This window comes from Methylobacterium sp. WL116 (assembly GCF_008039455.1).
Taxonomy (GTDB): Bacteria; Pseudomonadota; Alphaproteobacteria; order Rhizobiales; family Beijerinckiaceae; genus Methylobacterium.
The window spans coordinates 1-40,740 of record NZ_VRUV01000005.1; the positions used below are offsets into that span (position 1 = coordinate 1).

The 40,740-nt window shown below is 70.5% G+C and carries 33 protein-coding genes; 26 read left to right on the forward strand and 7 right to left on the reverse strand.

The annotated features are described in order from the left end of the window. The 8 genes from FV223_RS01350 to FV223_RS01385 all read left to right on the forward strand — a co-directional run. Positions 1–1,285, forward strand: a 1,285-nt coding sequence (locus tag FV223_RS01350; protein ID WP_281407431.1) for a polysaccharide deacetylase family protein, incomplete at its 5' end; no start/stop codon positions are given. Next, complete coding sequence (locus tag FV223_RS01355) at positions 1,282–3,123, forward strand: ABC transporter ATP-binding protein (RefSeq protein WP_147724988.1); 1,842 nt, start codon at positions 1,282–1,284, stop codon at positions 3,121–3,123. The genes FV223_RS01350 and FV223_RS01355, both read left to right, overlap by 4 nt. Then, complete coding sequence (locus tag FV223_RS01360) at positions 3,120–4,034, forward strand: hypothetical protein (RefSeq protein ID WP_147724990.1); 915 nt, start codon at positions 3,120–3,122, stop codon at positions 4,032–4,034. The genes FV223_RS01355 and FV223_RS01360 overlap by 4 nt, the downstream gene beginning before the upstream one ends. Before the next feature lie 137 nt (positions 4,035–4,171). Further along, positions 4,172–6,028, forward strand: a complete 1,857-nt coding sequence (locus FV223_RS01365) for an ABC transporter substrate-binding protein (RefSeq protein ID WP_246686360.1) — start codon at positions 4,172–4,174, stop codon at positions 6,026–6,028. Next, positions 6,025–7,041: an ABC transporter permease gene (locus FV223_RS01370; RefSeq protein ID WP_147724992.1), complete on the forward strand. Its 1,017-nt coding sequence runs from the start codon at positions 6,025–6,027 to the stop codon at positions 7,039–7,041. The genes FV223_RS01365 and FV223_RS01370 overlap by 4 nt, the downstream gene beginning before the upstream one ends. A gap of 2 nt (positions 7,042–7,043) precedes the next feature. Beyond that, entirely contained in the window at positions 7,044–8,198 is a 1,155-nt protein-coding gene (locus FV223_RS01375) for an ABC transporter permease (protein ID WP_246686366.1), read from the forward strand. A 76-nt stretch (positions 8,199–8,274) separates the two neighbouring features. Then, positions 8,275–9,417 carry a dimethylmenaquinone methyltransferase gene (locus FV223_RS01380; RefSeq protein ID WP_147724996.1) on the forward strand — a complete coding sequence of 381 codons (1,143 nt, stop codon included), beginning with the start codon at positions 8,275–8,277 and terminating at the stop codon, positions 9,415–9,417. Between the two features lie 159 nt (positions 9,418–9,576). Beyond that, positions 9,577–10,080, forward strand: a complete 504-nt coding sequence (locus FV223_RS01385; protein WP_147724998.1) for a MarR family transcriptional regulator — start codon at positions 9,577–9,579, stop codon at positions 10,078–10,080. A 114-nt stretch (positions 10,081–10,194) separates the two neighbouring features. Here FV223_RS01385 and FV223_RS01390 read toward each other — a convergent pair whose 3' ends face one another. Further along, the gene (locus FV223_RS01390; RefSeq protein WP_147725000.1) at positions 10,195–10,557 is read right to left on the reverse strand and encodes a c-type cytochrome; all 363 of its coding nucleotides are present in this window, start codon (positions 10,555–10,557) and stop codon (positions 10,195–10,197) included. Positions 10,558–10,863: 306 nt separating this feature from the next. Between FV223_RS01390 and FV223_RS01395 the strand changes: the two genes are divergently transcribed. Further along, entirely contained in the window at positions 10,864–12,297 is a 1,434-nt protein-coding gene (locus tag FV223_RS01395) for an FAD-linked oxidase C-terminal domain-containing protein (protein ID WP_147725003.1), read from the forward strand. Between the two features lie 226 nt (positions 12,298–12,523). Beyond that, positions 12,524–15,232 (forward strand): PAS domain-containing sensor histidine kinase, encoded by a 2,709-nt coding sequence (locus FV223_RS01400; RefSeq protein ID WP_147725049.1) that lies wholly within the window; start codon positions 12,524–12,526, stop codon positions 15,230–15,232. 24 nt (positions 15,233–15,256) lie between these two features. On the opposite strand, the gene FV223_RS01405 is transcribed toward FV223_RS01400, so the two are convergent. Continuing rightward, positions 15,257–16,663: a TAXI family TRAP transporter solute-binding subunit gene (locus FV223_RS01405; RefSeq protein ID WP_147725005.1), complete on the reverse strand. Its 1,407-nt coding sequence runs from the start codon at positions 16,661–16,663 to the stop codon at positions 15,257–15,259. 107 nt (positions 16,664–16,770) lie between these two features. On the opposite strand from FV223_RS01405, the gene FV223_RS01410 reads away from it, so the two are divergent. The 4 genes from FV223_RS01410 to FV223_RS01425 all read left to right on the forward strand — a co-directional run bounded on the left by FV223_RS01410 (position 16,771) and on the right by FV223_RS01425 (position 20,801). Next, complete coding sequence (locus FV223_RS01410) at positions 16,771–17,361, forward strand: RecX family transcriptional regulator (protein WP_243984810.1); 591 nt, start codon at positions 16,771–16,773, stop codon at positions 17,359–17,361. Between the two features lie 95 nt (positions 17,362–17,456). Next, positions 17,457–17,888 (forward strand): OsmC family protein, encoded by a 432-nt coding sequence (locus FV223_RS01415; protein WP_147725009.1) that lies wholly within the window; start codon positions 17,457–17,459, stop codon positions 17,886–17,888. A gap of 112 nt (positions 17,889–18,000) precedes the next feature. After that, on the forward strand, positions 18,001–19,212 hold the full coding sequence (locus FV223_RS01420; protein WP_147725011.1) for a putative DNA modification/repair radical SAM protein: 1,212 nt from the start codon (positions 18,001–18,003) through the stop codon (positions 19,210–19,212). A gap of 173 nt (positions 19,213–19,385) precedes the next feature. Beyond that, positions 19,386–20,801: a UdgX family uracil-DNA binding protein gene (locus FV223_RS01425; RefSeq protein WP_246686365.1), complete on the forward strand. Its 1,416-nt coding sequence runs from the start codon at positions 19,386–19,388 to the stop codon at positions 20,799–20,801. 17 nt (positions 20,802–20,818) lie between these two features. Here FV223_RS01425 and ybaL read toward each other — a convergent pair whose 3' ends face one another. After that, on the reverse strand, positions 20,819–22,672 hold the full coding sequence (gene ybaL / locus FV223_RS01430; protein ID WP_147725015.1) for a YbaL family putative K(+) efflux transporter: 1,854 nt from the start codon (positions 22,670–22,672) through the stop codon (positions 20,819–20,821). 195 nt (positions 22,673–22,867) lie between these two features. Here ybaL and dapB point away from each other — a divergent pair, with 195 nt between their 5' ends. The 9 genes from dapB to FV223_RS01480 all read left to right on the forward strand — a co-directional run bounded on the left by dapB (position 22,868) and on the right by FV223_RS01480 (position 32,436). Then, positions 22,868–23,665 (forward strand): 4-hydroxy-tetrahydrodipicolinate reductase, encoded by a 798-nt coding sequence (gene dapB, locus FV223_RS01435; RefSeq protein ID WP_147725017.1) that lies wholly within the window; start codon positions 22,868–22,870, stop codon positions 23,663–23,665. 121 nt (positions 23,666–23,786) lie between these two features. Next, positions 23,787–24,422, forward strand: coding sequence for a 2,3-bisphosphoglycerate-dependent phosphoglycerate mutase (locus FV223_RS01440; RefSeq protein ID WP_147725019.1), 636 nt, complete (start codon positions 23,787–23,789; stop codon positions 24,420–24,422). Between the two features lie 10 nt (positions 24,423–24,432). Beyond that, positions 24,433–25,080, forward strand: a complete 648-nt coding sequence (locus FV223_RS01445; RefSeq protein WP_147725021.1) for an alpha-ketoglutarate-dependent dioxygenase AlkB — start codon at positions 24,433–24,435, stop codon at positions 25,078–25,080. Positions 25,081–25,263: 183 nt separating this feature from the next. Then, positions 25,264–26,223 carry a hypothetical protein gene (locus FV223_RS01450; protein WP_147725023.1) on the forward strand — a complete coding sequence of 320 codons (960 nt, stop codon included), beginning with the start codon at positions 25,264–25,266 and terminating at the stop codon, positions 26,221–26,223. Positions 26,224–26,333: 110 nt separating this feature from the next. After that, positions 26,334–27,476: a YihY/virulence factor BrkB family protein gene (locus tag FV223_RS01455; protein ID WP_147725025.1), complete on the forward strand. Its 1,143-nt coding sequence runs from the start codon at positions 26,334–26,336 to the stop codon at positions 27,474–27,476. Between the two features lie 41 nt (positions 27,477–27,517). Next, positions 27,518–28,165: a HepT-like ribonuclease domain-containing protein gene (locus tag FV223_RS31430; RefSeq protein ID WP_246689569.1), complete on the forward strand. Its 648-nt coding sequence runs from the start codon at positions 27,518–27,520 to the stop codon at positions 28,163–28,165. Between the two features lie 31 nt (positions 28,166–28,196). Then, positions 28,197–31,265: a DNA polymerase I gene (gene polA / locus FV223_RS01470; protein WP_147725027.1), complete on the forward strand. Its 3,069-nt coding sequence runs from the start codon at positions 28,197–28,199 to the stop codon at positions 31,263–31,265. Positions 31,266–31,486: 221 nt separating this feature from the next. After that, positions 31,487–32,233 carry a rhodanese-like domain-containing protein gene (locus tag FV223_RS01475; protein ID WP_147725029.1) on the forward strand — a complete coding sequence of 249 codons (747 nt, stop codon included), beginning with the start codon at positions 31,487–31,489 and terminating at the stop codon, positions 32,231–32,233. Next, positions 32,230–32,436: a SlyX family protein gene (locus FV223_RS01480; protein ID WP_147725031.1), complete on the forward strand. Its 207-nt coding sequence runs from the start codon at positions 32,230–32,232 to the stop codon at positions 32,434–32,436. The genes FV223_RS01475 and FV223_RS01480 overlap by 4 nt, the downstream gene beginning before the upstream one ends. A 67-nt stretch (positions 32,437–32,503) precedes the next feature. Here FV223_RS01480 and FV223_RS01485 read toward each other — a convergent pair whose 3' ends face one another. Together FV223_RS01485 and FV223_RS01490 are read right to left on the reverse strand one after the other, a co-directional pair. Continuing rightward, positions 32,504–33,937, reverse strand: coding sequence for an NAD-dependent succinate-semialdehyde dehydrogenase (locus FV223_RS01485; RefSeq protein ID WP_147725033.1), 1,434 nt, complete (start codon positions 33,935–33,937; stop codon positions 32,504–32,506). A gap of 117 nt (positions 33,938–34,054) precedes the next feature. After that, positions 34,055–34,846 (reverse strand): class II glutamine amidotransferase, encoded by a 792-nt coding sequence (locus tag FV223_RS01490; RefSeq protein ID WP_147725036.1) that lies wholly within the window; start codon positions 34,844–34,846, stop codon positions 34,055–34,057. 339 nt (positions 34,847–35,185) lie between these two features. On the opposite strand from FV223_RS01490, the gene FV223_RS01495 reads away from it, so the two are divergent. After that, entirely contained in the window at positions 35,186–35,578 is a 393-nt protein-coding gene (locus FV223_RS01495; protein ID WP_147725038.1) for a response regulator, read from the forward strand. A gap of 138 nt (positions 35,579–35,716) precedes the next feature. Here FV223_RS01495 and rpsU read toward each other — a convergent pair whose 3' ends face one another. Further along, on the reverse strand, positions 35,717–36,037 hold the full coding sequence (gene rpsU / locus FV223_RS01500; protein ID WP_147725040.1) for a 30S ribosomal protein S21: 321 nt from the start codon (positions 36,035–36,037) through the stop codon (positions 35,717–35,719). A gap of 405 nt (positions 36,038–36,442) precedes the next feature. On the opposite strand from rpsU, the gene FV223_RS01505 reads away from it, so the two are divergent. Together FV223_RS01505 and FV223_RS01510 are read left to right on the forward strand one after the other, a co-directional pair. Next, positions 36,443–37,486, forward strand: a complete 1,044-nt coding sequence (locus tag FV223_RS01505; protein ID WP_147725042.1) for a low specificity L-threonine aldolase — start codon at positions 36,443–36,445, stop codon at positions 37,484–37,486. A gap of 222 nt (positions 37,487–37,708) precedes the next feature. Continuing rightward, positions 37,709–39,181, forward strand: coding sequence for a SulP family inorganic anion transporter (locus FV223_RS01510; RefSeq protein WP_147725044.1), 1,473 nt, complete (start codon positions 37,709–37,711; stop codon positions 39,179–39,181). A 15-nt stretch (positions 39,182–39,196) separates the two neighbouring features. Here FV223_RS01510 and lysA read toward each other — a convergent pair whose 3' ends face one another. Further along, positions 39,197–40,465: a diaminopimelate decarboxylase gene (gene lysA / locus FV223_RS01515; RefSeq protein ID WP_147725045.1), complete on the reverse strand. Its 1,269-nt coding sequence runs from the start codon at positions 40,463–40,465 to the stop codon at positions 39,197–39,199. Positions 40,466–40,740: the final 275 nt, after the last annotated feature.

Genomic DNA, 40,740 nt, shown 5'->3' on the forward strand with positions numbered 1-40,740 from the left:
CCTCTGCCGCGCCGCCGCGGACGCGGCACGGCGGAGGCCGGACCTCGGCTGGCGCATCCTTGCCGGCCACGGCATCGCGCAGGCCGAGATCGATGCCATGCGCGCGAGGCTGGCCGACGGCGTCCTGACGCGGGCGCAGCCGAATTATCGCGCGCTTCTGGCGCGGGCTGCGGTGTCGGTGAGCGCCTGCGGCTACAACACCGCGGTGGATCTCCTCGCCACCCGGACGCCCGCCGTGCTGGTGCCGTTCGCGGCAGGCGCCGAGACCGAGCAGAGCCTGCGTGCCCAGCACCTCGCCGCCCGCGGCTTGGCCCGGATCGTGCCCGAGGACGCACTTTCCGCGGCGACGCTGCTCGACGCCATCGCGTCTGCAGCCGGAGCGCCGATCCCGGCAGATCACGGCATCGCGCTCGACGGCGCACGGCGCACGGTCGCCATCGTCGAAACGCTCCTCGCCGCGAAGAAACGGAGCGCCCGTGCGGAGAAGACCCCGCTCGACCGCCTGCGCGCCGTCCTCGACGAGTCCGGCGCGCGCGGCCGCCGCGTGCCGATCTGGTGGCGGGACGACGATGCCGTCGCCGCGACGCCCGCCCTGGACCGCCTGCTCGACCTCTCGGACACCTTCGCGTCCCCGCTGCTCGTCGCGGCGATCCCGGCAGGCATCGAGATGTCCCTCAGTGAGCGTCTCGCCGACGCGCCACGCGTCAGCCTCGCCGTGCACGGACTGGCCCACACCGATCACGCCGCACCCGGCAGCAAACCATCGGAGTTCGGCGCCGACCGTCCCCTGCCGCTCGCGATCGCGGACGCCGCGGAAGGCCTGCGCCTCGCCCGCGCGCGGCTTCCGGCGGACCGGCTCCTGCCGGTGTTCGTGCCGCCGTGGAACCGCCTCGCCCCCGAAATCGCCGCCGCCCTTCCGGCGCTGGGCTATCGCGGGCTGTCGTCGGTGCCCGGAGCGGCGGTGCCCGGCCTGATGTGGGCCGACGTCGCGATCGACCCGATCGACTGGCGCGGCACGCGCTCGCTCGTCGATCCCGCACGGCTGATCGACACCTTGTGCCGGACCATCGCGGAGGGAAACGATCGGCCGGTCGGGCTGCTCACCCACCACCTCGCCCACGACGAAGCGATCTGGGACTTCCTCGGCGCCCTGTTCGCGATCCTGTTCCGGCATCCGGCGGTAACGCTCTGCGACCCGCGGCATCTGTTCCGGCCCCCGGCGGTGGACGGGGCGGTGCCGGCGTGGTGGACTTGCCCGGCCGACGCGCCTGCGAGGATCGCTTGAGCCCGCTCCTGTCCATCCAGAACCTGCAGGTCGATTTTGGCGGACACGGTGCGCCGTTCCGCGCCCTGCACGGCCTGTCGCTCGACGTGATGCGCGGGCGGACCCTGGCGCTCGTCGGCGAATCCGGCTCGGGCAAGTCGGTGACCGCGCAGGCGATCCTGCGCATCCTGCCCCGGGTGGCCACGATCAGCGCCGGCCGCATCCTGTTCGACACCGGCCGCGGGGCAACCGACATCGCCGCGCTGCCCCCCGACGGCCCGGCGATGCGCGCGATCCGCGGCGCCGGCATCGCGATGATCTTCCAGGAGCCGATGACCTGCCTGTCGCCGCTCCACACCATCGGCGACCAGGTCGGCGAGGCGCTGCGCATCCACGGCAACGCCACCCGGGCCGAGGCCGACGTGCAGGCCAGGGACGCCTTCGCCCGCGTCGGCTTCCCCGATCCGGCGCGGGCGCTGCACACCTATCCGTTCGAGCTCTCCGGTGGCCTGCGCCAGCGGGCGATGATCGCGATGGCGCTGATCCTCAAGCCCGCCCTGCTCGTCGCCGACGAGCCGACGACGGCCCTCGACGTGACGACCCAAGCCCAGATCCTCGCGCTGCTGACCCGGCTGCAGGACGAGACCGGCATGGCGATCCTGCTGATCACCCACGACCTCGGCGTCGTCGCCAACGTCGCCCACGACGTGGCGGTGCTCTATCGCGGCCGCCTCGTCGAGTCCGGCCCGCGCGGCGCGGTCATGCGCGACCCCGGCCACCCCTACCTCAAGGCGCTGCTCCACGCTGTGCCGCGCTTCGACATGGCGCCGGGCGAGCGCTTGACGCCGATCCGCCCGGCCAGGGCGGTGATCCCGCCGGCACGCAGGCCGGCGGCGATCGACGGGCCGATCCTGCGCATCGAAGGGGTCTCGAAGATCTTCACCCTGCGCTCGGGGCGGTTCGGCGGGCCGCCGCGGGTCGTGCGGGCGGTCTCCGACGTGTCGCTCGACCTCGTGCCCGGCAGGACGCTCGGGCTCGTCGGCGAATCCGGATCGGGCAAGACCACCGTTTCGAAGATGGTGATGCGCGCGCTCGCCCCCGACGCCGGCCGCGTGCTGTTCGACGACGGCACCGGCCCGCGCGACGTCCACGCCCTCGCCGGCGCCGACCTGTTCGCCTACCGCCGCGCCGTGCAGTTCGTGTTCCAGGACCCCTACGCCTCGCTCGATCCGCGGATGACCGTGCGCCAGATCCTCACCGAGCCGATGGAGATCCACGGGATCGGCGGGCGCGAGCGCCGGGCTCGGGCCGAGGCGCTGATGGCGATGGTCGGCCTCGAAGCCGGCGCGCTCGGGCGCTATCCGCACGCCTTCTCCGGCGGCCAGCGCCAGCGCATCGGCATCGCCCGGGCGCTCGCCCTCGATCCGAAGGTGCTGGTGCTCGACGAGCCCGTCTCGGCGCTCGACGTCTCGGTGCAGGCCCAGATCCTGAACCTGCTGAAGGACTTGCAGGCCGCGCTCGGCCTGACCTACCTCATCGTCTCTCACAACCTCGCGGTGATCGACTACATGGCGGATACCATCGCGGTGATGTGCCGGGGGCGAATCGTGGGGCAGGCCCCGAAGGCCGCCCTGTTCCGCAACCCGGTCCATCCCTATACCCGCGCGCTGCTCGCCGCGGTGCCCGACCCGAGCCTCGACCACCCGCTCGATTTCTCGGCGGTCACCGGCGACCATTCCGACCCGGGCCGCTGGCCGGAGCCCTACCGGCTGGCGCCCGACGAGGCCGGCCATATGGTCGAGATCGAGCCGGGCTACCACGTCCGCCACGGCGCGGCCGATGCGCGGCGGGCCGCATGAGCACGCCCCGCCCCTCCCGCACGCTGGAACGGCTCCGCCGCCGCGTGCTCGCGCCGTTCTTCGACAGGCTCGGCTACGACCTCGTGCCCGCCGCCCCCGACTGGTCGCACCGCCCGACCTCGCCGCGCGAGGTCGACCAGTTGCTCGGCTCAGCGGCCGACAGCCTGCAGCGCGACCTCGCCGCGTCGGGCATCGCGACCAGCCTCGACGTGCCCGCGGCGGTGCGGCGGTTCTGGACGCTGATCCCGACGGCGCCGGTGCGCCAGCGCCGCGGCGGCAGCGGATTCAACGGCGCGCTCCAGCTCTACGTGGCGATGCGCGCGCTGGCGCCGGCCACGGTCATCGAGTCCGGGGTCTTCCGCGGGCTCACCACCTGGGTGATCCGGCAGGCTTGCCCGGACGCGACGATCCATTGCCACGATCCGGACCTGTCGAACCTGCATTATCGCGACCCGAGAGCGCATTACAGCACCGCCGACTGGTCGACGGCCGACTGGTCGCAGCTCGATGCGGCGACGACGGTCGCGTTCTTCGACGACCACGTCTCGCAGGGGCGGCGGGTGATCGAGGCGAGGCGCCTGGGCCTCACCCGCCTTCTGTTCGACGACGACGCCGCCGGCCATCGCATCCATGCCCATGGCGGCCCGGCGCATCCCACCATCGCGATGATCGAGACCTTGCGTGACGAGGCTGGGCGCGACGAGGCTCGGCGCGTCAGGGCCGAGCCGATCCGCTGGCAGCGCAACGGCCGCAGCTTCGAGCAGCCGGCCAACGACCCGCTCGCCCGCGAGGCCGCAGCCGGCATCGCCCGCGCGCACGCCTTCGACGACCTGCACCGCGCCACCGGCTACTCGCCGGCCCGGCTGACCTACGTGGCGGTGCATCCGCCGAAGCGAGGAATAGCCGCTTGATCGGGCTTCGGAACGACGAAAGCGCGGGCTCCCCCTCCCCCCCTGCTGCGCAAGGTACCCTTTCCCGCAAGGGGGGGAGGGAGACGCGCGCCGAGGCGGCGCGCACATCGGATGCCGGGATTTCGCGCCGTGCATTGTTGATCGGCGTCGCGACTGCCTCGACGGTTTTCGCCGCTCCTCGTTTCGCCCGCGCGGATACCCCTCGGACAGGGCCGCCCGAAACCCCGCTCGTCGTCGATCCCGCCGCCGCCGCGCGCAAGCTCGGCACCAGCGGCGGGACGATCCGCACCCTGATCGCCAAGGCGCGGGACGTGCGCTACCTCTCGGTCTACGGATACACCCGCCTCGTCGGCTACGATGCGGACCTCGTGTTGAAGCCCGACGTGCTGGCGGCTGTCGCGGTCGAGGGCGGGCGCTTCACCTTCACCCTGCGCAAGGGCCATCGCTGGTCCGACGGCGAGCCCTTCACCACGGAGGATTTCCGCTACTACTGGGAAGACGTCGCCAACGACAGGGATCTGAGCCCCGGCGGCCCGCCCGATTTCCTGCTGGTCGACGGCAAGCCGCCGACCGTCGAGATCGTCGATCCGGTCACCGTGCGCTTCACTTGGGATCGGCCGAACCCGCGCTTCCTGCCGGCCCTCGCCGCGCCGCGCGACCCGCTGATCTACCGCCCGGCGCATTACCTGAAGCCGGTCCATCCGCGATACGTCGGGCGCGAGAAGGCCGAGGCCGCGGCCAAGGCGCAGAAGCTCCGCGGCTGGGCGGCGCTGCACAACCGGATGGACGACAACTACGAGCTGAACAATCCCGACGCCCCGACCCTGCAGGGGTGGCGGCCCCGCACCCGCGCGCCGGCGACGCGCTTCGTGTTCGAGCGCAACCCCTACTACCACCGCATCGACACGGCCGGCACGCAGCTCCCCTATCTCGACCGCATCGTCATGGACGTCGCCTCGAGCGGGCTGCTCGTCGCCAAGACCAATGCCGGCGAGGCCGACTTGATGTTCCGCGGCCTGACGATGGCCGACATCCCGAGCCTCAAGGAGGGCGAGCGCGCGCACGGCTACCGCACCAACCTGTGGCCGCTCGCGCGCGGCTCTGAGATCGCGCTCTACCCGAACCTGACGACCCTCGATCCCGGCTGGCGCGCCCTCAACCGCGACGTGCGCTGGCGCCACGCGCTGTCGCTCGCCATCGATCGCCGCACCCTCAACAACACCCTGCTGTTCGGCCTCGGCACCGAGGGCAACGACACGCTGATCCCCGAGAGCCCGCTCTACGCGCCCGAGATGCGCACGCTGCATGCGGGCTACGAACCGGCGGCGGCCGAAAGACTGCTCGACGCCGCCGGCCTCGACAGGCGCGACCCCTCCGGCATCCGCCTGATGCCGGACGGCCGGCTGCTCGAGCTCGTCGTCGAAAGCGACGGCGAGGTCTCCATGGTGCTCGACGGGCTGCTGCTGATCAGCGAGTTCTGGCGCGAGGTCGGGATCAAGCTCGTGGTCAAGCCGCAGGAACGCACGAACCTGCGCCGTCGCTCGGTGGCCGGGATGACGGTGATGGTGGCGGCGCAGGGGCTCGACCTCGCGGTGCCGACGGCGATCATGCCGCCGACCGAGCTGAGCCCGGCGCAGAGCGACCATTATTCCTGGCCGCGCTGGAGCCTCCACGTCGAGACGCACGGGGCGAGCGGCGAGGCGTGCGACGTCGAGGCCGTCCGCCGCCTGATCGACCTCGACCGCCAGTGGCGCGACACCGACGACGCGGGCAGGCAGGCGGCGATCTGGCGCGAGATGCTAATGAACCACGCCGAGAACACCTGGGTCATCGGCACGGTCGGGGGCGCGCTGCAGCCGGTGGTCGCGGCAAGCCATCTCGCCAACCTGCCGGCCAAGGCGCTGTACGCCTTCGAGCCGACGGCGATGATCGGCGTCCAGCGCCTCGACGAGATGTTCTGGGACCGCCCGGCCGAACGCCAGGCCCAGCTATGACGATCGCCGTGCTGCGCCGCGTCCTCACCATGGCGGTGACGCTGCTGGTGATCTCCGCCCTCGTCTTCGCAATCATCAAGCTGCCGCCGGGCGACTTCCTGACGAACCGGATCATGGAGCTGCGCTCCATGGGCGAGGCGGCGTCCGTCGCCAAGGCCGAGCTGCTGATCCGGCAATACGGCCTCGACCGGCCGGTCTACGAGCAGTACCTGATCTGGATCGGGCTGATGCCCGGCCCGGCGGGCTTCTCCGGGCTGCTGCAGGGCGATTGGGGCTGGTCGTTCGAGTACGATCGCCCCGTTTCCGAGGTGGTGGGCGATGCGCTCTGGCTGACGCTGGTGGTCAACCTCGCGGCCCTGGTCTTCGTCCATCTCGTCGCGATCCCGATCGCGATCTACTCGGCGACGCATCGCCATACCGCGGGCGACGCGGTCGTCACCGTGCTCGGCTATGTCGGCCTCGCCGTGCCCGGGTTCCTGCTGGCGCTGATCCTGCTGTTCTACGCCAACATCTGGTTCGGCCTGTCGATCGGCGGCCTCTACGACGCATCCTTCACCGGCAAGCCCTGGGACTGGCCGAAGGTCCAGTCGCTGCTGGCCCACCTCGCGGTGCCGACGCTCGTGATCGGGCTCGGCGGCACGGCGGCGATGATCCGGCGGATGCGGGCGAACCTGCTCGACGAGCTCGCGAAGCCCTACACCGTGACCGCGCGGGCCAAGGGCCTGCCGCCGCTGCGGGCGCTGCTCAAGTATCCGTTCCGGATGTCGCTGAACCCGTTCGTCGCCGACATCGGCAACCTGCTGCCGCACCTCGTCTCCGGATCGGTGCTCGTCTCCCTGGTGCTGAGCCTGCCGACCGTCGGCCCGCTGCTGCTCGACGCGCTAAAGAGCCAGGACCAGTTCATGGCCGGCTTCATCCTGATGTTCGTCGCGTTGCTGACGCTCGTCGGCATGCTGATCTCGGACCTCGTCCTGGTCTGGCTCGATCCGCGCATCCGCATGGGGGCACGCTGATGGTGCCCGAGACGGCACCCGTGGCACCTCACTTCGTCGACCCGGCGCCGTTCGATCCGGAGGCCGGCGGCGGACGTGATTCCGGCACGGCCTACGCCTCGGCTTGGCGGCTGATCTTCCGGAAGTTCCTCGGCCACCGCATCGCCGTCGCCTCGGCGCTCGTGCTCCTGGCACTCTACGCCGCCGTGCCCTTCGTCGAGTTCCTGGCCCCCTACGAGCAGGCGAGGCGCAACGGCGACTACCTGTTCGCGCCGCCGCAAGCGGTGCACCTGTTCCACAAGGAGCGGTTCGTCGGGCCGTTCGTCTATCCGTACCGGGCCGAGCTCGACATGGAGACCTTCCGCCGCGGCTACGTCACCGACACCGCCACGCCGCAGCCGCTGCGCTTCTTCTGCCGCGGCGACGCCTACACCCATCTCGGGCTCGGCCGGGGCGACCGGCACCTCGTCTGCCCGTCCGAGGGCGGGACGCTCTATCTGCTGGGCACCGACCGGCTCGGCCGCGACCTGCTCTCGCGCATGATCTACGGCGCGCGGGTCTCGCTGGTGATCGGCCTCGTCGGCGTCGCGATCTCGTTCGCGCTCGGGCTCCTGCTCGGCGGCATCGCCGGCTACTTCGGCGGCTTCGTCGACGCGGCGGTGCAGCGGCTGATCGAGGTGGTGCGCTCGCTGCCCGAGCTCCCGCTCTGGCTCGCCCTGTCGGCGGCGCTGCCGCCGAGCTGGAGCCCGCTCTGGGTGTTCTTCGGCATCACCATCATCCTCGGGCTGCTCGATTGGCCGGGCCTCGCGCGCGCCGTGCGCGGCAAGCTGCTGGCGCTGCGCGAGGAGGATTTCGTGCAGGCGGCGGAGCTGATGGGCGCCTCGCCCGCCCGCGTCATCGGCCGGCACCTGATCCCGAACTTCATGAGCCACTTGATCGCCTCGGCGACGCTCTCGATCCCGACGATGATCCTGGGCGAGACCGCCTTGTCGTTCCTCGGCCTCGGCCTTCGGCCGCCGGTGACGAGCTGGGGCGTGCTGCTCAACGACGCCCAGAACCTCTCGGCGGTGCAGCTCTACCCCTGGCTGCTGCTGCCGGTGGTGCCCGTGCTGGTGACGGTGCTGGCGTTCAACTTCCTGGGCGACGGGCTTCGGGACGCCGCCGACCCGTATCATTGAGGCACGCCTCGGCAGGGCTCGCCCCGGGCCGCGCCGTGCCGCATAAGGCGGCGAGATCGCTCCCGAGGACCGCCCCGTGACCGTCACCCAGATCACCCATCACGACCTCGACGGCTACGGCGCCGTGGCGATCGTCGGCAACCACGTCGACGTCGCGCGGATCGTTCACGTGCCCCGCTACTCCGATGTCGGCCCGGTGGTCGAGGAGGAGCTGAAGCGCCTGTCGAAGGCGGAAGCCTCCGAGACGCTGATCATGACCGATCTCGGGCTCGAGCCGGTGGCGGTGAAGTTCCTCAAGAGCTTCGTCGCGATGAACCGCAAGCGGGGCGAGGATGCCCGCCACCGCCTGATCGTCCTCGACCATCACGCCTCGTCGATCGACCAGCTGCGCCAGCACGGGGTCGAGCCGGTGGACGAGGCGGCCTCGCCGAAGCGCTTCGAGCTGGACGACCCGGACGTCGTCGTCCTGATCGACGAGACCTGCTGCGCCACGCGGATGGCGCACGCCAACCGCAGCCTCTACGCGACGCGCGACGGCGAGGATCTCACCGCCCTGGTCGAGGCCGTGGACGCCCTCGACCTGTGGAAGAAGGAGCGCCCGACCTTCGCCGGCGGGCTGATGCTCGACGAGGTGTTCTGGGACAACGTCGGCAACCTCGTGCCGGTCGGCCACCCCTGGCACGACCGCTTCGTCGTGGCGCTGCTCCGCGCGGTCTCGGGGCTGATCGACGAAGGCCTGGCGCCCGCCGAGATCGAGATCCGGGTCGCCGCGCTGCGCCGGCAGGTCCTCGATCGGCTCCTCGATGGGGAGGCCGACGACGACCGCAACCTGACCACGCGGATGCGGATCGCCCGCGTGCTCGCGCGCTCGGACGTGCTGTTCCGCCCCCTCTCGGACGGGACCCTGCTCTCGTTCGGCCTCGATTCGGGCACCTTCCAGCGCGTCTCGGACCTGATCATGGATCGCGGCGGCGCCAAGCGGGTGTGCAACGTCCAGCGCACGGGCTCCCTGTCGTTCCGCTCGAACGACGAGACCGCCCTGGATGCCGCGCGCAAGTTCCGCGGCGGCGGCCACAAGGACGCCGCCGGCGGCAAGCTGCCCGCCGGCTCGGCCTTCTCGCTCGCCGACGCGATCGCCCAGGTCGAGCCGATTCTCAATCCGCCGCCGCCGGATCGCTCGGGCAGCCCCTTCGCCGCGCTTAAGGATTGGAAAGGGTAGTCCGTCTCGAAAAGCCGCAGGATGATCGCATAGATTGTGCAATCGCTCCGTGCTGGCTAAGATATTGCCCGACCGAGATACTGCGTCAGATCTGTGCCTACGCCTGACCGAATTCGTGCTGGGATTTGACCAGCGTCGTCAACCGGAGTCGAAAAGCCCATGTCCGTTCGGCAAGGCTCGCAGCGGCGAGCGCCGAGGAAGCCCGCAATCGTCCCGGAGGCGTCCGCGGACTCGCAGCGCCTCGACAACCAGCTTTGCTTCGCCGTCTACGCCGCGGCGCATGCCTTCGGCCGCGCCTATCGCACGCTGCTGGGCCAGCACGACCTCACCTACCCGCAATACCTCGTGCTTCTCGTCCTGTGGGAGGAGGAAGGGTTGTCGGTGAAGGAGATCGGGACGCGGCTGTTCCTCGATTCCGGGACGCTCACGCCGTTGCTGAAGCGGCTCGAGGCGTCGGGCCGGGTCCGGCGCGCCCGCGATCGTGCGGACGAGCGCCAGGTCAGCATCTTCCTGACCGATTCCGGCCGGGCCCTGCGCAAGCCGCTGGCCTGCATTCCCGATCAGGCCGGCGGCATGACCGGCCTCGACGTCGAGGGGCGCCGCGCCCTGCTCGACCATCTCGTCACCCTCCGCACCGGCCTGCACGACGGCACCGACGCCTGATCGGGCCAGCAATGTCGACTCCTGCGAAACTCGGCGACCGCAAAGAAAAAAAGCCGTCCCCGCGTGAGCGGGAACGGCCCTCGGCCTGACCTGAATGGCCGGGTCGTCGATCGCTCAGGTCTTGGACTTGAGGTAGGCGATGATGTCCTCGACCTTCTTCTCGTCCTTGATGCCCGGGAAGACCATCTTGGTGCCGGGGACCTTCTTCTTCGGGTCGACCAGCCACTCCTTGAGATTCGCCTCGTCCCAGGTGATGCCCGAGTTCTTCAGCGCCGCGGAGAAGGCGTAGCCGTCGCGGCCCTCGCCGGCCTTCTCGCCGACGATGCCCTTGAGGTTCGGGCCGACGCCGTTCTTCTCGAAGTTGTGGCAGGACTTGCAGGGTGCGAACGCCTTCTCGCCGGCGGCCGCATCGCCTTCCGCCTGAGCGGCGATCGGCAAGAGCAGGGCAAGGGCGGCGCCGAGGATGACATGACGCATCGGGATTTCCTCCATTATGACGGCTATGGCCGTCAGGCTTATGGCAGAGCTTGGTCGATTGGAACAGGTCGAAGGTGCAAACGCCGTTCACGCCGATGTGCCGGTGCGACCAAACGTTGCAGTAGCCTCTCAGTCGCCTTCGAGTCGCCCCTTCGCCCGACGGTGCGGACCCGCCGGGAGTGCGATAGACTGATCTCCAAACGGTCCCCGCACCGCCGCGGAACCCGTCTAGGCCCACGCTCCTGAGCGGCGGCTGAAGGGCCTGACGCGGTGACGATCGGATCGACGAATTCCGGAGGTTTCGCCATGTCCATCCGCTTCCCCGAGCCCGATGTCGGCGTCGTCGCCCGCCGCGACGCAATCGTCGCCGGCCTGCGGCCGCTGGTCGGCCCCGAGGCCCTGGTGACCACGGAGGACGAGCGCCGCGCCTTCGAGACCGACGGGCTCACCGCCTACCGCAAGATGCCGCTGGCGGTGGTCCTGCCCTCTACCACCGCCGAGGTCTCCGCGGTGATGGCCTATTGCCACGCCCACGGCGTCCGCGTGGTGCCGCGCGGCGCCGGCACGTCGCTGGCCGGCGGCGCCATCGCGCAGGAGGATGCGATCATCCTCGGCGTGGGGAAGATGACCCAGGTGCTCGCCCTCGATTTCGAGAACCGCATCGCCCGCGTCCAGAGCGGGATCACCAACCTGGCGATCTCGGGCGCGGTCGGCCACGAGGGCTTCTTCTACGCACCCGACCCGTCGAGCCAGCTTGCCTGCACCATCGCCGGCAACATCGCGATGAATTCCGGCGGGGCGCACTGCCTTAAGTACGGCGTCACCACCAACAACTTGATGGGCGTGACGCTGGTGATGAACGACGGCACCGTGGTCGAGATCGGCGGCGACCATCTCGATGCCGGCGGCTACGACCTGCTCGGGCTGATCTGCGGCTCGGAGGGGCAGCTCGGCATCGTCACCGAGGCGACCGTCCGGATCCTGCGCGCCGCCGAGGGCGCGCGCCCGGCGCTCGTCGGCTTCTCGTCGGTCGAGGATGCCGGCGCCTGCACCGCGGCGATCATCGCCGCCGGCATCATCCCGGTTGCGATCGAGTACATGGACCGCGAGGCGATCCTGATCACCGAGGATTTCGCGCAGGCCGGCTACCCGCGCGACGCCGAGGCGATGCTGATCATCGAGGTCGAGGGCTCGGACACCGAGTGCGAGGCGATGCTCGCCCGCATCGCGGCGATCGCGCAGGATTTCCGCCCGACGAGCATCCGGGTCTCGAAGTCGGAGGCCGAATCCGCCGCGATCTGGAAGGGCCGCAAGTCGGCCTTCGGCGCCACGGGGCGCATCTCCGACTACATCTGCATGGACGGCACGATCCCGACCGGGCAGCTCTCCGTGGTGCTGGAGCGCATCGGCGCGATCTGCAAGGCGCAGGGGCTTCGCGTCGCCAACGTGTTCCATGCCGGCGACGGCAACCTGCACCCGCTGATCCTGTTCGACATCAACAAGCCCGGCGAGCTGCAGAAGGCCGAGACCGCGGGCGACGAGATCCTCAAGCTCTGCGTCGAGGTCGGCGGATGCCTGACCGGCGAGCACGGCGTCGGCATCGAGAAGCGCGAGCTGATGCGCTTTCAGTACACGCAGGCCGACCTGGAGCAGCAGATGCGAGTGCGCAACGTCTTCGACCCGCACTGGCTGATGAACCCGGCGAAGGTTTTCCCGCTCGAAGGGCGGGTCGCCGCCTGAGAGCAGGACCCGCCGGACCCGCGTTGACACCCATCGGACTTGCCGACATCCCTCCTGCGATGTTCCGGACCGACGTTTCGACAGCCACCGCCCGCCAGGAACGCCGCCTCGGCCGACGTCCGGATCGCGACCGGACCGTGCCGAGACCGACCCGGTGACGATTGGCATCGAGGACCCGAAGTTCCGCTTCCTCGCCGAGGGCGGCGAGACCGGCCGCGAGATCCTGATGAAGGATTGGTCCGGCTCGGTGCTCGGCCCGCTGGCGGAATGGCCGGTGGGGCTCCGCACCACGCTCGCGACGATGCTCGCCTGCCCGGTGCCGATGTTCCTGGCCTGGGGGCCGGACCTCGTCAGCTTCTTCAACGACGCCTATCGCGAGGTGCTGGGCGATCGCGTCTCCCGTGCGCTCGGCGTGCGGTTTCCGGAGCTGTGGGCGGACCTGTGGCCGGAGATCGGGCCGCTCTGCGCCCGGGCGCTCGCGGGCGAAGGCGTGTCGGTGCGCGACCTGCCGCTGACGATGCACCGCCGCGGGCAGCCCGAGCGGACCTGGTGGACCTTCTCGTACTCGCCGGTCCACGACGACGACGGCGCGGTCGCAGGCATGATCTGCATCACGCGGGAGACCACTGCGCAGATCCTGGCGGAAAAGGACCGCGAGGACAGCCGCAGCCGGCTCGACCTCGCGCTCTCGGCCGGCGACGGCATCGGCACCTGGGACTGGGACGTCGCGGCCGACCGCGTCACCGCGGATGCCCGCTTCGCCCGCCTCTACGGCGTCGATCCCGACCGGGCCGTTGCCGGCGCGCCGATCGCCGAGTTCTTCGGCGGCATCCATCCCGACGACCTGCCCGCCGTGCAGGAGCGGATCGCGGCGGCGATGCGGACGGGCGGCGACTTCGCGGCCGAGTACCGGCTCGTCCAGCCGGACGGCGTGCGCTGGGTCGCGGCGCAAGGGCAGTGCGTGCTCGATGCGGACGGCCGCCCCGTTCAGTTCCCGGGCGTGACCTTCGACATCACCGAGCGTCGCGACGCCGAGGACGCGGTCCGCGCGGCTGCGCGCGAGCTTCGCCTGGTGGCCGACGCGCTCCCGAGCCTGATCGCCTTCATCGATCCGACGCTGACCTACCGCTTCGCGAACGCCGCCTACGAGACGTGGTTCTCGCGCCCGCTTTCCGAAGTGATCGGCCGTACCGTCCGCGACCTCGTGGACGAGGACGGCTTCGCGCGGCGTGAGCCGGCCTTCGCCGCGGCGCTCGGCGGGGAGGATGTCCGCTTCGAGATGGAGTGGCCGCATCCCGACGGGCGCGAGCGCGTCGCGGACATCCGCTACATCCCGCGGCGGGATGGCGACGGCGCCGTCGACGGCTTCTACGCCTTCGTGCAGGACATCACCGACCGGACGCGGATCGAGGCCGCGCTGACGCGGGAGGTCGAATCGCGCACCCGCGAGCGCAACCGGCTCTGGGAGACCACGACCGACCTGATGGGCACGGCCGGGCTCGACGGCTACCTCAAGGCGGTCAACCCGGCCTGGACGCGGGTGCTCGGCTGGAGCCGCGAGGAACTCCTCGGCGAGCCGTTCGCGACGATCATCGACACCGCCGACCATGCCGAGACCGCCGAGGTCGTCGCGCAGCTCGCCCGCGGCGAGACCGTCGACGGCTTCGTCGACCACGTCATCCGGAAGGACGGCGAACGCCTCACCATCTCCTGGAACGCGGTGCCGGAAGGCGACCTGTTCTACATCGTCGGCCGCGACATCACCGAGCAGCGTGCGGTCGAGGAGCTGCTGCGCCAGGCGCAGAAGATGGAGGCGGTCGGACAGCTCACCGGCGGCATCGCCCACGACTTCAACAACCTGCTCACCGGCATCGTCGGCTCGCTCGACCTGATGCAGACCCGGATCAAGCAGGGCCGGACCGAGCAGATCGAAAAGTACGCCACCGCGGCTTTGTCCTCGGCCAACCGCGCCGCCGCGTTGACCCATCGCCTGCTGGCCTTCGCCCGCCGCCAGCCGCTGGAGCCGAAGCCCACCGACGCCAACGGCCTGATCGCCGGCATGGAGGACATGCTGCGCCGGACGCTGACGGAGCAGGTCAACCTGGAGATCGTCACCGCCGGCGGCCTGTGGCTCACGCTCTGCGACCCGCACCAGCTCGAGAACGCGCTGCTCAACCTCGCGATCAACGCCCGCGACGCGATGCCGGACGGCGGCCGCCTCGTGATCGAGACCTGCAACACCCGCCTCGATCGGGCCTACGCGCGGCTGCATCCGGAGGTGGAACCGGGCCAGTACATCTGCGTCTGCGTGACCGACACCGGCACCGGCATGAGCGCGGACGTGGCCGCCAAGGCCTTCGACCCGTTCTTCACCACGAAGCCGCTGGGCCAGGGCACCGGCCTCGGCCTGTCGATGATTTACGGCTTCGCCAAGCAGTCGGAGGGGCACGCCAAGATCTACTCCGAGCTGGGATCGGGCACGACGATCAAGATCTACCTGCCGCGCTACCGCGGCGAGGCGGCGGCCGAGGGCACCGGTCCCGGGATCGCCACGGCCCTGCGCGCCGAGCGCGGCGAGACGGTGCTCGTCGTCGAGGACGACCCGGTGGTGCGCGACCTCATCGTCGAGGTGCTGGGCGAGCTCGGCTACCACCCCCTCGAGGCCGCCGACGGGCCGGCCGGCCTGCGCATCGCGGAATCGCGCGCGCGGATCGACCTGATGGTCAGCGACGTCGGCCTGCCCGGCCTCAACGGGCGCCAGCTCGCCGACCGCGCCCGGCTGGTGCGGCCCGGGCTGAAGATCCTCTTCATCACCGGCTATGCCGAGAACGCGATCTTCGGCAACGGCGGCCTCGACCCGGGCATGCAGATGATCACCAAGCCGTTCCCGGTCGAGGTGCTGGCCAGCCGCATCCGCGAGATCATCGAGGGATAGGGCGACGCCGCGTCCCGGGCTCGCCTATTCGGCGGCCGAGAGGTTGAGGGCGAGCGACCGGGCGGCCCGCGTGCGGCCGCCGGGGCGATGCTCGGCCCCGGCGGAAAGCCCACGTCGGCCGTCGTTGATCGCCGCGTGGACCCCGTCCACCGCCAGGATCAGGGCGCTGACCGTGCGCGCGTCGATCGAGCGCTCGCGGGCGTAGCGCACCACGTCGGCGACGAGATCGTCCACCTCGATCGCCAGGGCGTCGAGCTCGGCCATCGTCGGCGCGGCGCGGACCTCGCGCATCACGTCGAGCAGGCGGTCGAGCACGATGTCGACCCGCTCGCGCCGCTTGCGGGCGAGGCGCTGGCCGAGCCAGGCGACGGCGGAGCCGATCGTTCCGCCGAAGAAGGCGAGCAGGTAGATGTAGTCCTCGTAGCGGTCGAGGAACGTCTGCTGCTCGCGCTCGAAGTAGTCCACCGCGCCGGGGTGGTTGGGCAGGCGCGCCGAGGTGGCGGCGACCGTGGTGTCGAAGTCGGGCGCCTTCATCAGCCTGACGATCGGCGCGGCCGCCGCGAGGCGCGAGCGCCACTCGAACAGGTGCTGCGTCGCGGAGGCGACGGCGACCCGGCTCACGGTGCCCCGCGCCATCAGGCGATACGAGGCGCCGACGGTCTTGACCTCCTCGGCCGGACGCTTCGGGCGCCCGCCGAAGGTTCCGGCCGGGATCGTGACGGATTGCAGCTCGGGATAGCGCTGCAGGATCGCGTCGCCGTCCGGCACCGAGACGAGGCCGACCTTCTTGTCGGGAAGGCCGATCTCGACGGCGTGGACCATGGCGCCCGCGGCCTTCGAGGTCGGGCTGGCGATGATCGCCACCGCGTCGACCCGCTTCTCGGCGATCGCGGCGGTGACTTCGGACGGCTTCAGCGGAACCAGCACGACCTGCCCCGGCGGGGCTTCCTCGCCGTCCGGGATGTCGGCGGCGGCGGGGACGAAGTCGTAGAAGGTCAGCAGGTTGGTGATGAACGGGATGTCGGCGCTGTGGCGCACGACGATGCCGAGGCGCCGGCGTGCAAGGTCGGGAAAATCATCGATCTCGCCGGCCTCCGAGGCGGCGACGATCAGGGCCTCGTCGTGCAGGATGGCGAGCGTCAGGCCGTTCTCGGGCAGCAGCACGTCCGGCCGCACCACCGCGAGGTCGGCCTTGTTGGCCTGGAGCGCGGCCGCGCTGTCGCGCACGTCGGCGTAGCGCACCACCTTCAGGCGTACATCCTCGCGGGCGCGGGACAGGGCGTTGGCGTAGGCCTCCATCAGCGCGGCCTCGGGGCCGTCCTGCGGCCCGACCGCTACGGTCAGCGTGGTCGGACGGGACAGGTAGACCACCGCCGCCGCGGTGGCGGCGAGCCCGAGAGCGAGCAGCACGAGGAGCCACTCGCGTCTCAACAGGATGGCCGATGCTGCGGGGAGGAGACCATGACCGATCCTGCCGCGTTGCCTGGGTTCCATGGCTGATCCATGAAACCGAAACCTGTCCGGATCGTGAAGAACCCGTGAAACGCGCAACCGTTGCAGACTCCGGTGCGGCCCGCGCTGCAAGGCCCGCGCCGCCCGTCACGGCCGCCTATCTCGAGCGGGCGGCGTTGCACTACCTCGAGCGCTACAGCGCCTCGGTGGAGATGCTGCGCCGGACGCTGCGGCGGCGGGTCGAGAAGCGCGCCCGGGCCCGCGGCGAAGAGGCGAGCGCCTTCTTCGAGATGATCGAGGCGACGGTGGCGCGGGCGGTCTCCGCCGGGCTGGTCGACGACGCGCGCTTCGCGACTGCGCGGCTCGCGACGTTGCGCCGGCGCGGCACCTCTTCCCGCGGCGCTTCGGCCAAGCTGTCGGCCAAGGGCCTGTCGCGCGATGCGGTCGAGACCGCGATGGAGGCCGAGCGCGAGGCCGTGCCCGAGGCGGATTCGGCGGCGATCGAGGAGAAGGCCGCCTTCGCCTACGCCAAGCGGCGGCGGCTCGGGCCGTTCCGCCGCCCGGACATCCGCGCTCTCCACCGCGACCGGGATCTGGCGGCGCTGGCGCGGGCCGGCTTCGGCTACGATCTCGCGCGCCGCACCGTCGACGCCGAGGAGGTGCCCGACGGGGCCTGAGCCTGGAACTCGCCGGAGCCTGCGCCACTTGGCCGGTCATCGACGGTGACGTCGCGCACGGTCGTGCGCGCCACCGCGAACCCTGGAGAGCTTCGATGATCAACCGCAAGGCGCACGCTGTCTGGCAAGGCAATGGCAAGGATGGCAAGGGCACGATCACGACTCAGTCCGGCGTGCTCTCGCAGCAGCCCTACGGCTTCAACACGCGCTTCGAGGACAAGCCCGGGACCAATCCGGAGGAGCTGATCGCGGCGGCGCATTCCGGCTGCTTCACCATGGCGCTGGCGTTCCAGCTGCAGGAAGCCGGGCTGGCCGCGACCGAGATGACCACCGAGGCGGTCGTGACGCTCGAGAAGGACGGTGCCGGCTTCAAGGTGACGAAGTCCGCGCTGACGTTGACCGCGGCGATCCCGGGCATCGACCAGGCCAAGTTCGACGCGCTGGCGCATGCCGCCGAGATCGGCTGCCCGATCTCGAAGGTTCTGGACTGCGAGATCACCCTGAAGGCCACCCTCAAGCAGGGCTGATCGGTCTTCAGAGCCGCGCCCCGCGAAAGGCAGGCGGGGTGCGGCATCGCCGCCCGGGGGCAACGCCGGCCGACGCCTTGTATTCACGCTCCCCGGGTTCATTGTTTGTTCGATGGATGAAACGCTCGCCAAGAAACTGCGCATCCTCGCCGATGCCGCCAAGTACGACGCCTCGTGCTCTTCGTCCGGCGCGCCGAAGCGCAAGGCCGGCAAGGACGAGCTCGGCTCGACTACCGGATCGGGGATCTGCCACGCCTACACTCCGGACGGCCGCTGCATCTCGCTGCTGAAGATTCTGCTGACGAACTACTGCCTGTTCGATTGCGCCTACTGCATCAATCGCCGCTCCTCGAACGTCGAGCGGGCGCGCTTCTCGGTGCAAGATGTCGTGACGCTGACGGTGGAGTTCTACAAGCGCAACTACATCGAAGGGTTGTTCCTCTCCTCCGGCATCATCAAGTCGCCCGACTACACGATGGAGCTGCTGACGCGGGTGGCGAAGTCGCTGCGGCGCGACCACGGGTTCCGCGGCTACATCCACCTCAAGTCGATTCCCGAGGCGAGCCCGTGGCTGATCGAGGAAGCCGGCCTCTACGCCGACCGCCTCTCGATCAACGTCGAGCTGCCGACCGAGGCGAGCCTGCAGAAGCTGGCCCCCGAGAAGGACGGCGCGACGATTCTCGGGGCGATGGCGCAGGTGGCCGAGCGCATCGTCGAGGCCAAGGCCGAGCGCCGGCGCTTCTCGCCGGCCGGGCAGTCGACGCAGGTGATCGTCGGGGCCGACGCGACCACCGACGAGGCGCTGATCCGCAAGAGCGCGCATCTCTACGGCAGCGTCGGGCTCAAGCGGGTGTACTACTCGGCCTTCAGCCCGATCCCGGAAGGCTCCGGCATCCTTCCGCTGAAGGCGCCGCCGCTCCAGCGCGAGCATCGGCTGTACCAGGCCGACTGGCTGATCCGGTACTACGACTTCTCCGCCGACGACGTCGCCGATGCGGCGGACGACGGGATGTTCTCCCTCGACATCGACCCGAAGCTCGCCTGGGCACTGAAGAACCGGCATCGTTTCCCCGTGGACGTGAACACCGGGGACCGCGAGATGCTGCTGCGCGTCCCCGGCCTCGGGGCGCGGGCGGTCGACAAGATCATCCGCGCGCGCCGCCACACGCGCCTGCGGCTCGACGACGTGGCGCGGCTGTCCTCGGCGCTGAAGCGCGCCCGCCCGTTCCTGATCGCGGCCGACTACACGCCGGGCGGGCTCACCGATCGGCTCGATCTGCGCAGCCGTCTGGTGGAGCCGGCGCAGCAGCTGAGCCTGTTCTGATGGATGCGCGCGACCTCGTCCCTCTCCCCTGTGCGGGGGAGGGTAGGCCTCGCGTCAACGAGGGTCGGGAGAGGGGAGCGACCTCTCCGGATAGCGCGCTCCCCTCTCCCGACCCGCTTCGCGGGCCACCCTCCCCCGCAGAGGGGGGAGGGACAGACAGCGCGCATCGCACGATCCACCTGCGCCCCGGTGCCGATCTCGATGGCTTCCGCGCCACCCTGCGCCGGCTGGTCGCCGACGGGGTTCCGCCCGATCGCGTCACGTGGTCGGCGGGCGATGCGCCCGGCTTGTTCGGCACGTCCGCCAGCGACGAGCCCGACGCGCCGCCGGTCGCGCTGCCGAAGCCCGTGGCCGGGCTGATCCCGATGGTGGTGCCCCACCGCGATCCCGAGCGCTACGCGCTGCTCCACACCCTGGTCTGGCGCGTGCTTCGCGGCGAGCGCCACCTGCCGGAGGTGGCGAGCGACCCGCTGGTCCACCGCCTCAACGGGATGCGCAAGGCGATCGGCCGCGACCTGCACAAGATGCACGCGTTCCTGCGCTTTCGCCGTATCGAAACCGATACGGGCGAACGCTTCGTCGCGTGGTTCGAGCCGGACAACCACATCCTTGAGGCCGCGGCTCCGTTCTTCGTCGACCGGTTCCGCGCCATGGACTGGACGATCCTGACGCCGGACGGCTCGGCGCATTGGGACCGCACGGCGCTGACCTTCGGACCGCCGGGCGACAAGGCGCAGCTGCCGGAGGGCGATGGCTTCGAGGCCGGCTGGCGGGACTATTACGAGAGCACGTTCAACCCGGCCCGCACCAACCTCAAGGCGATGCGGGCGGAGATGCCGAAGAAGTACTGGCACAACATGCCGGAGACCGCCGCCATCCCCGGCCTCGTCCGCGCGGCCGCGACCCGAACCACGCAGATGATCGAAAGGGCCCCCCAGATGACGATCAAGCGCGATCCGGCCAAGGCGGTGGCGGCGATGTCCGACCAGGCGCCGAAGACCCTCGAGGCGCTGAACGCGATCATCAAGCGTTCCGAGCCGCTGGTGCCGGGCGCGACGCAGGCCGTGCTCGGCGAGGGCCGCATCGGCTCGACCATCGCCTTCGTCGGCGAGCAGCCGGGCGACCAGGAGGACCGGCAGGGCCGCCCCTTCGTCGGGCCCGCCGGCCAGCTGCTGTCGCGGGCGATGGCGGAAGCGGGTCTCGACCGCGCGGCGAGCTACCTCACGAACGCCGTCAAACACTTTAAGTTCGAGGAGCGGGGCAAGCGCCGCATCCACCAGAAGCCGACCGCGGGCGAGGTCAGCCACTACCGCTGGTGGCTCGATCGCGAGCTGGACTTCGTCGCCCCGAAGCTCGTCGTCGCGCTCGGCGCGACCGCCGTGCTGGCGCTGACGGGCAAGCAGATCCCGATCACCCGCGCCCGCGGCCCGTTCCGGTTCGAGCGCCTCGACGACCGCTTCCAGGGCTTCATCACCGTCCACCCCTCCTACCTGCTGCGCCTGCCGGACGAGGCGAAGGAGGAGGCCTACGCCACCTTCGTCGACGACCTGCGTCGGGTCGCGGAATTGGGGCGCGCGCTGGCGGCCTAGGACGACGCGGCCGGCGCTCACCCCGCCGCCGGCTCCTCCTTGTGCGGCCGGAGTTCCGGCGATGGGTCGATCTCGGCCTCCGTCGGCGCCTCGGCGCGGCTGTCGGCGCGGCTCGCATCGACGAAGAGGCGGGCCTCGCCCTCGGTCAGGCCGAGGCTGCGCAGGGCATAGAAGGTCATGCCGAAGGCGAGTTCGCGCTCGGCCATCAGCACCAGCCCGACCTTCTCCTCCTCCATCCGGCGGCGCTCGGCGTCGCTGTGAGTGCGGATCAGGGTGTCGATCCGCGGGTTCGCCTCCCGGGCGATCTCGACCAGCCGGCGCGCATGGTGCGAATCCGGCGTCGCGATCACCAGGAGGCGGGCCTGCGCGATGTCGGCGGCGGCGAGGATGCCCGGCGCCAGCGCATCGCCGAACACCACCTCCAGGCCCGAGGCGCGCAGGTCGAGCACCCGCCGGCGGTCGCGATCGACCACGACGAAGGGCAGGTCCCAGGCGTCGAGCGCCTTGCCGATCCCGCTGCCGACCCGGCCGTAGCCGACGATGATCGCGTGGCCGCGATGGGGCTTGGCGGGCTCGGCGACGGCGATCGCATCGGCGCCGTGGCGCTCGAATCGGCGCGCGAGGTCGGGCCTGTCGGCGAGGTAGCGCTCCACCCGCGCGGCGAGCACGAAGAACAACGGGTTCAGCGTGATCGACAGCAGCGCCCCGCCGAGGATGAGGTCGCGCCCCTCCTCCGGCAGCAGCTTCAGCGACAGGCCGAGCCCGACGAGGATGAAGGAGAACTCGCCGATCTGCGCCAGGCTCGCGGCGATGGTGAGCGCGGTGCCGACCGGATGCTTGAACGCCAGCACGATCGCCACCGCGGCGATCGACTTGCCGAGCAGGATCACGCCGAGCACCGCCAGCACCGAGAGCGGCTCGCGCACGAGGATGCCGGGGTCGAACAGCATGCCGACCGAGACGAAGAACAGCACCGCGAACGCGTCCTGCAGCGGCAGGGAATCGGCTGCGGCCTGATGGCTCAGGTCGGACTCGGCGAGCACCATGCCGGCGAAGAAGGCGCCGAGGGCGAAGGACACGCCGAACAGCTCCGCCGAGCCGAAGGCGATGCCGAGCGCGAGCGCGAGCACGGCGAGGGTGAACAGCTCGCGCGATCCCGTGCGGGCCGCCTGGTCGAGCAGCCACGGCACCATGCGGCGGCCTGCGACCAGCATCAGGGTGGTGAAGACGCCGACCTTGGCGAGCGTCAGCCCGAGGGTGAGCCAGATGCTGTCGCCGAGATAGCCGGAGAGCGCCTGCGCGAGGGTGTTGCCCGTGGCATGGTCGCCGGTACCAGCGCTCCCGCCGAGCGAGGGCGCCAGCGCCGGCAGCAGCACCAAGGCGAGGACCATCGCGAGATCCTCGACGATGAGCCAGCCGACCGCGATGCGGCCCTTGTCGCTGTCGAGCAGGTTGCGCTCCTCCAGCGCCCGCAGCAGCACCACCGTGCTCGCCACCGACAGGGCGAGGCCGAACACCAAGCCGGCGCCGAGGCCCCACCCCCAGGCGAGCGCCAGGCCGCCGCCCATCGCGGTCGCCACCGCGATCTGCACCACGGCGCCGGGCAGCGCGATCGTGCGCACCGCCATGAGGTCCTTGATCGAGAAGTGCAGGCCGACGCCGAACATCAGCAGGATGACGCCGATCTCGGCGAGCTGGCCGGCGAGCTTCTGGTCGCCGACGAAGCCCGGCGTGAACGGCCCGATGGCGATGCCGGCTACGAGGTAGCCGACCAGCGGCGGCAGCCGCAGGCGTTGCGCCAGCATGCCGAACACGAAGGCGATCACGAGGCCCAGGGCGATGATGGCGATCAGCTCGGTCGCATGCGGCACGGGGCGATGGTCTCCTGGCGTCGGCGTCGGGATGGGCGTTCCTGAACGCCGTAGCGGAATCGCGCATCGAATTCCGTACGCGATGGCACCCGGGGGTGTTCCGGCGCACAGGCACGTTCGGGTCGGCAGGATCGGGTTGGCAGGCCGGCACCGAGCCTATACCCGTGATCCTCGGATCGAAGGACGGCGAAGACGATGCGGCTGGTGGTGGTGGGCGCCGACGGGCGCATGGGGCGGATGCTGATCCGCGCGGTGGCGGAAGCCGAGGGCTGCACGCTCTCGGCCGCGATCGAGCGCGAAGGCTCGGACGCGATCGGCCACGATGCCGGGACGCTCGCCGGCCTCCACCCGCTCGGCGTGCCCGTCACCGACGACCCGCTGACGGCGTTCGCGGCCTGCGACGGCGTGCTCGATTTCACCGTCCCGGCGGCGACGGTGCAATTCGCCGAGCTCGCGGCGCAGGCCCGCATCGTCCACGTGGTCGGCACCACCGGCCTGTCGGAGGACGACCTCGCCAAGCTCCGGGCCGCCGCCTACCACGCCCGCATCGTGCGCTCCGGCAACATGTCGCTCGGGGTCAACCTGCTCGCCGCCCTGGTGCAGCGGGTCGCCGCCGCCCTGGGGCCGGAATTCGACATCGAGATCGCCGAGATGCACCACCGCATGAAGGTGGACGCGCCCTCCGGCACCGCCCTGCTGCTCGGGGAGGCCGCCGCGGCAGGCCGCGGCGTCGACCTCGCCGACGTCCGCGTCTCGACCCGGGACGGCCATACCGGCGCGCGCCGGGCCGGCGACATTGGCTTCGCGACGCTGCGCGGCGGCAGCGTCGTCGGCGATCATTCGGTGATGTTCGCCGGCGCCGGCGAGCGCATCACCCTCTCGCACCACGCCGAAGATCGCAGCCTGTTCGCGGCCGGAGCGGTGAAGGCGGCGCTCTGGGCGCATCCGAAGCCGCCGGGCCTCTACAGCATGACAGACGTGCTCGGCCTGTAAGGCTACGCTCGACCACGGACGGGCGCGGGTGGTCGGCCCGCGCTTGGGGCCTCGGCCCGGCTCTGGTAGGAGCCGCAGCGACCTGCCCGATCGGGCGCCTCCCCAGAAAGACCGGACCCCGATGGACCGCTTGCTCGTCCTCGCTCGCCACGGCCAGAGCGAGTGGAACCTCAAGAACCTCTTCACCGGCTGGCGCAACCCGGACCTCACCGAGCGCGGCGTCGACGAGGCGCACAAGGCCGGGCGCTGGCTGAAGAGCGAGGGCTACGGCTTCGACGTGGCGTTCACCTCGAACCTCGGGCGGGCGCAGCGGACCTGCAAGCTGATGCTCGGCGAGATGGGCCTGTCCGAGATCGAGACGATCCGCTCGGAGGCGTTGAACGAGCGCGATTACGGCGACCTGTCCGGCCTCAACAAGGAAGACGCCAAGGCGCGCTGGGGGGCCGAGCAGGTGCACCAGTGGCGCCGCTCCTACGATATCCCGCCGCCCGGCGGCGAGAGCCTGAAGGACACCGCGGCCCGGGTGCTGCCCTACTATATCGAGACGATCCTGCCCCGCGTGATGGCCGGCGATCGGGTGCTGGTGGCCGCCCACGGCAACTCGCTCCGCGCCCTGGTGATGGTGCTCGACCGGCTCAACACCACGACCATCGCCGGCCTGGAGATCGCCACCGGCGTGCCGCTCGTCTACCGCCTCAAGGCCGACACCACCGTCGCCTCGAAGACGGTGCTGGAACGCGACATCGACGACGCGTGACGCGCAGCGCGTGGCGGTCGAACTCGCGCCGGGCCTGATCCACCATCCCGGCTGGCTCGATGCGGCCGCCCGGCGGCGCCTCTCCGACGAGATCGCGACCGTGCTGGCGGCCGCGCCGCCGTTCACGCCGCGGATGCCGCGCACGGGAAAACCGTTCTCGGTGCGGATGTCGAATGCCGGCCCGCTCGGCTGGGTCTCGGACGTCGCCGGATACCGCTACCAGCCGGATCATCCCGAGACCGGCGACCCCTGGCCGGCGATGCCCGCGACCGCACGCGCCGCCTGGGACGCGCTCGCCGATCATCCCCGCCCGCCCGAGGCCTGCCTGATCAACCTCTACGCGACGGGCGCCCGCATGGGCCTGCACCAGGACCGCGACGAGGACGACCTGACGGCCCCGGTCGTGTCCCTGTCGCTGGGCGCGGCGGCGGTGTTCCGCTACGGCGGCCCGAAGCGCTCCGACCCGACCCGCTCGATCCGCCTGACAGCCGGCGACGCCCTGGTGATCGGCGGCCCCTCCCGCCTCATCCACCACGGCGTCGACCGCATCGTCGCGGGCGGCGACCTGCTGTCGGTGGCGGAAGACCCGGACCCGCCCTTCCTGCCCCCGGGCGGCCGCTGCAACCTGACCCTGCGGCGGGTGACGAGGGCGCCTTGAACGCGAAGGGCCCGGGTTGATGCGCACTCATGGAGACAGGCGCCTGGTTCGAAGTTCGCTCCAAGGCCCGCAGGTCCGGCATCCGGGTAGACGCGTGAACGCGTCCGCTTGACAGGACCCGGCCGCGGGCCGACGCATCGCATCCGGTCCGGCGCCATTCCGGATTGTGGAGATCCTGGTTCGATGCGCCTGCGCCCCCGTCTGTCCGCCCTCGCGCTGCTTGCCCTGGTGCTCGGCTTCGATGCGGGGCCGGCGTCGGCCGCCGAGCCGATCTATCCCGCGGGCTCGCGCTTCGGGTTCGAGCCGCCCTCCGACATGTCGCCCTCGCGCCGCTTCTCCGGCTTCGAGCGCAAGGAGGGCGGGGCGACGCTCTCGGTGGTCGAGCTGCCGGCGACCGCCTTCGCCGACCTCGTGCAGACCTTCACCGACGCCAACCTGAAGAACCAGGGCTTCGCCGTCGAGACCCGCGAGCCGGTGAAGATCGGCGAGGCCGACGGCATGCTGTTCACCGGCTCGCAGCCGGGCGAACCGGGCAGCGCCACGCCGACGGTCCGCAAGTGGCTGCTGCTCGTCGGCGATCCGACCGTCACCGGCCTGATCATCGGGCAGGCGCTGCCCGATGCCGAGACCGAGAAGACCATGCGCAGCCTCGTCACCGGCGTGACAATCCGGCCGGCGCTGACGCTGGCGCAGCAGGTCGACGCGCTGCCCTTCCGCATCGCCGATCCGGCGGGGTTCCGCCCGCTGCGCGTGCTCGCCGGCAACTCGGTTCTGCTGACGCAGGGGCCGAAGGACCAGATGAGCAACCTCGAGCAGCCGATCCTGGTTCTGGCTCAGGCGGTGCAGCAGCCGCCGACGGCCGAGCAGCGCGACGGCTTCGCCAAGGCCGCGCTGTACTCCAACCAGACCATGAAGGATTTCGTGATCGAGCGCTCGCAGAGCTACCGCTCGAACGGAACCGATTGGCACGAGATCGTGGCGCGCGCCACCGACATGCCGACGAACACGCCGGTCGTCGTCTCCCAGACGATCCGCTTCGCGCCGGACGGCTATCTCCGCGCCCTCGGGGTGGTGCGCGAGGACCAGCGCGAAGGCACGCTCGCCAAATTTCGCGAGGTCGTGGACAGTGTTCAGGTGAAATAGCACGGGGCAGCCTGAGAATTCGCCCGTCGTCCGAGGAAACCACTCCTTGCGACCACCGGTTGTCGTCGCGACGCGCCGTCTCGTAGACGGCCATCGCGACGGGACCATTGATGACCGACCGAAACCATAGCGCAGACGGACTGGACGAGCGCCATTCCGCCGTGTGGACGCTGGCGCTCGCCGCCACCCTCGTCGGCATCGCCGCGCTGCCGTATCGGCGCGGTGGAGACCGGCCCGCGCCGGCCCCGGACGGTCCCCGTGCGCCCTCGCCCTCGCATTCCGGCGGCGACGCCCGGGCGGTGGCGCAAACCGAGTCGGACCGCGGCCGGCAGGCGAGCACCCCCTCCGAAATACCCAAAAGCGGCTGGAAGGATGTCGGGCTGCGCGTGTTCCGCGACCTGAAGGAGAATCGCCTGGTCTCGGTCGCGGCCGGCGTCACCTTCTACGTTCTGCTCGCGATCTTCCCGGCCGTGGCGGCGCTGGTGTCCTGCTACGGCCTCTTCGCCGACGTCGCCACGATCAACGACCACCTCGCCAGCCTCCAGGGGGTGATGCCCTCCGGCGCGATCGACATCGTCGGCGAGCAGGTCAAGCGCATCGCGGCCAAGGGCGACACGACCCTCGGCGTCACGTTCTTCACCGGCATCCTGCTCTCGGTCTGGAGCGCCAACGGCGGCATGAAGGCGGTCTTCGACGCGCTCAACATCGTCTACGAGGAGCGCGAGACGCGAAACTTCGTCTGGCTGAACCTGCGGTCCCTCGCCTTCACCGCGGGCGCACTGCTGTTCATCATCCTGGCGCTCGGGGCGATCGTGGTGTTGCCGGTGGTGTTCAACACGGTCGGGCTGTCGGCGGACGCGTGGTACTTGGCGCTGCTGCGCTGGCCCGCCCTGTTCGTCGCCGTCCTCGGCGGCCTCGCCCTGCTCTACCGCTACGGCCCCTGCCGCGACGCGCCGCGCTGGCGCTGGGTGACGTGGGGCAGCGCGATCGCCGCCTTCGCCTGGCTCGCCGGCTCCCTCGGCTTCTCGTGGTACGTGGCGAACTTCGGCAAGTACAACGACACCTACGGCTCGCTCGGCGCCGTGATCGGGTTCATGACCTGGATCTGGATCTCGACGGTGATCGTGCTGCTCGGCGCGGAGGTGAATGCCGAGATGGAGCACCAGACCGTCCACGACACCACGGTCGGGGCGCCGCAGCCGCTCGGCACGCGGCGGGCGAAGATGGCGGATACGGTGGGGGCTGCGACCTGAGGCGCGTTCCGCGAAGGTCGGATCCGCGGTAGGGTCGGTCCATGGATCGCGACGCCGCCATCGACATCCTGCGTGCGCATGAGCCGGAGCTGCAACGCCTCGGCGTGCGGCATGCCGCGGTGTTCGGCTCGGTCGCGCGGGGCGAGAACCATGCAGGCAGCGACCTCGACGTGATGATCGAGATCGACGAGGCCGCCGTGCGCGATGTCTTCGATTATGTCGGGGTGATTCACTTCATCGGCGACCTGTTTCCGATATCCGGGATGTGTCCAATCGCAAAATGCTCAAGGCGCATGTCAAGCCTGAAGCAGAACGAGAGGCCGTCCATGCTTTCTAGGCGTGGCCGCGAGGCATGCCTCGGCATTCGTGAGAACGTCGAGGCCGCCTTCGACTTCATCGGTGGAATGGACGCTGCGAAATTCGAGCAGGATCGACGGACCATCTATGCCGTGACCCGCTGTCTCGAGATTATTTCGGAAGTCAGTCGACGCGTCGATACAGCGACGAAAGACCGGCATCCGCATATCCCCTGGCAGCAAGTTTCAAGCGCCGGGAATATCTACCGGCACGAATATGCGAACGTGTTGCCGCTCCAGATCTGGCGGACCGTGCAGGAGCGTCTGCCCGAACTGCTGGCCATGTGCGTGGCGGAGCTTCAGCGTGCCGACGCACCAGGCACGTCCGGATGACGCGCCGCTTCGTTCCAGCTACGAGCGGCCGATGAGCGCTGAAAACGAAACCGCCTCCCCCGTCGGCCCCGGCGATCAGGTGATCCTGGTGGACGGCTCGTCGTTCATCTTCCGGGCCTACTTCCAGGCGATAAACCAGCCGGAGAAATTCAACTTTCGGCCCTCGGACGGGCTGCCGACCGGAGCCGTGCGGCTGTTCTGCACCAAGATCGCGCAGTTTGTTCAGGAGGGCGCGGCCGGCATCTGCCCGACCCATCTCGGCATCGTCTTCGACAAGTCGGAGGGCTCGTTCCGCAAGGAGCTCTACTCCGACTACAAGGGCCACCGCCCCGACGCGCCGGACGACCTGAAGCGGCAGATGCCGCTGATGCGCGACGCGGTGCGCGCCTTCGGCCTGCATGCGATCGAGATGGAGCGCTACGAGGCCGACGACCTGATCGCCACCTATGCCCGGCAGGCCGAGGCGCGGGGCGCCGGCGTCATCATCGTCTCGTCCGACAAGGACCTGATGCAGCTCGTCGGGCCGCTGGTTCGGTTCTACGATTTCGAATCCGGTTCCAAGGGCAAGCCGGGCCACCGCCCCGAGCGCAACCTCGACGAGGCGGCGATCGTCGCCAAGTGGGAAGGCCTGCAGCCGAACCAGATCGGCGACGCGCTGGCGCTGATCGGCGACACCTCCGACAACGTGCCCGGCGTGCCCGGCATCGGCCTGAAGACCGCGGCGGCCTTGATCAAGGAATACGGCAGCCTCGAGCAGCTCCTGGAGCGGGCGGGCGAGATCAAGCAGCCCAAGCGCCGCGAGATGCTGCTCGCCGGCATCGAGCAGGCGCGGCTCTCGCGCCGGCTCGTGGCCCTGGTCGAGGACGTCGACGTGCCGGTGGCGCTCGACGACCTGCGCCTGCCCAAGCCCGACCCGGAAAAGCTCGTCGGCTTCCTCAAGGCGATGGAGTTCAACACGCTGACCCGGCGCATCGCCGCGATGCTGCATGTCGACCCGGAAGCGGTGAAGCCCGATCCGCGCCTGCTCCCGGGCCATGTCCCGGGCGACGACGCCCCCTTCTCCGACGCCGCAGCCGCGGCCGGGAATGGCGCCGAGATCGACCCCTTCGCCGATCTCGGCCTGCCGGACGCCGCGCCCAAAGCCCGGGGCCCGTCCGATCCGACGCCGTCGAACCTCGTCGCGGCGCGCGCGGCGGAGGCGAGCAAGCCGTTCGACACCAGCGCCTACGAGACGATCCTCTCGCTCGAGCATCTCAATGCCTGGATCGCCGAAGCGCACGAGGTCGGCGTGATCGCAGTCGACACCGAGACCGACTCGCTCGATGCGCACCACGCCCACCTCGTCGGCGTGTCGCTCTGCGTCGCGCCGGGGCGCGCCGCCTACATCCCCCTCGCCCATGTCCGCGCGGTCGAGGCCGCGCCGAACGCCGACGACCTGTTCGGCGGCGGGGCGACGGCGTCCGATCTCGTGGAGGCGCTGCCTTCGCAGATCGACCGCGACGCCGCGCTCAGTCGGCTGAGGCCGCTGCTCGAGAGCCCGAGCGTGCTCAAGGTGGCGCAGAACCTGAAATACGATTGGCTCGTGTTCCAGCGCTACGGCATCACCGTGGCGCCGTGTGACGACACCATGCTGATCTCCTACGTGCTCGATGCCGGCAAGGGCGGGCACGGCATGGACGAACTCGCCAAGCGCCATCTCGGCCACCAGCCGATCACCTTCTCGGACGTGGCCGGCACCGGCAAGGCCAAGGTCACCTTCGACCGGGTGCCGCTCGACCGGGCCACCGCCTACGCGGCCGAGGATGCCGACGTGACGCTGCGGCTGTGGCGGATGATGAAGCCCCGCCTCGTCGCCGAGCGGCGGCTCGCCGTCTACGAGACCCTGGAACGGCCCCTGATCGCGGTGATCGCCCGGATGGAGCAGCACGGCATTCGCGTCGACCGCAACATGCTCTCGCGGCTGTCGGGCGACTTCTCGCAGATCCTGGCGCGTCTCGAGGAGGAGATCCAGGAGGATGCCGGCGAGCGCTTCCAGGTTTCCTCGCCGAAGCAGATCGGCGACATCCTGTTCGGCAAGATGGGCCTGCCCGGTGCCAAGAAGACGCCGTCCGGCCAATGGGCCACCCCTGCGACCCTGCTCGAGGAGCTGGCCCAGGCCGGGCACGACCTTCCGAAGAAGATCCTCAACTGGCGCCAGCTCGCCAAGCTGAAGTCGACCTACACCGACTCGCTGCAAGAGCACGCCGACCGCGACACCAACCGGGTCCACACCTCGTTCTCGCTCGCCGCCACCACCACCGGACGGCTGTCCTCCTCGGACCCGAACCTGCAGAACATCCCGATCCGCACCGAGGAGGGCCGCCGCATCCGCCGCGCCTTCGTCGCCGACCCCGGCAACCGCCTGATCTCGGCCGACTACAGCCAGATCGAGCTGCGCCTGCTCGCCCACATGGCCGACATCCCGCAGCTGCGGCAGGCCTTCGCCGACGGCATCGACATCCATGCAGCGACCGCGAGCGCCATGTTCGGCGTGCCGCTCTCCGAGATGACGCCGGACCTGCGGCGGCGGGCCAAGACCATCAACTTCGGCATCATCTACGGCATCTCGGCCTTCGGGCTCGCCGACCGCCTCGGCATCGGCCGCGAGGAGGCGAGCCTGTTCATCAAGCAGTATTTCGAGCGCTTCCCCGGCATCCGCGACTACATCGACACCACCAAGCGCGCCTGCCGCGACAAGGGCTACGTCACGACCCTGTTCGGCCGCGTCTGCCACTACCCGCAGATCCGCTCCAACAACCCGTCCGAGCGCGCCAGCGTCGAGCGCCAGGCGATCAACGCTCCGATCCAGGGCACCGCCGCCGACATCATCCGCCGGGCGATGACACGGATGGAGGCGGCGCTCACCGCCGAGCGCCTGAACGTCCGCATGCTGCTGCAGGTGCACGACGAGCTGGTGTTCGAGACGAACGAGGCCGAGGTGGATCGCGCGATCCCGGTGATCAAGCACATCATGGAAGAGGCGCCGGCTCCGGCGCTCACGCTCCACGTGCCGCTGGTGGTCGAGGCGCGGGCGGCCGAGAACTGGGAGGAGGCGCATTGAGCGGGGGCTCACCCGGTCGTCGACGGATCGAGCTTCAGACCTCCCGTCAAACCACCGCATCCTGAGGCGTCGAAGCCCAGCGGGGGCCTCCAGGTCGCACCGAGGGTTCTGGTGGCCCCCTTCGAGGTCCGCTGACGCGGGCACCTCAAGATGAGTCGAGGACGGGAATGGCGGACCGCGTGTGAATTCCCCGGATAGCGAGGCCCTGTTAAACCCGCGCCATGCCCCAAACCGTCGCCACCCTCTACCAGTTCGTCCCCCTCCCCGATGCCGCAACGCTCGCGCCGGTGATCGAGGGCTTGTGCAAAGACCTCGGCCTGGCCGGCACGCTCCTGCTGGCGCACGAAGGCATCAACGGCACGGTGGCAGGCTCGGCCGAGGCGATCGCGGCGTTCCTCGCCGCCCTGAACGGGCCCGACCTGTTCGGCGGCCGCCTCGATCGGCTCGAATGCAAGCTGTCGACGGCCGAGGCACCGCCGTTCGCGCGGATGAAGGTGAAGCGCAAGCCGGAGATCGTGACCTTCGACGGCGGCGCCACCGACCCGGCCGACGGGGTCGGGACCTACGTCGCGCCCGAGGACTGGAACGCGCTGCTCGACCGGCCAGGGGTGGTGGCGGTCGACACCCGCAACCGGTTCGAGGTGGCGCTCGGCACGTTCGCGGGCGCGGTCGATCCGGGGCTGTCGCGCTTCGGCGAGTTTCGCGCGTTCGCGGAGACGCTCGATCCCGGTGCGGAATTGGCGCTGTTCTGCACCGGCGGCATCCGCTGCGAGAAGGCCGGCGCCTACCTCAAGGCGCGCGGGTTCGCGCACGTCCATCTGCTCCAGGGCGGCATCCTGAAATACCTCGAGACCGTGCCGGAGGCCGAGAGCCGCTGGACCGGCGACTGCTTCGTCTTCGACGGCCGCATCGCGCTGGGGCCGGCGCTGGCCGAGCGGCCCGACCATCCGCCGGAGGCCCTGCGATGAGCGAGTCCGCCCGCATCGATCATCTTGAGATGCGCCTCACCGAGCAGGACGCGACCATCGACGACCTCAACCGCACCGTCACCGAGCAGTGGCGGCTGATCGACCGGCTGCGGCGGCAGGTGGAATCGCTGATCGAGCGCGTCGAAGAGGCGGGCGCTCGCACGGCTGCCGGCGGCGCCGAGCCCCCGCCGCCGCATTATTGAGGGCATCAGCGCGCCCTTCCCTCCCCCGCAGGGGGGAGAGAAGACGCGGTGAACCTGCCTTCGAGGCCTAGAAATTCGCCTGCGTGACGAACTTGGTGGCGAGGTAGCCGTCCAGTGCTTCGGAGCCGCCCTCGCTGCCGTAGCCGGATTCCTTGACCCCGCCGAAGGGCGTCTCCGGCAGGGCGATGCCGTGGTGGTTAATCGAGACCATGCCGCTCTCGACCATGCTCGACACCCGCGTCGCCCGCTCCGACGAGCGGGTGTAGGCGTAGGCCGCCAAGCCGTAGGGCAGGCGGTTGGCCTCCGCGTAGGCTTCCGCGTCGTCGGAGAAGCGCTGGATCGCCGCGACGGGGCCGAACGGCTCCTCGTTCATGATCCGGGACGTCAGCGGCAGGTCGGTCAGCACCGTCGGCTCGAAGAAGTTGCCGCGGTTGCCGATGCGCTTGCCGCCGGTGCGCAGCGTGGCGCCCTGCGCGTTGGCATCGGCGACCAGCGCCTCCATCGCCTCCAGGCGCCGCCCGTGGATCAGTGGGCCCATCTTCGTCTCGGGATCGAGGCCGTCGCCGACCTTCAGGTTGGAGGCGAGGTCGGTGAAGCCGTCGACGAAGCGGTCGAACACCGAATCGTGGACGAGGAAGCGGGTCGGCGCGACGCAGACCTGGCCGGCGTTGCGGAACTTGTTGGCGCCGAGAACCGCCACCGCCTTCTCGACATCGGCATCGCCGAAGACGATCGCCGGCGCGTGGCCGCCGAGCTCCATCGTCGCCCGCTTCATGTGCTGGCCGGCCAGGGCCGCGAGCTGCTTGCCGACCACGGTCGAGCCGGTGAACGAGATCTTCCGGATCACCGGATGCGGGATCAGGTACGACGAGATCGTCGCCGGATCGCCGTAGACCAGCGCGAGGCAATCGCCCGGCACGCCGGCATCGAGGTAGGCGCGCACCAGCTCGGCGCAGCTCGCCGGCGTGTCCTCGGGGCCCTTGAGGATCACCGGGTTGCCGGTGCAGAGCGCGGCGGCGATCTTGCGGACGGCCTGGTTGATCGGGAAATTCCACGGGGTGAAGCAGGCCACCGGCCCGACCGGCTCGCGCACCACGAACTGCAGCATCCCGTCGCCGCGGGGCGGGATCACCCGGCCGTAGGCGCGCTTGCCTTCCTCGGCGAACCAGTCGGTGACGTCTGCCGCGGCCATCGTCTCGATGCGCGCCTCGGCGAGGGGCTTGCCCTGCTCCAGCGTCATGATCCGGGCGATGGCGTCGGCGCGCTCCCGCAGCAGGTCGGCGGCCCGGCGCAGCACCTTGCCGCGATCGAAGGCCGAGACCTTGCGCCACTGCGCGAAGCCGCGCGCGGCGGCCTCGAGCGCCCGGTCGAGGTCGTCCCGGGTGGCGACGGCGCATCGCCCGATGGTCTCGCCGGTGGCGGGGTTGAGCACCGGCAGCGTCTCGCCGCCCGAGCCGGCGACCCAGGCGCCGGCGATGTGAAGCGTCACGTCCGGATACATGTCGGCCCTGCGATCCCTGCCCGGCCGGCCGCGATGGGCCGGCGACCGAGGCAATGTCGCGCTCGACGCCGCCGGGGGCAAGGCGCCGGCGGGAACGAACCGGCCGGGATGTCCGGCTCAGGCGGCGATGCTGCGCTTGACCGGCTCCGGGCCCTTCACCGTGACGGGGCCGCCGCGGCGCGCGCGCAGCGTGCCGCCCTTCGGCACGACCTGCCAGCCGTCCTTGGCGCCGTCGATCGGCTCGGAGACCACGACCAGGCCGGCCTCGGTCTGGCGATAGTACAGGCTCGGGGGCCGCGCATCGCAGGCCCACCGATAGGCGATGAGCTCGTCGCCGTCGGTCAGCAGCGCGGTGAAGCGCAGCGGCTCGGTGATGCCGGCCGCCTTCATCAGGTCGCGCACGGTGGCCAAGGTCTCGGCCATGGCGCCGATCGGGTCCTCGGCAAGGCCGTTGGAGAGGGCGAGCAGGAAAAGGGCCTCGGAGTCGGTGCTGCCGCGACGCCCGTCGTACAGGGCGTCCGGGATCAGCGCCTCGAGGCGGCGCTTGATCCGCAGGTATCCGCCGATCTGACCGTTGTGCATGAACAGGTGCCGGCCGTTCACGAAGGGGTGGCAGTTGGTCCGCGCGGTCGCCGTCCCGGTGGAGGCGCGCACGTGCGCGAAGAAGGTCCGGGCGCGGACCTGCCCGCACAGGTTGACGAGGTTCTCGTCCGACCAGGCGGGCGAGATGTCGCGATAGATGCCCGGCTCCGGTCGTTCGCCGTACCAACCGAGGCCGAAGCCGTCGCCGTTGGTCTCGGTCTTCCCCTGCTCGGCGTGCAACGATTGATGCACGAGCGAGTGCGTCGGCGCGCAGACGAGGTCCGACAGGAAAACCGGCTCACCGCTATAGGCCAGGAAGCGGCACATGGTTGGGGCCAACCTCTTGCTGATCGCGCTGGCGCGAACCTTACCCAGTCTGCCCTCGGGCAAGCCCGGTGCCGCGCCGTCGCCGAACCGTAACATTTCGTTGTCGATGATGAACAGTTCGCTAACGCACTGCAGCATGCACGGAGTTTGTGCGCTCCTGAACGGATCCTCGCCAAACCGGTCGCAACGCAGGCATGCGCTTGAGACGAATTCAGACTCTTGTTACCCGGCTTCGGACGGCGCAGCATGGCTCATCCGGGAATCAGCGCCCCACGCATGAGGTCGCGTCGCCGGTCAGGCATCGAACCCGCATCCGCAACATCTCGTGAAGGAGGTCCCATGGACCGCGCCCCCTCCCCCTGTCCGGTCGCCCTCGTCGTCGAGGACGATGCCGCGGTCCGCAACCTCGCCGCCGCCGTGCTCGAGGAGACCGACCTCGGGGTGATCGCCTGCGATAGCGCGGAGGCCGCGATCTCGATCCTGGAGCGCGACGACGTCACCGTCGCGCTGCTCTTCGCCGACATCCGCCTGCCGGGCGCCATGGATGGGCTCGCGCTCGCCCGCACCGTCGAGCGCCGCTGGCCGGACGTGCGGGTGGTGGTGACCTCGGGCTACGATGCCGGCGGCGATGCGAGGATGCCGGCGCAGGCGGTGTTCATGCAGAAGCCGTGGCGCGCCCTCGACGTGCTGGTCCAGGCCGAGCACGCGACGGAAGCCGCCCGCGCCGCCTGAGCGCGTTCCGGTCCGATACGAGGACGGCGCACGCGGCGTCGTCCGGGATCCTCTCACGAACGAAAAAAGCCCGGACCGCAAGGGCGGCCGGGCCTTTTTCGAGGATCGCGATCGACGGGCCTCGCGGCCCGGATCGTCTTACTCGGCGGCGGAAGCCGCCGGAGCGCCGCCGGCCGGAGCGGACGGGGTCATCGACGGGAAGCCGGGACGACGGGGGGCGCCGGCGCCGAAACGGGGCTTCGGCTTCGGAGCAGCGATCAGGCCCTCGCGGATCGCGGTCTTGCGGGCCTGCTTGCGGGCGCGACGGACCGCCTCGGCCTTCTCGCGCGCCTTGCGCACGGACGGCTTCTCGTAGGCCTTGCGCTGCTTCATCTCGCGGAAGATGCCTTCGCGCTGCATCTTCTTCTTGAGGACGCGGAGCGCCTGATCGACGTTGTTATCGCGAACGAGTACCTGCAACGGAGTGGATCCTCTAGAACCGGTTTGAACGTGGCATTCGGTCGGCGCGGTCAGCGTGACGCCCGCGAGCGTTGCGGGAAACCGACAGCGCCCCGGACCCGGGGATCGCCCGGGCGGGACGCGGTTCGGACCGTCTCGATTCGGCACCAAATCTGCACCTTGGGCAGGCTCTTACACCAAGCGCCCGCGAGTTCCAACCGGATTGGTGACGCGACGTCGATCCGCGTGCGGTGTGACCGCGCGGACGCAGGGGGGGAAGGCCGTCGTCCGCCCGCACAGGACATGCCGGGCGCAGCAATCCGGCCCGGCTCCTGCAATGCCGTCCTAAGTCGGGTATGACATCCCAGGCCGGACCCGTCCCGGCAGGGCTGGCGAAGGGACGCTCATGACGGGTGAGAGACAGCGATGACCGACGACGCGCAGCAATTCGCCAGCGACAACTATTCCGGCATCTGCCCGGAAGCCTGGGCGGCGATGGCGGCCGCCAATGCCGGGCATGCGCCGGCCTACGGCGAGGATGCCTGGACGGCACGCGCGGCGAACGCCTTCCGCACCCTGTTCGAGAGCCGCTGCGAGGTGTTCTTCGCCTTCAACGGCACGGCCGCCAACGCGCTGGCGCTGGCCGCGCTCTGCCGCTCCTACCACAGCGTGATCTGTGCCGATGCCGCCCACGTGGAGACCGACGAGTGCGGCGCGCCGGAGTTCTTCTCGAACGGCTCGAAGCTGCTCACGGTCCGCACCGAGAGCGGCAAGCTGACCCCGGACGCGATCCGGGCGCTCGCCACCAACCGCAAGGACATCCACTTCCCGAAGGTCCGCGTGGTGACGGTGACGCAGCCGACCGAGACGGGGCAGGTCTACACCCTCGCCGAGTTGCGGGCGATCTCGGCGACCTGCCGCGACCTCGGCCTGTCGCTGCACATGGACGGGGCCCGCTTCGCCAACGCCTGCGCCCATCTCGGATGCAGCGCGGCGGACATGACGTGGCGGTCGGGCGTCGACGTGCTCTGCTTCGGCGGCACCAAGAACGGCATGCATGCCGGCGAGGCGGTGGTGTTCTTCGAGGCCGCACTGGCTGAGGATTTCGGCTATCGTTGCAAGCAGGCGGGGCAGCTCGCCTCGAAGATGCGCTTCCTCTCGGCCCCCTGGGTCGGGATGCTGGAGAGCGGGGCGTGGCTGAGCAACGCCGCGCACGGCAACGCCTGCGCACAGGGCTTCGCGGCGGCGGTCGCGGACATGCCTGGCATCGCGCCGATGTTCCCGGTCCAGGCCAACGCCGTGTTCCTGGCGATGCCGGCGGACACGATGGAACGCCTGCGCGGCAGGGGCTGGCGCTTCTACACCTTCATCGGTGGTGGAGCCCGGTTCATGTTCGCCTGGGACGCGAAGCGTGAGCGCGTCGCTGAGCTGGTTGCGGATCTGCGCGCCGTCGCTGCGGCACCGGCATGAGCGGGCGGCGGGTTGCGTGGCCGGGTGCCGCTGTCTAACAGGGTCTCATGGTTCCGGCAGACGTTCGCCCGTCATCGATGACGCCGCCGTAGCGCGCGCGACGCCCCGCGGTCCCCGTTTCCACGGGGCATCGTGCTTGGGCCGCCGAACCGTCTCCCGTCGAAATCCCGTCTCTCATGAGCCCGCACGCTGCCTTCCGCGGGCGCGGGCCGGATCCTTTGCATGACCTTTCAAACCTTGCGGGCCGAATGGGCCCCGCACGTGCCGCGCGAGCTCCTCGCCGGCACCGTCGTCGCGCTCGCGCTCATTCCGGAGGCGATCGCCTTCTCGCTCATCGCCGGCGTCGATCCGCAGGTCGGGCTCTACGCCTCGTTCTGCATCGCGGTGACCACCGCGATCGTCGGCGGACGGCCGGCGATGATCTCGGCCGCCACCGGCGCCACCGCCCTGGTGATGGCGGGGCTGGTGCGCGAGCACGGCCTGCAATACCTGCTGGCCGCCTCGATCCTCGCCGGCCTGATCCAGATCGGCGCCGGCCTGCTGCGGCTGGGCGACCTGATGCGCTTCGTCTCGCGCTCGGTGATCACCGGCTTCGTCAATGCCCTCGCGATCCTGATCTTCCTCGCTCAGATGCCCGAGCTGATCGGGCGCGGTCCGACCGTCTACGCGATGGTCGCGATCGGGCTGGCGATCATCTACGGCCTTCCGCGCCTCACCAGGGTGGTGCCCTCCCCGCTCGTCTGCATCGTCCTCCTGACGATCGCCGCGATCGCGCTGGCGCTGCCGATCCGCACGGTCGGCGACATGGGCGCGCTGCCGAGCAGCCTGCCCTCGTTCCTGCCGCCGCAGGTCCCTCTGAGCTTCGAGACCTTGCGAATCATCCTGCCCTACGCCGCCACGGTCGCCATGGTCGGCCTGCTCGAATCGCTGATGACGGCGGCGATCGTCGACGAGATGACCGATACCGGCAGCGACAAGAGCCGGGAATGCCTCGGCCAGGGCACCGCCAACATCGTCTCGGGCTTCTTCGGCGGCATGGCCGGCTGCGCCATGATCGGGCAGACGGTGATCAACGTCACCTCCGGCGCCCGCGGTCGCCTGTCGTGCCTGTGGGCGGGCTGCTTCCTGCTGTTCATGATCGTCGCGCTCGGCGCCTACGTCCGGCAGATCCCGATGGCGGCGCTGGTGGCGGTGATGATCTTCGTCTCGATCCAGACCTTCTCCTGGCGCTCGATCCGCGATCTCGCCCGGCACCCGGGCTCGTCCAGCGTGGTGATGCTCGCCACCGTCGCGGTGGTGGTCGCGACCCACGACCTCGCCCGCGGCGTCCTCGTCGGCGTGCTGCTGTCGGGCGTGTTCTTCGCGCGCAAGGTCGCCCGCGTCTTCCGCGTCGAGAGCCGCCGGGAGGGCGTGGTCCGCACCTACGTCGTCACCGGGCAGCTGTTCTTCGCGACGGCCGAAGCATTCCACGGCGCGTTCGATTTCCGCGACGACGCCGAGCGGATCGTGCTCGACCTTTCGGCGGCGCATTTCTGGGACATCACCGCGATCAATGCCCTCGACCGGGTCGTGCTGAAGTTCCGCCGTCACGGCCGGGCGGTCGAGATCGTCGGCCTCAACCGCGCGAGCGCGACCCTGGTCGAACGCCTCGGCACCCACGACAAGCCCGGTGCGATGGCAGCACCGGGACACTGACGCGACGGCCGGCGCTCAGGCGAGCCAGTCGGGCATCCGGTCGAGGCCGATCAGCGCGTCGTAGCTCTGGCGCGGGCGCACGATCGCCACCTGCGAACCGCTGACCAGCACCTCGGGCACGAGGCGGCGGGTGTTGTAGGTGCCGGCTTGGACCGCTCCGTAGGCGCCCGCGGTCATCACCGCGATCAGGTCGCCGGCGACGACCCGCGGCATCTCGCGCTGCAGGGCGAGATAGTCGCCGGTCTCGCAGACCGGTCCGACCACGTCCGCCGTCACGCGCGGCGCGTCGGCGGCCGGAGCCTCCACCGGGCGGAGGGCGTGATAGGCCTCGTAGAGGGTCGGCCGGATCAGGTCGTTCATCGCGGCATCCACGATGACGAAGGTGCGGCCCTCGCTTTCCTTCACGTAGACCACGCGGGTGACCAGGATGCCGGCATTGCCCGCGATCATCCGGCCGATCTCGAAGACCGGCCGCAGGCCGAGCGGGGCGAAATGCGGGCGGATCGTCGCGGCGAGCGCCGCCGGGTCCGGCGGGGCTGCGTTGTCGTCGCGATAGGGGATGCCGAGGCCGCCGCCGAAATCGATGTGGCGGATCGGATGGCCCTCGGCGATCAACCGGCCGGCCAGCCCGGCGAGCAGCCGCGCCGCATTCTCGAACGGCGCGAGATCGGTGATCTGGCTGCCGATATGCATGTCGACGCCGTGGATCGCGAGGCCCGGAAGGGTCGCCGCCAGGGCGTAGACGGCGGGCGCGCGCGTGATCGGGATGCCGAACTTGTTCTCGTACTTGCCCGTCGAGATCTTGACGTGGCCGCCCGCGTCGATGTCGGGATTGACCCGGATCGAGACCGGCGCCTCGATCCCGAGGCTGGTCGCCACCTCGGACAGCGCCAGCAGCTCGGGCTCGCTCTCGACGTTGAAGCAGTAGATCCCGGCCTTCAGCGCTGCCGCCATCTCGTCGCGGGTCTTGCCAACGCCGGAGAACACGATCTTCTGCGCGTCGACCCCGGCCCGTAGCGCGCGGAGCAGCTCGCCCTCGGAGACGATGTCCATGCCGGCGCCCCGTCGGGCGAGCGTCGCCAACACGGCCTGGTTGGAGTTCGCCTTCATGGCGAAGCAGACCAGCGCGTCGTCGCCCGAGAACGCCTCGGCGAAGACGTGGAAGTGCCGCTCCAGGGTTGCGGTGCTGTAGCAGTAGAACGGCGTCCCGACCCGCTCGGCCAGGGCCGTCAGGTCGACGTCCTCGGCGTGCAGGCGTCCATCGCGATCCTGGAAATGGTGCATCGTTCGGCCGTGTCCGGGAAGCGTCGAGATCCGCCGTTCGGCTCGAGATCCCGTCCGCGGGGAAGCCTCCCCCGGGGCGGGAGAGCAGGGTGGAAGACGAGGGCGCCGTGCGATCCGGCGCGGGAGCGGCGCGCTACAGCAGCGGATCGAGGATGAAGGGATCCTTCGGGATGCGATAGCCGCGCTTGGCCCCGCGGCCGGTCTCGACCGGCGCCTCCGTGCCGGAGGCCGGGGCGAGCGCGGAGGGCGGCAGCTCGTCGCCGTCGCGGACCGCG

What these genes read in the sequence shown, in the direction of transcription:
- lysA (WP_147725045.1), bottom strand. Translation starts at nt 40,465, where the DNA reads ATGCACCATTTCCAGGATCGCGATGGACGCCTGCACGCCGAGGACGTC.
- FV223_RS01420 (WP_147725011.1), top strand. Translation starts at nt 18,001, where the DNA reads ATGGATGAAACGCTCGCCAAGAAACTGCGCATCCTCGCCGATGCCGCC.
- FV223_RS01395 (WP_147725003.1), top strand. Translation starts at nt 10,864, where the DNA reads ATGTCCATCCGCTTCCCCGAGCCCGATGTCGGCGTCGTCGCCCGCCGC.
- FV223_RS01400 (WP_147725049.1), top strand. Translation starts at nt 12,524, where the DNA reads ATGAAGGATTGGTCCGGCTCGGTGCTCGGCCCGCTGGCGGAATGGCCG.
- FV223_RS01370 (WP_147724992.1), top strand. Translation starts at nt 6,025, where the DNA reads ATGACGATCGCCGTGCTGCGCCGCGTCCTCACCATGGCGGTGACGCTG.
- FV223_RS01485 (WP_147725033.1), bottom strand. Translation starts at nt 33,937, where the DNA reads ATGTATCCGGACGTGACGCTTCACATCGCCGGCGCCTGGGTCGCCGGC.
- FV223_RS01495 (WP_147725038.1), top strand. Translation starts at nt 35,186, where the DNA reads ATGGACCGCGCCCCCTCCCCCTGTCCGGTCGCCCTCGTCGTCGAGGAC.
- FV223_RS01450 (WP_147725023.1), top strand. Translation starts at nt 25,264, where the DNA reads ATGCGCCTGCGCCCCCGTCTGTCCGCCCTCGCGCTGCTTGCCCTGGTG.
- FV223_RS01510 (WP_147725044.1), top strand. Translation starts at nt 37,709, where the DNA reads ATGACCTTTCAAACCTTGCGGGCCGAATGGGCCCCGCACGTGCCGCGC.
- polA (WP_147725027.1), top strand. Translation starts at nt 28,197, where the DNA reads ATGAGCGCTGAAAACGAAACCGCCTCCCCCGTCGGCCCCGGCGATCAG.
- FV223_RS31430 (WP_246689569.1), top strand. Translation starts at nt 27,518, where the DNA reads ATGGATCGCGACGCCGCCATCGACATCCTGCGTGCGCATGAGCCGGAG.
- FV223_RS01440 (WP_147725019.1), top strand. Translation starts at nt 23,787, where the DNA reads ATGGACCGCTTGCTCGTCCTCGCTCGCCACGGCCAGAGCGAGTGGAAC.
- FV223_RS01505 (WP_147725042.1), top strand. Translation starts at nt 36,443, where the DNA reads ATGACCGACGACGCGCAGCAATTCGCCAGCGACAACTATTCCGGCATC.
- FV223_RS01490 (WP_147725036.1), bottom strand. Translation starts at nt 34,846, where the DNA reads ATGTGCCGCTTCCTGGCCTATAGCGGTGAGCCGGTTTTCCTGTCGGAC.
- FV223_RS01390 (WP_147725000.1), bottom strand. Translation starts at nt 10,557, where the DNA reads ATGCGTCATGTCATCCTCGGCGCCGCCCTTGCCCTGCTCTTGCCGATC.
- FV223_RS01385 (WP_147724998.1), top strand. Translation starts at nt 9,577, where the DNA reads ATGTCCGTTCGGCAAGGCTCGCAGCGGCGAGCGCCGAGGAAGCCCGCA.
- FV223_RS01480 (WP_147725031.1), top strand. Translation starts at nt 32,230, where the DNA reads ATGAGCGAGTCCGCCCGCATCGATCATCTTGAGATGCGCCTCACCGAG.
- FV223_RS01475 (WP_147725029.1), top strand. Translation starts at nt 31,487, where the DNA reads ATGCCCCAAACCGTCGCCACCCTCTACCAGTTCGTCCCCCTCCCCGAT.
- dapB (WP_147725017.1), top strand. Translation starts at nt 22,868, where the DNA reads ATGCGGCTGGTGGTGGTGGGCGCCGACGGGCGCATGGGGCGGATGCTG.
- FV223_RS01415 (WP_147725009.1), top strand. Translation starts at nt 17,457, where the DNA reads ATGATCAACCGCAAGGCGCACGCTGTCTGGCAAGGCAATGGCAAGGAT.
- FV223_RS01360 (WP_147724990.1), top strand. Translation starts at nt 3,120, where the DNA reads ATGAGCACGCCCCGCCCCTCCCGCACGCTGGAACGGCTCCGCCGCCGC.
- FV223_RS01455 (WP_147725025.1), top strand. Translation starts at nt 26,334, where the DNA reads ATGACCGACCGAAACCATAGCGCAGACGGACTGGACGAGCGCCATTCC.